The organism is Cellulomonas sp. zg-ZUI22 (assembly GCF_017353535.1).
GTDB lineage: Bacteria > Actinomycetota > Actinomycetes > Actinomycetales > Cellulomonadaceae > Cellulomonas > Cellulomonas wangleii.
In genome coordinates this window covers 1-57671 of the sequence record NZ_JAFMUZ010000010.1, presented here as the reverse complement: position 1 = coordinate 57671, position 57671 = coordinate 1, and the positions used below count along the sequence as shown (strand labels likewise).

At 75.1% G+C, this 57671-nt stretch carries 52 protein-coding genes (1 of these 52 running past the window's edge); 26 read left to right on the top strand and 26 right to left on the bottom strand.

The window, feature by feature from the left end; all coding sequences use genetic code 11:
- Both J1G43_RS18715 and J1G43_RS19275 read right to left on the bottom strand, forming a co-directional pair.
- Positions 1-1651 carry the 5' portion of a DUF4914 family protein gene (locus J1G43_RS18715; protein ID WP_207340898.1) on the bottom strand. It extends 260 nt beyond the left edge of the window, so only the first 1651 of its 1911 coding nucleotides appear in the window; its start codon is at positions 1649-1651; the stop codon falls past the left edge of the window.
- 104 nt (positions 1652-1755) lie between these two features.
- Positions 1756-2169: a DUF4349 domain-containing protein gene (locus tag J1G43_RS19275; protein WP_207340899.1), complete on the bottom strand. Its 414-nt coding sequence runs from the start codon at positions 2167-2169 to the stop codon at positions 1756-1758.
- Between the two features lie 614 nt (positions 2170-2783).
- Here J1G43_RS19275 and J1G43_RS18705 point away from each other — a divergent pair.
- The 7 genes from J1G43_RS18705 to J1G43_RS18675 all read left to right on the top strand — a co-directional run bounded on the left by J1G43_RS18705 (position 2784) and on the right by J1G43_RS18675 (position 8457).
- Positions 2784-3479 carry a DUF6518 family protein gene (locus J1G43_RS18705; protein ID WP_207379071.1) on the top strand — a complete coding sequence of 232 codons (696 nt, stop codon included), beginning with the start codon at positions 2784-2786 and terminating at the stop codon, positions 3477-3479.
- A gap of 44 nt (positions 3480-3523) precedes the next feature.
- Positions 3524-4042, top strand: coding sequence for a methylated-DNA--[protein]-cysteine S-methyltransferase (locus J1G43_RS18700; protein WP_207379070.1), 519 nt, complete (start codon positions 3524-3526; stop codon positions 4040-4042).
- An 18-nt stretch (positions 4043-4060) separates the two neighbouring features.
- Positions 4061-4594, top strand: coding sequence for a DUF1697 domain-containing protein (locus J1G43_RS18695; RefSeq protein WP_207379069.1), 534 nt, complete (start codon positions 4061-4063; stop codon positions 4592-4594).
- A gap of 136 nt (positions 4595-4730) precedes the next feature.
- Positions 4731-5927 carry an alcohol dehydrogenase catalytic domain-containing protein gene (locus J1G43_RS18690; protein ID WP_207379076.1) on the top strand — a complete coding sequence of 399 codons (1197 nt, stop codon included), beginning with the start codon at positions 4731-4733 and terminating at the stop codon, positions 5925-5927.
- 28 nt (positions 5928-5955) lie between these two features.
- Positions 5956-6990 (top strand): NAD-dependent epimerase/dehydratase family protein, encoded by a 1035-nt coding sequence (locus J1G43_RS18685; RefSeq protein WP_207340904.1) that lies wholly within the window; start codon positions 5956-5958, stop codon positions 6988-6990.
- A gap of 39 nt (positions 6991-7029) precedes the next feature.
- On the top strand, positions 7030-7554 hold the full coding sequence (locus J1G43_RS18680; RefSeq protein ID WP_207340905.1) for a thioredoxin domain-containing protein: 525 nt from the start codon (positions 7030-7032) through the stop codon (positions 7552-7554).
- A 57-nt stretch (positions 7555-7611) separates the two neighbouring features.
- Positions 7612-8457: an SDR family oxidoreductase gene (locus J1G43_RS18675; protein WP_207379068.1), complete on the top strand. Its 846-nt coding sequence runs from the start codon at positions 7612-7614 to the stop codon at positions 8455-8457.
- Positions 8458-8591: 134 nt separating this feature from the next.
- Here J1G43_RS18675 and J1G43_RS18670 read toward each other — a convergent pair whose 3' ends face one another.
- The gene (locus tag J1G43_RS18670) at positions 8592-8789 is read right to left on the bottom strand and encodes a Na+/H+ antiporter NhaA (RefSeq protein WP_242636030.1); all 198 of its coding nucleotides are present in this window, start codon (positions 8787-8789) and stop codon (positions 8592-8594) included.
- Between the two features lie 111 nt (positions 8790-8900).
- Complete coding sequence (locus J1G43_RS18665) at positions 8901-9347, bottom strand: HIT family protein (RefSeq protein ID WP_207340907.1); 447 nt, start codon at positions 9345-9347, stop codon at positions 8901-8903.
- 99 nt (positions 9348-9446) lie between these two features.
- Here J1G43_RS18665 and J1G43_RS18660 point away from each other — a divergent pair, with 99 nt between their 5' ends.
- A complete protein-coding gene (locus J1G43_RS18660) occupies positions 9447-10259 on the top strand; it encodes an alpha/beta hydrolase (RefSeq protein ID WP_207371515.1) in 813 nt (270 codons plus the stop codon).
- Between the two features lie 96 nt (positions 10260-10355).
- On the opposite strand, the gene J1G43_RS18655 is transcribed toward J1G43_RS18660, so the two are convergent.
- On the bottom strand, positions 10356-10919 hold the full coding sequence (locus tag J1G43_RS18655; protein ID WP_207340909.1) for an NYN domain-containing protein: 564 nt from the start codon (positions 10917-10919) through the stop codon (positions 10356-10358).
- Positions 10920-11057: 138 nt separating this feature from the next.
- Between J1G43_RS18655 and J1G43_RS18650 the strand changes: the two genes are divergently transcribed.
- Positions 11058-11588 (top strand): MarR family winged helix-turn-helix transcriptional regulator, encoded by a 531-nt coding sequence (locus tag J1G43_RS18650; RefSeq protein WP_207379067.1) that lies wholly within the window; start codon positions 11058-11060, stop codon positions 11586-11588.
- A 99-nt stretch (positions 11589-11687) separates the two neighbouring features.
- A complete protein-coding gene (locus J1G43_RS18645; protein WP_207340911.1) occupies positions 11688-12218 on the top strand; it encodes a flavodoxin domain-containing protein in 531 nt (176 codons plus the stop codon).
- Between the two features lie 58 nt (positions 12219-12276).
- Here J1G43_RS18645 and J1G43_RS18640 read toward each other — a convergent pair whose 3' ends face one another.
- Positions 12277-13149 carry a serine/threonine-protein kinase gene (locus J1G43_RS18640; RefSeq protein ID WP_207371514.1) on the bottom strand — a complete coding sequence of 291 codons (873 nt, stop codon included), beginning with the start codon at positions 13147-13149 and terminating at the stop codon, positions 12277-12279.
- Positions 13150-13399: 250 nt separating this feature from the next.
- Between J1G43_RS18640 and J1G43_RS18635 the strand changes: the two genes are divergently transcribed.
- From J1G43_RS18635 to J1G43_RS18625, 3 genes are all read left to right on the top strand, one after another.
- Positions 13400-14584, top strand: a complete 1185-nt coding sequence (locus J1G43_RS18635) for a ferrochelatase (protein WP_307859667.1) — start codon at positions 13400-13402, stop codon at positions 14582-14584.
- Positions 14585-14635: 51 nt separating this feature from the next.
- A complete protein-coding gene (gene hemQ / locus J1G43_RS18630) occupies positions 14636-15337 on the top strand; it encodes a hydrogen peroxide-dependent heme synthase (protein ID WP_207379066.1) in 702 nt (233 codons plus the stop codon).
- A 118-nt stretch (positions 15338-15455) separates the two neighbouring features.
- Complete coding sequence (locus J1G43_RS18625; protein ID WP_207371513.1) at positions 15456-15863, top strand: META domain-containing protein; 408 nt, start codon at positions 15456-15458, stop codon at positions 15861-15863.
- A gap of 100 nt (positions 15864-15963) precedes the next feature.
- Here the strand turns inward: J1G43_RS18625 and J1G43_RS18620 are convergent, their stop codons facing one another.
- From J1G43_RS18620 to J1G43_RS18590, 7 genes are all read right to left on the bottom strand, one after another.
- Positions 15964-17262 carry a Glu/Leu/Phe/Val dehydrogenase gene (locus tag J1G43_RS18620; RefSeq protein WP_372434896.1) on the bottom strand — a complete coding sequence of 433 codons (1299 nt, stop codon included), beginning with the start codon at positions 17260-17262 and terminating at the stop codon, positions 15964-15966.
- 37 nt (positions 17263-17299) lie between these two features.
- Complete coding sequence (locus J1G43_RS18615) at positions 17300-17815, bottom strand: hypothetical protein (RefSeq protein WP_207379065.1); 516 nt, start codon at positions 17813-17815, stop codon at positions 17300-17302.
- A gap of 144 nt (positions 17816-17959) precedes the next feature.
- Positions 17960-19003: a LacI family DNA-binding transcriptional regulator gene (locus J1G43_RS18610; protein WP_207340915.1), complete on the bottom strand. Its 1044-nt coding sequence runs from the start codon at positions 19001-19003 to the stop codon at positions 17960-17962.
- Positions 19004-19148: 145 nt separating this feature from the next.
- Positions 19149-20057, bottom strand: coding sequence for a carbohydrate ABC transporter permease (locus J1G43_RS18605; protein WP_207340916.1), 909 nt, complete (start codon positions 20055-20057; stop codon positions 19149-19151).
- Positions 20054-21061, bottom strand: a complete 1008-nt coding sequence (locus J1G43_RS18600) for a carbohydrate ABC transporter permease (protein WP_207340917.1) — start codon at positions 21059-21061, stop codon at positions 20054-20056. The genes J1G43_RS18605 and J1G43_RS18600 overlap by 4 nt, the downstream gene beginning before the upstream one ends.
- Positions 21062-21149: 88 nt before the next feature.
- On the bottom strand, positions 21150-22451 hold the full coding sequence (locus tag J1G43_RS18595; RefSeq protein WP_207340918.1) for an ABC transporter substrate-binding protein: 1302 nt from the start codon (positions 22449-22451) through the stop codon (positions 21150-21152).
- 330 nt (positions 22452-22781) lie between these two features.
- Complete coding sequence (locus J1G43_RS18590; RefSeq protein ID WP_249670574.1) at positions 22782-23306, bottom strand: DUF2505 domain-containing protein; 525 nt, start codon at positions 23304-23306, stop codon at positions 22782-22784.
- Positions 23307-23434: 128 nt separating this feature from the next.
- Here J1G43_RS18590 and J1G43_RS18585 point away from each other — a divergent pair, with 128 nt between their 5' ends.
- On the top strand, positions 23435-24916 hold the full coding sequence (locus tag J1G43_RS18585; RefSeq protein WP_207340920.1) for a sensor histidine kinase: 1482 nt from the start codon (positions 23435-23437) through the stop codon (positions 24914-24916).
- A gap of 245 nt (positions 24917-25161) precedes the next feature.
- Here the strand turns inward: J1G43_RS18585 and J1G43_RS18580 are convergent, their stop codons facing one another.
- Positions 25162-25410: a WhiB family transcriptional regulator gene (locus tag J1G43_RS18580; protein WP_013117620.1), complete on the bottom strand. Its 249-nt coding sequence runs from the start codon at positions 25408-25410 to the stop codon at positions 25162-25164.
- 501 nt (positions 25411-25911) lie between these two features.
- Here J1G43_RS18580 and J1G43_RS18575 point away from each other — a divergent pair.
- A complete protein-coding gene (locus tag J1G43_RS18575; protein WP_207340921.1) occupies positions 25912-26364 on the top strand; it encodes a hypothetical protein in 453 nt (150 codons plus the stop codon).
- Positions 26365-26439: 75 nt separating this feature from the next.
- Here the strand turns inward: J1G43_RS18575 and J1G43_RS18570 are convergent, their stop codons facing one another.
- From J1G43_RS18570 to J1G43_RS18545, 6 genes are all read right to left on the bottom strand, one after another.
- Entirely contained in the window at positions 26440-30426 is a 3987-nt protein-coding gene (locus J1G43_RS18570) for an FtsK/SpoIIIE domain-containing protein (RefSeq protein ID WP_207379064.1), read from the bottom strand.
- Positions 30427-30570: 144 nt separating this feature from the next.
- Positions 30571-30948 carry a hypothetical protein gene (locus J1G43_RS18565; RefSeq protein ID WP_207340923.1) on the bottom strand — a complete coding sequence of 126 codons (378 nt, stop codon included), beginning with the start codon at positions 30946-30948 and terminating at the stop codon, positions 30571-30573.
- Positions 30949-31117: 169 nt separating this feature from the next.
- The gene (locus J1G43_RS18560; RefSeq protein ID WP_207371510.1) at positions 31118-33673 is read right to left on the bottom strand and encodes an FtsX-like permease family protein; all 2556 of its coding nucleotides are present in this window, start codon (positions 33671-33673) and stop codon (positions 31118-31120) included.
- Complete coding sequence (locus tag J1G43_RS18555; RefSeq protein WP_307859666.1) at positions 33673-34512, bottom strand: ABC transporter ATP-binding protein; 840 nt, start codon at positions 34510-34512, stop codon at positions 33673-33675. Before J1G43_RS18555 ends, J1G43_RS18560 begins: the two co-directional genes overlap by 1 nt.
- 165 nt (positions 34513-34677) lie before the next feature.
- On the bottom strand, positions 34678-35412 hold the full coding sequence (locus J1G43_RS18550) for a response regulator transcription factor (RefSeq protein WP_207340926.1): 735 nt from the start codon (positions 35410-35412) through the stop codon (positions 34678-34680).
- Complete coding sequence (locus J1G43_RS18545) at positions 35409-36764, bottom strand: sensor histidine kinase (protein ID WP_207379063.1); 1356 nt, start codon at positions 36762-36764, stop codon at positions 35409-35411. Before J1G43_RS18545 ends, J1G43_RS18550 begins: the two co-directional genes overlap by 4 nt.
- Before the next feature lie 188 nt (positions 36765-36952).
- Here J1G43_RS18545 and J1G43_RS18540 point away from each other — a divergent pair, with 188 nt between their 5' ends.
- From J1G43_RS18540 to purE, 5 genes are all read left to right on the top strand, one after another.
- Entirely contained in the window at positions 36953-37687 is a 735-nt protein-coding gene (locus tag J1G43_RS18540; protein WP_207340928.1) for a response regulator transcription factor, read from the top strand.
- A 3-nt stretch (positions 37688-37690) separates the two neighbouring features.
- Positions 37691-39010, top strand: coding sequence for an ATP-binding protein (locus J1G43_RS18535; protein WP_207340929.1), 1320 nt, complete (start codon positions 37691-37693; stop codon positions 39008-39010).
- Positions 39011-39084: 74 nt separating this feature from the next.
- Positions 39085-40275: a mannose-6-phosphate isomerase, class I gene (gene manA, locus J1G43_RS18530; RefSeq protein ID WP_207371507.1), complete on the top strand. Its 1191-nt coding sequence runs from the start codon at positions 39085-39087 to the stop codon at positions 40273-40275.
- Positions 40276-40336: 61 nt separating this feature from the next.
- Positions 40337-41527: a 5-(carboxyamino)imidazole ribonucleotide synthase gene (locus tag J1G43_RS18525; protein WP_207379062.1), complete on the top strand. Its 1191-nt coding sequence runs from the start codon at positions 40337-40339 to the stop codon at positions 41525-41527.
- A complete protein-coding gene (gene purE, locus J1G43_RS18520) occupies positions 41524-42060 on the top strand; it encodes a 5-(carboxyamino)imidazole ribonucleotide mutase (RefSeq protein WP_207371505.1) in 537 nt (178 codons plus the stop codon). Before J1G43_RS18525 ends, purE begins: the two co-directional genes overlap by 4 nt.
- A 22-nt stretch (positions 42061-42082) precedes the next feature.
- On the opposite strand, the gene J1G43_RS18515 is transcribed toward purE, so the two are convergent.
- The 3 genes from J1G43_RS18515 to rfbB all read right to left on the bottom strand — a co-directional run bounded on the left by J1G43_RS18515 (position 42083) and on the right by rfbB (position 45873).
- A complete protein-coding gene (locus tag J1G43_RS18515; protein WP_307859665.1) occupies positions 42083-43000 on the bottom strand; it encodes an LCP family protein in 918 nt (305 codons plus the stop codon).
- Positions 43001-43521: 521 nt separating this feature from the next.
- Positions 43522-44781, bottom strand: coding sequence for an LCP family protein (locus J1G43_RS18510; RefSeq protein ID WP_207371504.1), 1260 nt, complete (start codon positions 44779-44781; stop codon positions 43522-43524).
- 96 nt (positions 44782-44877) lie between these two features.
- Entirely contained in the window at positions 44878-45873 is a 996-nt protein-coding gene (rfbB, locus tag J1G43_RS18505; protein ID WP_207371503.1) for a dTDP-glucose 4,6-dehydratase, read from the bottom strand.
- Positions 45874-45997: 124 nt separating this feature from the next.
- On the opposite strand from rfbB, the gene J1G43_RS18500 reads away from it, so the two are divergent.
- Entirely contained in the window at positions 45998-47902 is a 1905-nt protein-coding gene (locus J1G43_RS18500; protein WP_207379061.1) for a hypothetical protein, read from the top strand.
- A 49-nt stretch (positions 47903-47951) separates the two neighbouring features.
- On the opposite strand, the gene J1G43_RS18495 is transcribed toward J1G43_RS18500, so the two are convergent.
- Positions 47952-48914 carry an NAD-dependent epimerase/dehydratase family protein gene (locus J1G43_RS18495; protein ID WP_207371501.1) on the bottom strand — a complete coding sequence of 321 codons (963 nt, stop codon included), beginning with the start codon at positions 48912-48914 and terminating at the stop codon, positions 47952-47954.
- Complete coding sequence (locus J1G43_RS19745) at positions 48911-49924, bottom strand: glycosyltransferase (RefSeq protein ID WP_307859664.1); 1014 nt, start codon at positions 49922-49924, stop codon at positions 48911-48913. Before J1G43_RS19745 ends, J1G43_RS18495 begins: the two co-directional genes overlap by 4 nt.
- A 70-nt stretch (positions 49925-49994) precedes the next feature.
- On the opposite strand from J1G43_RS19745, the gene J1G43_RS18485 reads away from it, so the two are divergent.
- Both J1G43_RS18485 and J1G43_RS18480 read left to right on the top strand, forming a co-directional pair.
- Complete coding sequence (locus J1G43_RS18485) at positions 49995-50561, top strand: GtrA family protein (protein WP_307859663.1); 567 nt, start codon at positions 49995-49997, stop codon at positions 50559-50561.
- Positions 50558-51409 carry a glycosyltransferase family A protein gene (locus J1G43_RS18480; protein ID WP_207371498.1) on the top strand — a complete coding sequence of 284 codons (852 nt, stop codon included), beginning with the start codon at positions 50558-50560 and terminating at the stop codon, positions 51407-51409. Before J1G43_RS18485 ends, J1G43_RS18480 begins: the two co-directional genes overlap by 4 nt.
- A 119-nt stretch (positions 51410-51528) precedes the next feature.
- Here the strand turns inward: J1G43_RS18480 and rfbD are convergent, their stop codons facing one another.
- Positions 51529-52374, bottom strand: coding sequence for a dTDP-4-dehydrorhamnose reductase (rfbD, locus tag J1G43_RS18475; RefSeq protein WP_207800886.1), 846 nt, complete (start codon positions 52372-52374; stop codon positions 51529-51531).
- A gap of 104 nt (positions 52375-52478) precedes the next feature.
- Between rfbD and J1G43_RS18470 the strand changes: the two genes are divergently transcribed.
- The 3 genes from J1G43_RS18470 to J1G43_RS18460 form a co-directional block, all read left to right on the top strand.
- Positions 52479-53102, top strand: coding sequence for a dTDP-4-dehydrorhamnose 3,5-epimerase family protein (locus tag J1G43_RS18470; protein WP_207371523.1), 624 nt, complete (start codon positions 52479-52481; stop codon positions 53100-53102).
- Positions 53099-55405 (top strand): hypothetical protein, encoded by a 2307-nt coding sequence (locus J1G43_RS18465; protein WP_207371496.1) that lies wholly within the window; start codon positions 53099-53101, stop codon positions 55403-55405. The genes J1G43_RS18470 and J1G43_RS18465 overlap by 4 nt, the downstream gene beginning before the upstream one ends.
- A gap of 165 nt (positions 55406-55570) precedes the next feature.
- On the top strand, positions 55571-57671 hold a 2101-nt coding region (locus J1G43_RS18460; protein ID WP_207379060.1), incomplete at its 3' end, for a hypothetical protein.

Sequence of the window (57671 nt, the reverse complement as noted above, 5' to 3'; positions counted from 1 at the left end):
CGCACCGCGCGGGGGTCAGCTGGTCGCGCAGGATGCGACCGCCACCGCGGCGGGCGAGGTACTCGCGGGTGAGCCACTCGGCGGAGAACCCGACCTTGTAGGCCCCGATGTGCTGGTTGGGGGTCAGCACGTAGCGGGTGCGGTCGTTCTCGGCGATCTGGCGCAGCAGGAGGTTCGCCGCGGCCACCTTGGTGCCCGTCGAGAACGGCCAGTACGACCCGACACCCTCGGCGACCATGCCGCCGTGCTTGAGGGCCTTCTTGACGTCCTTGCTCTCGCCGATGGACGGGTTCTTGTCCCCGCGCGGGGCGATGAGGCGCCACACCCACGCCAGCGACGGCGGGATCAGGTGCATCATCCCCATGATCCCGTAGGTCGGGTTGTCCCGTGTGCACAGCGGCATCCGGACGCCGAACGTGCGGACGTCGACCTCCTTCGGCTCGCTGATGACGTTCTTGACGAATCGCCGGGGGATCACGACGCGCGGGTTCGGGCACCGCTTGCCGTTGGAGTCGAGCGTGTGCTCCCACGGCAGGGCGGTCGCGTCGGCGACGCCGTCGATCGACAGGAAGAGCAGAGGCTCGTCGGGCTGGATGACGGCCTTCTCGAACGCCGGGTCCTCGCCGTAGTGCGTGAGGTTGTCGACGCGCACGAACCAGCCGTCCTCGGCGTCGGCGACGACCAGCCGGCCGTTGCCCTTCTGCACCGACGGGTGGCACAGCGTCATGTCGTCGGTCACCGGAGCCAGCGCCGACGTCTCGCCGAGGGTGATGTGGTACGGCTCGTCGCGCACGACGTTGGTGCCGACGAGGATGCGGCCGTCGTCCTCGCGGCGGATCTCCTGGCACATCTCGGACTTGCCGCCGCCCGAGGCGCCCTCGTGCATGATGACGGTCTCGTTCTCGTACGGCGTGGTCACCCGGACGCTCGAGGCGTGCGCGGTGAGCCAGCCCTCCTGCTCGCCGATGTCGAGCAGCACCGAGAAGACGCCCTTCTTGGCGCTCGGCCCCGGGTACAGGTTGTAGGCCCACACCTCGTGCAGCGTCGTGGAGCGGTTGTGCACGACGACCTGCCGGCCGCCGAAGTGCGTGTGCCGGAACGGCGGCGCGACGTAGAGGATCGAGCGCGGCGTGAACGGGCCGATCTCGTCGAACGTCACCCAGCCCTGCAGGTCCACGAGCGTGAGGGCGAAGAACGCGCTGTTCAGAGGCACGATCGCCAGCGAGGGGTAGCCGAAGCGCGGGCCACCGGCCTTGAACGGCACGACGACGAGCTCCTGCGTGCCGAGCCACTCGAGCGTCTCGGTGCGGGTGGGGTCGAACTCCGCGTCGAAGACGTCGCGGTAGCGCGGCTTGTCGGTGGGCAGGTCGTCCGCGATCCGCATGCAGTCCGGGTCGCGCCGGCGCATGTAGTCCTCGGGGTAGTTCACGGCGACGCCGTTGCGGCAGCGGGTGACCGTCGCCTCCGGCACCATCTCGCCGTTCACGTCGTACTCGACGGTGAACACCGGGCCGCCCTCGGGGCCCAGCGCCAGCTGGTACAGCTCCTCGCGCGTCGCGGGGATCACCAGGCGCGGGCTCGCCTCCAGGGCGGCTCGCACCTCGGGTGCAAGAGACACGTCCGCCAGGGGACCGGTCACGGTGACGCTCATGGCAGCTCCTTCGCCTCGGGGACCGGGCGTGGCCGCCCATGAGGCGCTACCCGGCGGACAGCCGTCCCCGCAGATGCGGTGCCGGTCTGTCCTTTGCCAGGAGATTACGACCGTCCGACGTGACCCCGACAGGGACCTTCGGGCCTGCGGGGCGCTCGGCCGAGCGTTCCGGGTCCGTCCGGCGGCGTCGTGCCGTCGCTCGCCGACGTCGCCAGCTCCACCGTACGGCGCCGCCGCCACAGCGGCACGGCGGCGGTGGCGAGCCCCGCGACGACCAGCCAGGGCAGCAGGACGCCGACCACGACGAGGACGCCGCGGACGGTGGCCACGAAGGCGGTCCACCCGGTGTCGAGGCCGTCGAGGAACGTGGCGGGCCCTTCCTCGACGGCGGGTGCGCGCTCCGGCGCGTAGATCGACGTCCGCCGTGGACAGCGCGACCCGGTCGGCGAGCAGCGCGCGGGTGCCGGGCTCGAGCCGGAGGCCCTGCGCGCCTGCGACGGCGAGGCCGTGCACCGCACGTGCCCGGGCGTGCGGGACCCGCAGCACTGCCTGCAGCGTCACGGGGTCGGTCGCGGCGAGGTCCTCGGGGTGGGGGTAGGTCCGCAGACCGGACGCGTGCGACCGTCCCCAGGCCTCGGCGAGGCGACCACCGGTGGTGCGGCCCGCTCCCAGCGAGACCGGCCACGGCAAAGACCCGGTAGCGAACTGGTCGCACGTTCGAGATGCGCCGGTCACACACGGGTGCGATGCTCGGGTCAGCAGCCGATCGTGGCCCCACACCGCGAGCGGCCACCCGCAGGTACGGGGCCCTGCCCCGGACCCGCAGCAGCACCGGGTCCGGCGAGAGCCGGACCGGCCCTCCGGGGTCCGGGAGCGCGCCACGCCTCGTGCCGGCGAGACGGCTCTCCCGCCAGGTCCCGCTCCTCCCACGGGGGAGCGGGACCGGCTTGCTTCCGGGCGCGGTCGGCGCAGGTCACCGCGTGCGCGCCCCCGGGTCGCGAGGCGGCTCGCCGGCCGCTGCGGCGGGCCGACCACACACCGCGGTGCGGTCCCACCGGGGGAGGACCGGCCGGCCACGACCCCCACCGGCAGGCGGACGCGGGACCGGCAGGAGGGCGACCAGGCTGGACCCGTGCCTGTGACCCCCACCGTGCCCGCGAACCCCCTGCCCGCACCCGCCGCGCCGACCGGGCACCACGCCCCCGAGCCGGCCGCCGGCCGTGGACGTCTGCCCGGGTTCGTCGCTGTCGCGCTCGCGGTGCCCGTGGGACTCACCGCCGGTGTGCTCACGTCGTTCGGGCAGACCGTGCTGCCGGGGCCCCTCGGAGGCCTGGCGAACGCCGTCACGCCGTGGCTGGTGGTCCCCTTCGTCCTGGGGGCCCTCACCCGGCGCTGGGGGTGGGCGCTCGCAGCCGGCGTGCTCGCGTGCCTCGGTGAGGTCGCGGGGTACTACCTCACGTCCCACCTGCGGGGGTTCGGCACCAGCAGCAGCTGGGTCCTGTTCTGGCTGGTCTGCGCGCTGCCGGGTGGTGGCGTCGGCGCCGTGGCCGGGTGGTCGTGGCGGCGCGACGGGCACGGCGACGGCCCGTCGACGCGGCGGGGGCCCGGGTTCGGCGGCGCGGTCCTGGTCGCCGCGTGGTGGGCCGAGGCGGTCGTGGTGTACCTCGCGCTCCTCGGGTACGTGGGCCACGCGGTCGTGTTCGTGTCAGCCGGTGTCCTCACGTTCGTCGTCCTCGGCCGGTACGGGCGGCAGCACGGCGGCATCGCGCGGTGGCTGGTGCCTGCCCTGGTGCTCGCCGGGGCCGGGTTCGCCGTGGTGTACCCGTGACGCGTCGCCGGTGCGGTGTGGGCGGTGGGGGAGATGATGGCGGGGTGAGCGTGGTGCATGCGGTGGTGCCCGCACCGTTCGGGCCGGTCGCGGTCGGTGTCGCCGACGGTGCCGTGACGGACGTCCGCTTCCCGCACGCCGACGGCTCGGCGGCGACCGCAGGGCTGGGACCTCGGGTCGACCCCGGGGACGACCCGGTGCTCGCCGAGGCCGTCCGACAGCTCACCGGCTACCTCGCCGGTGCGCGACGCGAGTTCGACCTGCCGCTGCGCTACCGCGGCAGCGCGTTCCGGCAGCGCGTCTGGGAGGGCCTGCGGTCGGTCCCGTACGGCACGACGACGACGTACGGGGCGCTCGCCACCGCGGTCGGGCTCGACCCGCGCACGGCGGCCCGGGCGGTGGGTGCCGCCAACGGGGCGAACCACCTGCCGATCGTCGTGCCGTGCCACCGCGTGATCGGGGCCGACGGCACCCTCACCGGGTTCTCGGGCGGCCTGGACCGCAAGCGCGTGCTGCTGGCCCTCGAGGCCCGCGTCGCGACGGGAACGGGCACGCTGTTCTGATCGGACGCAGGGGGAGCGATGACGGTGATGGTGGCGCTGCTGCGCGGGGTGAACGTCGGCGGTGCCACCCGGGTGCCGATGGCCGACCTGCGCCGGGTCGTGGCCGAGGCGGGCTACGGCGACGTGCGCACGTACGTGAACAGCGGGAACGTGGTGCTGAGCGCGGACGTCGACGACGCCGAGCAGGTCGCAGCCACGCTGCGCGCGACGTGCGCCGTCGCGTTCCCGTGCCGTCCGGACGTGGTCGTGCGCACCCGGGACGATCTGCGCACCGTCGTCGCCGGCAACCCGTTCCTGTCCCGGGACGACGACCCGACCCACCACCACGTGGTGTTCCTGCCGGGCACGGTCCCGGCACGGGTGCCCGACGTCGAGGTCACGCCGCCCGAGGACCTCGCCGCCGTCGGCCGCGAGCTGTACCTCTACCTGCCCGACGGGATAGGCCGCAGTCGGCTGGCGGCCCGCCTCGCCCGACGCGCGGGGCCGGGAGGCACCTCCCGCAACTGGCGCACGGTGACGACGCTGGCGGCCATGGCCGCCGAGCAGGCCTGAGGGAACGTCCGGGCCGGCGAGGCGACCCTTCCGGATGCGCGCCCGGCGGTCGGGTGCCACCGTGGACGACCCATGGCGCACCGCGGCCCGCACGGGCGGCGGGGCACGGCGGACGAGCGACGGGACGGTGGTGCAGGTGCGGGCGCTGACGTGGCAGGGACGCGAGCACGTGTCGGTCGAGGACGTTCCCGACCCGCGGGTCGAGGAGCCCACCGACGCCGTGATCCGCGTGACGTCGACCGCCGTCTGCGGGTCCGACCTGCACCTGTACTCGGTGCTCGGCGCGTTCCTGCAACCCGGCGACGTGCTGGGCCACGAGGCCATGGGGATCGTCGAGGAGGTCGGACCCGAGGCGGGGCGTCGCCTGAAGGTCGGTGACCGCGTCGTCGTGCCGTTCGGGATCGCGTGCGGCACCTGCCACATGTGCGCACTGGGGCTGCAGAGCCAGTGCGAGACCACGCAGGTGCACGCCACCGGCAAGGGGGCGGCCCTGTTCGGCTACACCTCCCTGTACGGCAGCGTCCCCGGCGGGCAGGCGCAGTACCTGCGCGTGCCCCAGGCGCAGTACGGACCCGTCGTCGTCCCCGACGACGGGCGCGCCGACGAGACCTACCTCTACCTCTCCGACGTGCTGCCCACCGCGTGGCAGGCCGTCGCCTACGCCGACGTGCCACCGGGCGGGACCGTGGCCGTCGTGGGGCTCGGGCCGATCGGTCAGATGGCTGCGCGCATCGCGCTGCACCGGGGAGCCGAGCGGGTGATCGGCATCGACATCGTGGCTGAGCGGCTGCTCATGGCCTCCCGCCACGGCGTGGACGTGATCGACGCGGCACGGACGGACGACGTCGTGGAGGCCGTGCGCGAGCGCACCCACGGGCGCGGTGCCGACGCGGTCGTCGAGGCCGTCGGCATGGAGGCGCACGGCTCACCGGTGGCCGCCGCGGGGCAGCGGGCGGCGGCCTTCCTGCCCGACGCGCTGGCCCGGCCGCTCATCGAGAAGGCAGCCGTCGACCGCATGGCCGCGCTGCAGACCGCCATCGGCGTGGCGCGGCGCGGTGCGACCGTGTCGGTCGTCGGCGTGTACGGCGGGGCGCTGGACCCGTTCCCCATGATGGACGTGTTCGACCGCCAGCTGTCGTTCCGGTTCGGCCAGGCCAACGTGCGGCGGTGGTCCGACGACCTGCTGCCGCTGGTCACCGACCCGGCGGACCCCCTCGGGGTGGCCGACCTGCGCACCCACCGGGTGTCCCTCGAGCAGGGGCCGCAGGCGTACGAGGTCTTCCAGCGCAAGGCGGACGGCTGCATCAAGGTCGTCCTGGACCCGTTCGCGTGAGCGTGCCGAACCGGACCGGGGGGCACGCGTGAGGGTCGTGGTGGTCGGTGCCAGCGGCAACGTGGGGACGGCCGTCCTGCGCCGGCTCGCCGCGGACACCACGGTGACGTCCGTGGTCGGCGTCGCTCGTCGTACACCGCAGGCCCGGCCGCCCGCGCCGTACGACGCCGCCACCTGGGTCGCGTGCGACATCGGGGCGCCCGAGGCCGAGGAACGGGTGGTCACGGACCTCGCCCGCACGTTCGCGGGCGCCGACGCCGTGGTGCACCTGGCGTGGGCGATCCAGCCCAGCCACGACCGCGCACGCCTGCGCTCGACCAACGTGGTGGGCACGCGCCGGGTGGTGCAGGCGGCCGTGCAGGCCGGGGTCCCGCACCTGGTCGCCGCGTCCTCCGTCGGCGCCTACTCGCCCTCGCCCGACGACACGCTGCGTGACGAGTCCTGGCCGACCGGCGGCGTGCGGTCGTCGTCCTACAGCGTCGACAAGGCCGCCGTCGAGTCCCTGCTGGACCGCACCGAGGCGCAGACGCCGCTGCGCGTGGCACGGCTGCGGCCCGCCCTGGTCTTCCAGCACGACGCGGGCCGGGAGATCACCCGCTACTTCCTCGGTCCGTTCGTGCCCGAGCGGCTGCTCGACGGGCGGGTGCCGGTGCTGCCGTGGCCCCGCGGGCTGCGCCTGCAGGCCGTCCAGGCCGACGACCTCGCCGACGCGTTCCGCGAGGCGGTGGTGCACCAGGCGCGCGGGGCCTTCAACCTGGCGGCGCCCGGCGTCCTGCGCGGGCCGGACGTGGCCGCCCTGGTCGCGCGGGCCCGGCTGCGGGAGGTTCCGGTCCGCGCGGCGCGGACCGTGCTGGCCGCCGGGTGGCACGCGCGTGCCGTACCGGTGGGCCCCGGGTGGCTCGACATGGGCATGGCAGCCCCGCTGCTGGACACGACCCGCGCCGAGCGTGAGCTCGCGTGGCGGCCGCGGTCCACCGCAGCCGAGGCCCTGCACCAGCTCGTCACGGGCATCGCGTCCGGTGCGGGGACCGCCAGCCCGCCCCTGCGGCCCCGGGGTCGCTGACGACGTGCGGCGGGGGACCTCGCACGGCACGCTGTCCGCATGACGTCTCCCGAGCCCGTCGTGGTCAGCACCGACCCGGACCGTCACGTGCTGGGGGACCCGGACGCACCCGTCACGGTGGTCGAGTACGGCGACCTCGAGTGCCCGTACTGCCGGGACGCCGAGCCCGTGCTGCGTCGGCTGGTCGAGGAGTCCGGCGGGCGCGTGCGCCTCGTGTGGCGTCACTTCCCGTTGTTCCAGGTGCACCCGCACGCCCTGGCCGCGGCGCTCGCGGCCGAGGCGGCCGGTGCCCACGGACGGTTCTGGGAGATGCAGCGGCTGCTGTTCGCCCACCAGGACGCGCTGAGCGACGAGGACCTCGGCCGGTACGCGCAGGAGGTCGGCCTCGCGCCCGACGAGCTCGTGGGACCGCCGGCGGACCGGTTCGCCCGTGCCGTGCAGGCGGACTACGAGGGGGGTATCGAGCTCGACGTCCCGGGGACGCCCACCCTGCTCATCGACGGTGTGCGGTACCGCGGCCGCGTGGAGCTGGAGGCGCTGCGTCAGGTCGTCGACGCGGTGTGAGCACCGTCGCCCACGCCGCCGGGGGCAGCCGGCCGCGCCGTGGGCCACGATGGGCGCGTGAGCGCGACGACGTCCCCTGTCCTGACCGCACCGGTCCCGCGGACCGCCCTGGTCACCGGCGCCGGCCGCGGCATCGGCCGTGAGCTCGCCCTGGCACTCGCGCGCGCGGGCTACGCGCTGGGCCTGGTGGCCCGCACCCGGGAGCGGCTCGAGGAGGTCGCGGACGAGGCGCGTGCGCTGGGCGCGCAGGTCACGGTCGCGGCGGCCGACCTGGTCGACGCCACCGCGGTGGCCGATGCGGTGGGCCGCGTCGAGACCGGCCTGGCGGGTGCGGGCGGGATCGGCCTGCTCGTCAACAACGCCGGCGTCATCGAGCGCGCCGAGCTGCCGTTCGCGGCGGACGACGTGGAGGACGTCTGGCGCGTGGTGGAGACCAACGTGCGCGGGCCGCTGCTGGTGACGCACGCCGTGCTGCCCGGGATGCTGGCCCGCGGCGCCGGGCGGGTGCTCAACGTCAACTCCGGCTCCGGGCACCGCGCCCTGCCGACGTACACCGGCTACGCGATCAGCAAGGGTGCGCTGGCGAGGTTCACCACGCAGCTGCACCGGCAGTACGCCGATGCGGGCCTGCGGGTGCTGGACCTGGCGCCGGGCGTCGTCGCGACGGACATGACCGCCGCCATGCCGGTGCACACCGGGCGGACCGACTGGACGTCGCCGCAGGACGTCGCGGACCTGGTCCTCGCCTTCGCGGCGGGCGAGCTCGACGGGCTGTCCGGGCGCTTCGTGCGCGCCGGTGCGGACACGCCCGCGTCGCTGCGCGAGCACGCCGAGCAGATCGCGGCGACGGATGCGCGGACCCTGCGGCTGTCGACCTGGGGGCCGGACGACCCGGTGACGTGACCGCCCGTCCGGGCCGGCCGCACCCGCGGCCTCAGCCGGCGGACCGCCACGGCAGGTCCGGCAGCGTCGGGGGCAGCCGCGGCGGCGTGCACAGCGGGAGCCGCTGGCGAAGAACACGGCCATCGCGAAGTCGTTCACCCAGTGCTGCAGGTCGAGCTCGATGCCGAGGTCGCCGACGACAGGCCGGCCGGGGTGTGCCACAGGGCCGTGTAGGCGTCGCGCGCGGGGGAGCTGGCCCACGCGAGGGCCGCGGCGGTCGCCGCGAGCAGCACCACGGCGCTGCCGGCCTCGGTCGCCAGGAACGTGCGGACCGTCGGCGCCAGGGCCACCATGCGCAGGTCCCGCTGCGCACCCGGTCGCGCAGCGCCGGGCCGCGGGCCGTGGCGGTCAGCGCGACCGCCCGGCGGGCGTCAGGTGCGGACCCGCGGGCGGCGCCGCCACGCTCAGAGCGCCGGGGACGTCAGGTCGGCGGGGACGTGGGCTCCGTGGCCGGCGGCGCGCAGCGCGTCGCGCAGGCGCTCGGCGGCCTCGTCGAGCTCGGCGGGCGGCACGTCGCTGCGGGCGTTGGCGAACGACAGGCTGCTCTCGTCCCAGGCGGGCAGCACGTGCAGGTGCAGGTGCGGGATCTCGAACCCCGCGACGAGCAGCGCCGCGCGCGGGGCGTCCCAGGCGGCCCGCTGGGCCAGTCCGACGGTCTTGGCGACCACGCTGAGGTGAGCCAGCAGGTCGTCGGGGGCGTCCGTGAGCTGCTCGACCTCCGCCCGCGGCACCACGAGCGCGTGGCCCGCGGTGATCGGTGCGATGGTGAGCAGCACCACGGCCCGGTCGTCCGCCCAGACGAAGCGCCCGGGGATCTCGCCGTCGATGATGCGCGTGAACAGCGTCGGCATGCGCCCACGCTAGCGCGCCGCGCCGCCGATCCACATCGAAACGTTTAGGCGAGGTCGCCCGTCTTGTCCTGGTCGCGGGATCCGCCTAGGAATCGCTGTGTGCGTCTGCGACCCGTCACCCCGTCCACCCGTCCGCATCCCGCCGGCCCGCGCCTCGCCGCCCTGACCGCCCTGACGGTCGCGGCGCTCGCCGCGTGCTCGACGGGCACCGAGCCACCGGTCGGCGAGGTGGGGGAGCCCGCCGCGGCCCAGACGCCGACCATGCTCGAGAGCGCCCCCGTCGTCATGGCCGCCGCCGAAGCGCCGGAGTGCCTCTCGGAGGGGGTCGCCTACGCCCGCGTCGGTCCGGAGGAGTCCGCCACCGGGGTCGCGTGGGCGGGCGCGGGCGACCGCGGCGTCCTCCTCGCCCCGCAGGTCGACGGCGACGTCTGCCAGTGGTCCGCGGAGGTCGCCCGGCTCGCCGGCGCCGGGTACCTCGTCGCGACCTACGACTGGGGTACCTCGGGCGAGGCCGGCTTCCGCTCGGCGCTCGACGTGCTGCACGCCACCGGTGCGCAGGACGTCGCGTTCGTCGGTGCGTCGGCCGGCGGCACGCTCGCCGCGGGCCTGGCCGACGACCTCGGGGCCGTCGCCGTCGTGGCGCTCAGCCCGCCCGCGCAGTACGGGGAGGTCGATGCGCGTGCCGAGGCGAACGCCTTCACCGGCCCGCTGCAGGTCTTCTCGTCGACCGACGACCCGCAGGTGCCCGCGGCCGACAGCGCCCTCGTCGTGCGCAACGACAAGACGTCGATCGTCACCGACGTCTCCGGCACTGCGCACGGCATCGAGTTCATGGCACCCGACGGGTACCACGCCGACCACGTGCGCTCGACGATCGACGAGGCCCTCACGCAGGGGTTCGGCGAGGGCTGAGCGCGCGCGGACGCGCCGAGCGCGGCGCGCGCCGCAGCGCGAGGTCGGCCCGCAGCACGACGGCCGCGCCGGGCAACCGGCGCGGCCGTCGGACCGTCAGAGGTAGCGCAGCGGGTCGAACTCCTCGAGCGGGATGATCCGCAGCCGCGGCAGCTGCACGTTGAACGCCGCGACGTCCGTCTCGAGGTCGAACGTCTCCAGCCCGCGCACGGTCAGGCTCGCCAGGGACTGGCTCGTGAACTCACGGAACGCCAGCAGGCCCACCCGACGCTCGCCGTCCACCAGCTGTGCCAGCTCCGGGGCGAAGTCGCCGTCGTGGCTCGCGAGCATGACGTCGCCGTCGCGGTCGGCGATGGCGTCGAGCGTGCGCTTGATGCCGATGTCGACGACCTTCTCGTACGACTCGCCGGACAGCGGGATCGGCACGAAGCCGATGGCGGTGAGCGCCTGGACGAACGACATCGGCAGGTTGCCGTTGGAGGCGTTGAGGAAGAACAGCGCCTTGACGGGCTGGTCCCACGTCTGCTGCGCGAAGCTCAGGACGCGCTCCCACCGCGGCCGCTGCTCCGGCGTGGGCCGGCCACCGAGGATCGAGGACCCGAGCGTGGCGTCGATGTTCTCGCCGTCCACCAGGAGGTACGTCGTCGCGGTCTCGCTCATCGCCCCAGGGTAGACGGCCCGGGGGACGGCCCTGTGCGGCGGCCCCACGGCGCGGCCACCGCACGTGGTGACATGATCGTGCCCGCCCGGGGAGCCGACGTGGCGGGCGGTGGGCCGGGGACGGGAGGTGACGCGTCGATGTCCGACGACGACGCCGAGCGCACGACCGGCGGCAGCGCCGCCGCGAGCCGCGTGCGAGCCTCGGTCGACGCGTGGGAGGCGCTGTTCCGCGCCCAGGTGACGCTCGTGCGGCGGTTCGCCCGGGACGACGTCTGGGGCGGGCGGAGCATGCAGGAGTACGACGTGCTCCACACGCTGTCGCGAGCGCCGGGCCACGCGCTGCGCCTGCGCGAGCTCGCCCGCTCGAGCCTGCTGACGCAGCCCAGCCTCTCCCGCCTCGTCGACCGCCTCGAGTCGGAGGGGCTGGTGCGCCGGGAGCCGGTCGCCGGGGACCGGCGCGGGACCGCCGTGCACCTCACGGACGCGGGGCTCGCGCTCCAGCGCGAGATCGGACGTCGCCACGCGCGGTCCATCGACGCGCTCGTGGGCGGCGCTCTCGACACCGAGGAGCTGGCGACCCTCGAGCGGCTGTGCACCCGGCTGCGGCTCGCTCAGGACGAGCTGCCCGACCCCGGGGGCGTGACCGCCGACGGATCACCCGGCGTCTGACCGCGTCTGGGGACCTCCGGCCCAGGTGCCCGGCGCTGCTGCCAGCGACGATGGAGCACCGGAGGGCGCGAGGTCCGCCGGTGCGGCGAGGGAGGGACCATGCGGATCCTGCTGGCAGTGGCGTCCCGCCACCAGGGCACCTGGGAGATCGGTGAGGTGCTCGCGCAGCGGCTGCGCGACCACGGTCACGAGGTGGACCAGCGCGCCCCGGAGGACGTCGCGACCGTCGCGGACCACGACGCGGTGGTCCTGGGGTCCGCGGTCTACACCGCGCACTGGCTGCCGGCCGCCCGGGACCTGGCCGACCGCTGCGCCGAGGAGCTGCGCGCGCGGCCCGTCTGGACGTTCTCGTCTGGCCTGGCCACGCAGCCGGCCAACTCCGCGAACTCCCCGCTCGAGATCGCGGCGCTGCGCGAGCGGATCGGGGCGCGCACGCACCGCAGCTTCCGCGGGCGGCTCGACCGCTCGGTGCTGACGTTCACGGAGCGCGCGATCATCGCCGGCGGGCGCGCCCGCGAGGGCGACCACCGGGACATGGCAGCGGTCGCGGCCTGGGCCGACACGATCGCCGACGCGCTCGCCGCGGAGCCTGCGGCACCGCGGCGGTCCGTCGGGGCGTGCCGCGCCTGAGGTGCATCCCCGGGCCGGTCCACGGTGACCGGCCCGTCGGCGGTGTCCCCGCCGTGGTTCAGGAGACGCGCAGGGTCCGCTCGCGCTGACGTCGCAGTCCGCGCAGCTCGGCGGCCACGGCCGCCATCGTCGGGCGCTGCGAGGGGTCCTGCCGCGTCATCGCGCGCAGCAGCGCGGCGAAGTCCCGGTCCACGTCGTCCGTGATCCGGGGGCTGTGCAGCAGCCGGGCCAACGACGCGGTCAGGGGGTCGCCCGGGTACGCCCGGCGCCCGGTGAGGCACTCGAGGAGCACCAGGCCCAGCGAGTACATGTCGCTCGCCGGCCCGACCGGTCCGCCGAGCGCCTGCTCGGGGCTCTGGTAGCTGGCCGTCGCGCGGTCGTCGGGCTGCTGGGTGGGGTCCGAGGCCGCGATCCCGAAGTCCGCCAGCACGACCGGCAGGGCGGGGGCGTCGCGGCGTCCCGAGGCCGGCGTCGACGACGCGACCAGCACGTTCGACGGCTTGACGTCGCGGTGCACGACCCCGGCCCGGTGCGCGTGCGCCAGGCCCCGGGCCAGCTGGTGACCGATGTCGGCGGTGGTGGCGGCGTCGAGGGGTCCGTCGGCGACGACCTCGCGCAGCGTCCTGCCCTCCACCAGCTCCATCACGAGGAACGCGACGGGCCCCGTGCCCGGCACGACGTCCGCACCGACGTCCAGCAGGGCGACGAGCGAGGGGTGGGAGAGCTCCGCCAGGACGCGGGCCTCCTCGGCGTAGCGGCGGACCTGCGCGGGCTCGGCGTCCGCGAGCCGGAAGAGCTTGACGGCCACGGGCCGGTCGAGCCGGGTGTCGATCGCCCGGAACACCTGGGCGGACCCACCCTCTCCGAGGCGGGCACCGAGGACGTACCGGCGCGCCAGCTCGGGGGCCGCGTGCCGTCCGGCACGGGTCACAGCTCGCTCATCGCTCGGGCTCCGGTCTCACTCGGGGGTGGCACCAAGGTCGCGCCAGGACGACCGTAGAGCGCACGCCCGGCTGTCGCACGCGGAGCCACCCGACCGGGTGGCGGGCACGTCGGTGTCAGTCCCGGTCGCCGCGCGCGTGCGACGAGGTGACACCGTGTCCCGACAAGATCACGCGCAGGGCGGACGGCGCCCGCGGGGCGCGGCGGTTCCACGGTGCGATGATCGGACGGTGCCTCCCGTGACGCCCCCCACCAGCGACCTGCCCGCTGCGCCGACGGCCGAGACGGCCGGGCTGGCGCCCTACGACGCCGTCCTCCTGTCCTCCTTCGGCGGTCCGAACGGCCCCGACGACGTGCTGCCGTTCCTGCGCAACGTGACCGCCGGCAAGAACATCCCCGACGAGCGGCTGGCCGAGGTCGCGGAGCACTACCACCACTTCGGCGGGCGCAGCCCCATCAACGAGCAGAACCTGGCGCTGCGGGCCGCCCTCCAGGACGAGCTGCGGCGTCGGGGTCTCGACGTGCCGGTGGTGTGGGGCAACCGCAACTGGGAGCCCTACACGAGCGACGCGCTCGCCGAGGCACTGTCGGGCGGCGCCCGCCGCGTGGTGGCCCTCGTGACGTCCGCCTACTCCTCGTACTCCGGCTGCCGGCAGTACCGCGAGAACCTCTGGACGTCGCTCGACGACGTCGCCGCGCGTGCCGGTGCGCCCGCCGGGGAGCACCCGCTCGTGGTCGACAAGGTGCGCTCGTACTTCAACCACCCGGGCTTCGTCCAGGCCAACGTCGACGCGGTCGTCGAGGCGTACGAGGGCGTCGACCCGGGGACCGCGTGGCCGCGCCTGGTGTTCGTCACGCACTCGATCCCGGACACCATGGAGGAGGCCTCCGTCGTCGCCGGCGCGTCCTACCGGGAGCAGCACCTCGACGTGGCGCGCACCGTGGCGGCCGACGCGTCGCGGCGGCTCGGCCGCCCGGTGGAGTGGGACCTGGCGTACTGCTCGCGCTCCGGGCCGCCCAGCCAGCCGTGGCTCGAGCCGGACGTCAACGACCACCTGGCGGCCCTGTCGGCCGCGGGGACGACGTCGGTCGTGCTGGCGCCGATCGGGTTCGTCTCCGACCACATGGAGGTCGCGTTCGACCTGGACACCGAGGCGCTCGCGACGGCTCGTGAGCTCGGCATGAGCGCCGTGCGCGCCGACTCCGTCGGCGTCCGCGAGCCCTTCGTGCGCGGCCTGGTCGACCTGCTGCTCGAGCGCGCCGCGATCGCCCGCGCCGACGACGCCGGGCTCCCGCGCCCGGAGCAGGCGACCGCCGGCGACCTGCCGCCGTTCCGCTCGGTGTGCGCGCCCGGGTGCTGCCGGATGCGCGCCGGCGTCGACTCCGGCCGCCCGGCCGCGTGCTCGACCGACCCCTGGTCCTGACCGTCCCGCCCTGCCCAGCCCGCCTGCCCACCGCCGATCCGACGGAGCCTCATGACCACGCCCGCTGACCCCGACGTCCTGAACTCGACCATCCGCTACACGATGTGGTCGGTGTTCGCCGCCGACGGACCTGTGCCCGCCGACGCCGCCGCGCGGGCCGACGTCGTGGCCGACGCCGAGCGCGCCGTCGCCGCGGACGAGGGTCTGGTGGTGCGCGGCTGGTACGACGTGGCAGGGCTCCGGGCCGATGCCGACCTCATGGTCTGGTGGCACGCCGAGACCGTCGAGCAGGTGCAGGGGGCGTACCACCGGCTGCGCGCGAGCGCGTTGGGTGCGCACCTGACGCCCGTGTGGTCGGTCGTGGGCCTGCACCGCCCGGCCGAGTTCAACCGGGCGCACGTGCCGGCCTTCCTGGCGGGCGAGCCCGCCGGCGACTACCTGTGCGTCTACCCGTTCGTCCGGTCGTACGAGTGGTACGTCCTGCCCGACGAGGAGCGGCGCCGCATGCTGCACGAGCACGGGGCCGCCGCTCGCGACTACGCCGACGTGCGGGCCAACACCGTCTCGTCGTTCGCGCTCGGCGACTACGAGTGGCTGCTGGCCTTCGAGGCACCCCGGCTCGACAGGATCGTCGACCTCATGCGGGACCTGCGCGCGACGCAGGCGCGGCTCCACGTGCGTGAGGAGGTCCCGTTCTACACCGGACCGCGGGTCGCGCTGACGGACTGGGTGGAGCGGCTGCCCCGGGCCTGACCCGCACGCCCGGGCCGGTGGCGGGGGACCGCAGCCGGCCAGCGGGCAGGTGCGGTGATCGAGCACGGTGCGGTGGTCCAGCAGGGTGCCGTGATCGAGCAGGGTGCGATGATCAGGCATGCGCGACGACGGGCACGACCGACCGGGCACGGCCGACCCCGCGGGCTCGTCCCCGCCCGACCTGTGGCTGCACGGCACGTGGCAGGTCGTGCGTGCCGACGGTGACGCGCTCGCGGACGGGCTCCAGGGTCCGCCGTGGCTCACCTTCGACGGGGACGGCGTGGTGTTCGGCTACGCGGGCGTCAACCGGGTGCGCGGGACCTGGCGGCTCGAGGGGAGCGCGCTGACGTTCGGTCCGGTGGTCGCCACCCTCATGGCCGGACCGCCCGAGGCGGCGGTGACCGAGCGGGCGGTGCTCGGCGTCCTGCGCGACGGCGGCGTGCTCGAGCGCGCGGGGGACGCCGTCACCGTGCGGACCGCGGAGGGGCGCACGGCCGAGCTGGTCCGGGTCGCGCCGCGGAGCTGAGCGTGCGGTCCGGGACGGCCGGGCGCACGTGCGCCCAGCCTGCCCGTGCCGGGACGGCTGGGCGCACGTGCGCCCAGCCTGCCCGTGCCGGGAGGGTCGGTCAGGGGTACAGGCCGCGGATCAGGTGCGCCTCGGCCACCCGCCGCACCCCGATGGTCATCGCGGCCTCGCGCAGCGTGACCGACTCGGCGCGCGCGAGCGCGGCCACCGCCTGGTGGCTCGCGAGCATGCGGTGCTCGAGCCGCTCGGCGATCTCGCCCTCGGTCCACCAGTACGCCTGGTTGGCCTGCACCCACTCGAAGTAGCTGACCACGACGCCGCCGGCGTTCGCCAGGATGTCGGGCACCACCACCACGCCGCGCTCGGCCAGCACCCGGTCGCCCTCCGTCGTCGTGGGGCCGTTCGCCGCCTCCACGACCCAGCGGGCCTTGACCCGTTCGGCCGACGTGGCGTCGATGACACCCTCGACCGCGGCGGGGACGAGCAGGTCGACGTCGAGCGCCAGCAGCTCCGTGTTGGACACCGCGTCCGCGTCGGCGAAGCCCGTGACGCGGCCCGTGCGGGCCACGTGCTCGACCAGGGCGGGGACGTCCAGGCCGTCGTCGCGCCGCACGCCCCCGTGCTGGTCGCTGACCGCGACGACGCGCGTGCCCGCCTCGTGCAGCAGCCGTGCGGCGTGCGACCCGACCTTGCCGAAGCCCTGCACCGCGGCCCGAACCTCCGACAGGTCCACGCCGTCGTCGCGCAGTGCGGCACGAGCGGTGTGCACCACGCCCTGCGAGGTCGCCGTGGGGCGCCCCAGGGAGCCGCCGACGGCCAGGGGCTTGCCCGTGGTGACCGCGGGGATCGTGAACCCCCGGTTGACCGAGTAGGTGTCCATGACCCAGGCCATCGTGCGCTCGTCGGTGCCGATGTCGGGCGCCATGATGTCCCGCTCCGGGCCGATCATCGGGCTGATCTCGCTGGTGTACCGGCGGGTGACTCGCTCCAGCTCGGCGGCCGAGTGCGCGTGCGGGTCGATCGTGACGCCGCCCTTGGCGCCGCCGTAGGGCACGTCGACGACCGCGCACTTCCACGTCATCCACATGGCGAGGGCGCGCACCTCGTCGATGTCCACGCCCGGTGCGTACCGCAGCCCGCCCTTGGCGGGCCCCCGCGAGATGTTGTGCTGCACGCGGTACCCGGTGAAGACGCGGACGTCGCCGTCGTCACTCCGCAGCGGCACGGCCACCCGCAGCTCGCGGCGCGGTGTCGAGAGGACCTCGTGCAGGCCGGCGTCGTAGCCGAGGATCTCGACGGCGCGGTCGAGCTGGTGCTGTGCGGTGGCCAGCGGCGCCGACCCGGGGTCGGGGGGAACGGTCATGCGGTCCGTGGTCGGTGCGGGGAGGGTGTCGGCCATGCCCCACACCCTGGCACGCCGTGCCGCCCCGCACCCGTCAGCACAGGCGGATGTCGGTGACCCACCGCGCGATGTTGCCGCCCAGGTGGCGGCTGTGCCGTGCGGGCACCAGCACGCACATCCCACGCGACCCGTCGGAGTACAGGGGGGCGACGAACAGGGCGCTGTGCCGGCAGTTGATGACGCGTGCGGACCACGGCGACGGGAACGCGAGGTAGTACGACGACAGGTACGAGCACCACGCCTCCTCGTCCTCGATCGTGGCCTGCGGGCGGGCGTCGCCCGTGCGGGGGAGCGGCGGCGCCTCCGCACTGCCCGCTGCACCGCCTGCCGGTGCCGATGCCGACGGCTCGGGGGCGGGTAGGCCCACAGCACCGGCGAGGGCGCCCCGCGCCCCGGCAGCAGCCGGCGTGATGGTCGCGATCAGGGCGAGGATCACGGCCGTCGTGGTCGCGGCCGTGCGTCGGCGCGCGCGGCGGCGGGTCTCCCGGGCACGTTCGCGGCGGCTGGCCGGGCGGGTGTCGTCCGTCGTGAGCGTCGTGCTCCGGCGCATGGTGCTCCTCTCGACCTCGACAGGCGTCGTGGCGGGGACGCCGTACATCGTCGTACGGCGTCGCGACCACCCTGGCGTGGCACGAGAGGACTGTCAAGGACCGTCAGCACGCCGGTCAACGTCGGCATTGCTGCCACGGGTGCGTCAGGCCGACGCGCGGACCACCAGCTCCGGGGCGAAGATCAGCGGCTCGCCGGCAGGTGCGCCGTGGAGCTGGTCGAGCAGACGGGCACCGGCCGCCCGGGCCATCGCCACGACCGGCTGGATGACGCTCGTCAGGGGCGGCGTGGTCGACGCCGCGACCCCGAGGTTGTCGTACCCGACGACCGCGACGTCACCGGGGACCTCGCGGCCGAGCTCCGCGAGGACGCCGAGCGCACCGGTGGCCATGAGGTCGGACGCGATGAAGATGCCGTCCACGTCGGGGAAGCGCGTCAACAGGTCGCGCGCGGCGTGGGCGCCCGAGGTGATCGTGAAGTCGCCGTGCACCACGGCGGCCTGGTCGAGACCGGCCTCCGACATCGCCTGCCGCCACCCGGCGAGCCGGTCGATGCCCGCGGACATGTCCTGCGGACCGGCGATCGTCGCGATGCGCCGGCAGCCCCGGTCGATCAGGTGCTGGGTCGCCAGGCGCCCGCCCTCGGTGTTGTCCGTGTCGACGTACTGCACGTCCTCGTCCGGCGCCGACAGCGGGCGGCCGACGAAGACGTTGGGCACGTGCGAGGCCAGCAGCGCACGGTCCAGCGCGTCGTCGCGGTGGTGGGAGACGACGATGGCGCCGTCGACGTGGCCGTTGCGCAGGTAGCGGATCGTGCGCTCGCTCTCACCCGGGCGCGCGATCACCAGGACCACCTGGATGTCCGAGTCGGCGAGCGACGTGCTCAGGCCGTTCAGCGTGCCGGCGAAGAAGGGGTCGGACAGCACGCGCTCGTCCGGCTCCGGGACGACGAGCGCGATGGAGTCGGTGCGACGGGTGACGAGGGAACGCGCGGCCCGGTTGGGGGTGTACCCGAGGTCGGCGACGGCGGCCTCCACGGCGGACAGCGCCTCGGGCGAGACCCGGAGCCCACCGTTGATGGCGCGTGACGCGGTCGAGCGTGAGACCCCGGCACGTTCGGCGACCTGCTCGAGCGTCGGCGCGGCGGGGCGCAGCTGGTCGCCCTGGGTCGAGAAGTTGTCGACCACCATTGGTCATCCCCTCTGTGGCTGCACTGCGGCAGCGTCATCGTTCATGTGGCCGTCCTTCGGGAGCGCTCGCCCCGAGGTTACCTGGCGGCCGGGTCCGGCCCCGGCCGGGCAGCCGCGTGGCGGCCCGGCCGGGGACGTCGAGCGGTCAGCCCTTGACGGCACCCGCCATGATGCCTGCCACGAGCTGGCGGCCGGCGACCACGAACAGCACGAGCAGCGGGATCGTGGACAGCACGACGCCGGCCATGATCAACGACATGTCCTTGAAGTAGGACGCCTGCAGCAGCTGCAGCGCCACAGGCAGCGTCGGGTTGGTCGAGCCCAGGACGATGAACGGCCAGAAGAAGTTCGTCCAGGACCCGACGAACGCGAACAGGCCGAGCATGACGGCCGCCGGACGTGCCGCCGGCAGGGCGATGCTCCAGAACGTGCGGATCATCGACGCCCCGTCCACACGGGCCGCCTCGATGAGCTCGTACGGCAGTGCGGACTCGAGGTACTGCGTCATCCAGAACACGCCGAACGCGGTCACCAGACCGGGCACGATGACGGCGACGAGCTTGCCGATCCAGCCCAGCTCCGACATCACGATGAACAGCGGGACGATGCCGAGCTGCGTCGGCACGGCCGTCGTGGCGATGACGAACAGCAGCAGGCCGTTGCGCCCGCGGAACCGCAGCTTCGCGAACGAGAAGCCGGCCAGGGTGGAGAACAGCACCACCGACACCGACGTCGCGATCGCGACGATAAGCGAGTTGGTCAGCGCCTTCCAGAAGTTGATGTCGGCGGTGAGGACCTTGCCGGCGTTCTCCAGGAAGTTGCCCTGGGGGATCAACGACGGGATCGGGTTCTGCGCGATGGTCGACGCGTCCGAGCTGGCCAGGAGGAAGGCGTAGTACAGCGGCAGGATCGAGCCGATGATCGCCGCGCTGAGCAGCAGGTACGTGACCCAGCCCGGGCGTCGCTCGGAGCCGTACCCGCGCGTGCGCTTGGCGTACCGCGCGGCGCTCGCGCCGGCCGTCTGCCGGATGTAGGGAACCGAGGGCGCGCTCATCGCTTGACCTTCTTCCGTGCCTGCTTCGGTGTCGATTCCGAGGCGATCCGTCGGGTCAGCCAGAAGTTGAGCATGCCGACGGCCAGGATGATGAGGAACAGCACCCACGCCACCGCGGCGGCCCGGCCGAAGCTCTTCTGGTTGCCGAACCCGAGCTCGTAGATGTACATCGTGACGGTCATCCACTGGCGGCCGGGGCCGCCCTGGCCGAGCTGGTCGAACATCCGCGGCTCGTCGAAGATCTGCAGGCCACCGATCGTGGACGTGATGACCACGAAGATGATGGTGGGTCGGATCTGCGGGATCGTGATCGAGAAGAACTGGCGCAGCCGGCTCGCACCGTCGATGACGGCCGCCTCGTAGAGGTCGCGCGGCACGGCCTGCATCGCCGCGAGCAGGATGAGCGTGTTGTAGCCGGTCCAGCGGAAGTTGACCATGCTGGCGATCGCGGCGTGCGAGGGCAGCACGGAGCCGTGCCACTTGATCGGCTCGACGCCCGCGAAGCCGAGCACGGTGTTCACGAGCCCGGACTGGTCGGCGAAGAGCTTGCCGAAGATGAGCGCGACGGCGACGGGGGCCACGACGTAGGGCACGAGCACGCCCATGCGCCAGAAGGTCCGCGCGCGCAGGTTCGCGTCGAGCAGGGCCGCCACGACGACGGCCACCATCAGCTGGGGGATCGTCGACAGCAGGAAGATGCTGAAGGTGTTGCGCAGGCCCTTCCAGAAGTTCGGCTCCTGGAAGACGAAGGCGAAGTTCTCGAAGCCGACGAACTCCCCCTGGCCGCCCAGCAGGTGCCAGTCGTAGACGGACACGTAGGCGGTGTACGCGAGCGGGAACAGCCCGGTGAGGGCGAACAGCAGGAAGAACGGCGAGATGTACAGGTACGGCGAGACCTTGACGTCCCAGCGGCCCAGCGTCTGGCTGAAGCCGACGCGGCGCGGGGGCCGGGGGGAGTCGGGCAGCCGGCGCCCAGCGCGCGGCTGCTTGGTCGAGGTGGCCATGGGGGTCCTCCGGAGGCTCAGGGGCGACGCGGGCGAGGCCGGGCCGGTGGCGGTCGCCACCGACCCGGCCTCGTGCGGTCAGGTCAGGTCAGCCGAGGCCCTCGACGACCTGGACGTAGGTGTCCCACTGCGCGGTCCGGTCGGCGCCGTTGACGTCCACCTCGACGATCGCGTTCGAGATCGCGTCCTGGATCGTGAAGTACTGCGGACCCTTGAAGGGCACGACGACGTCCTTCGCACGGTTGGCGAGGATCTCGCCGACCGGGGCGTTGTTGAAGAACTCGTTGGTCGCGGACTTGATCTCGTCCGAGTCGAGCGCCTCGACCTGGCTCGGGAACGTGCCCTTGTTCTGGAACGCCTCGATCTGCTGCTCCGGGGCGGTCAGCCACGCGGCGAGGTCCTTGGCCGCGTCGACGTTGGCGCCCTGCGACGGGACCGTCAGGAACGAGCCGCCCCAGTTGCCGGAGCCGCCGGGGAAGACGTCGGCGATGTCCCAGCCGGTGACACCGGCGGCGTTGCCCGCGATGACACCGAGCATCCAGCCCGGCGCCAGCATGGCGGCGAAGCCGTCCGTCTGGAAGGAGTTGGTCCAGTCGTCGCTCCACTGGGTGAAGTGGGCGGACAGGTTGTCGTCGACCGCGGCGGCCGTGACCTGGTCGTACATCTCCTTGATGCGCGGGTTCTCCAGCGCGATGACGTCACCGGTGTCGGGGTCCTCGTAGGCCGCCTCCTCCTGGTTGACCATGCCCTGGTAGACGGCCGAGGCCGAGTCGAAGAAGGGCTTGCCGGTGGCGGCGGTGTACTGCTTGCCGACCTCGAAGAAGCCGTCCCACGTGGCGTCGGCGCCACCGAACAGCGCGGCGACGGACTCGCGGTCGCTCGGCAGGCCCGCAGCCTCGAAGAGGTCGGCGCGGTAGGCGATGCCCTCCGGGCCGATGTCCGTGCCGTAGCCGATGAGCTTGCCGTCGGGCGTGGTCGCCTGCTTGACCTTCCACTCGAGCCAGCGACCCTCGACGTCGGGGGAGGCCAGGTCCTCGAAGTAGTCCGGGTACTGCATGAGCTCGGGCAGCCAGTCGACCTCGATGGCCTCGATGTCGGCGGTGCCGGAGCCGGCGGCCAGACGCGTGTTGAGGTTCTCGCGGGCCTCGTTCGAGGTGGCGGCGACCTTCTGCTCGACGGTGACGCCCGGGTTCTCCGCCTCGTAGCGGTCGAACATCTCGTCGGTGTAGCCGAACTCGTTGAACGTGGCGACCGTGAGGGTGATGTCGCCGCCGTCCGCGGTGCCCTCGTCGTCGGCTGCGTCGTTGCTCGAGGAGCAGGCCGTGGCGACGAGCGCAATGCTCGTCACACCCGCTGCGAGCGCCCACGCCTTGCGTGTGGTCTTGCGCACAATGACTCCCTTGTCAGTCGGACGGCTGCCTCGCCGTACATCTGGTACGTGCGGCCCGCCCGGACGTCACCGACCGGACAGGCACAGCTCGTTGGGCTCGTGGGCCCGTCGTGGACACGCTCCCAGCTCTTGCTCGCGGGAGCGTTCCCACGCACTGCGGACACAATCGACCCGGAGATGGTCGGGTGTCAAGGATCCGGGACGGGAGCCGGTGGGTGGTAGCGGTTCCACGCGAGCGTCGTCGCAGGTCAGGGGCGGTTCCCACGCCGTCCACGTTACCCAATCGTTACGGCTCGGAGACCTCCCCGTGGCCACCGATCGGGGGACGGGTCAGCGGGGTGCGGTCCCGCCCTGCGGCGCGTCGTCGTGCGCGCCCGCCAGCCACCGCGCGGCCACGGTCTCCTCCGTGCCGAGCGCGCCGCGCACGGCCGTGGCGGCCGCCTCCTCGACCGCGGCGGCGAACAGCGGCACGGCGGCCCGCACCTCGCCGTCGTACGTGACGCGGGCGGCGTCCGGTCCGGCGGCCACGAGCGACGTGCGGCCGGTCACGCGCACCGGTGCGCCGGCGATCTCGACGACCACCGTGCCGGAGCGCGAGCCGTCGGGTGCCGGGGCCTCCCACGCCTCGACCTGCCGGACGTCGATCCGGTCACCGACGAACGGACGCAGGTGCGGCGGGATCTGGGCGGTCGGCAGCGCCCGGCGCGAGGTCACCGTGAAGGCGGCGTCGGCGCTGCCGGTGACGTCCACCTGCTGCTCCACGGCGCCGGCGGCGCGCACCTTGGCGTGCACGTAGGCGGGGTCCGCGAGAAGCCGGGCCGCGCCGACCACGTCGGTGGGCAACTCGATCGTCACGTGCAGCTGCACCGCTGGACCCCCTCGGTGGTCGGGCTGGGGCGCGGGCGGTCGCCCGGGCCCGTGGCGGACCGGGTGCGCCGGTCCCGCCGTCGTCGAGCGTAGCCGCCGCTGCGTACCCTGGGCGGGTGTCCACGCTGAGCGACCTCGTCGCGCGCCACGGTGCGCTCGACCCCGCCGACCTCGAGTGGCTGCACCTCCTGGTCGGCGACTGGCAGGTCGTGTCCGACCTGGCGTTCGCCGACCTCGTGCTCTGGCTCCCCACCGTCGACGGCGAGTTCGTCGCCGTCGCGCAGTGCAGGCCCTCGACGGGCGCGACCGTGCACTACGACGACATCGTCGGGTCGCGGCCCCCGGAGGGGCAGGTCGCCCAGCTCCGGCGGGCGCTGGAGGAGCAGGCACCCCAGCGCTCGCGCGAGCCGCGGTGGTTCGGCTCCTACGCGGTGCGCGAGGAGGCTGTGCCGGTCGTGCGCGGCGGCCGCTCGATCGCTGTCCTGGCGCGTCAGACCAACCTCGGCGGCGCGCGCACGCCGTCGCGTCTGGAGCTCAACTACGTCGAGGCCGCGGACGACCTCGTCGCGATGATCGCCCGCGGCGAGTTCCCCGCTCACGACGCCCCCACGGGTCCGCGCCGCGGTGCGCCCCGGGTGGGCGACGGGCTGGTGCGGCTCAACGGGGAGGGCGAGGTCCTCTACGCGAGCCCGAACGCCCTGTCCTGCTTCCACCGGCTGGGGGCGCTCGGTGACCTTGTCGGGCGCTCGCTGATCGAGGTCACGTCGGACCTCATCGAGCAGAACGCGACCGTGGACGAGTCCATGCCGCTGGTGCTGATGGGCCGCGCGCCGTGGCGCGTCGACGTCGAGGCGCGCGGGGTGGCGCTGTCCCTGCGGGCCGTGCCCCTGACCGAGCGCGGCGAGCGCACCGGGGCCGTCCTGCTCTGCCGGGACGTCTCCGAGCTGCGCCGCCGTGAGAGGGAGCTGATCACCAAGGACGCGACGATCCGGGAGATCCACCACCGGGTCAAGAACAACCTGCAGACGGTCGCCGCGCTGCTGCGGCTGCAGTCGCGCCGGATGAGCTCGCCCGAGGCCCGGGAGGCACTGGGGGAGGCGATGCGTCGGGTCGCCACGATCGCCCTGGTCCACGAGACGCTGTCCCAGACGCTCGACGAGAGCGTGCCGTTCGACGACCTGGTCGGCCGGAGCCTGCGCCTCGCCGCCGACGTCGCGACCGCGGGTGCGCACGTGCGGACCACGGTGCGCGGGTCGTTCGGTGCCGTCTCGGCGGAGGACGCGACGGCGTTGGCCCTCATCCTCACCGAGCTCGTCACGAACGCCGTCGAGCACGGGCTCGCGGGGCGCGAGCAGGGGACGGTCGAGATCGTCGTCGACCGGCGGGACAACGTGCTGCGCGTCGAGGTCGTCGACGACGGCGCCGGCCTGTCCGAGGGCAAGGGCGCCGGCAGCGGACTCGGGACGCAGATCGTCTCGACGCTCGTCCGCAACGAGCTGGGGGGCTCGATCGAGTGGCGCAGCCGGGAGGGCGGCGGCACCTCCGTCGTCATCGAGGCGATGCTCCGGCAGGGGCGGGACGCGGCCACCGTCGCCTGACGTCCAGGGACCGCGGGTCGGGTGTGCCGCGCTGCCCCGCTGCTGCGGTCACGACCTGCCGCCGTGGTGGTGCCGGGCGTCGCGGACGTCCGTGCCGACAGGCTCCCGTCACGACGACAGGGGCCCGTCACGACGACAGGGGCCCGGAACGACGACAGGGTCCCGGAACGACGACAGGGCCACCGTACGGTGGCCCTGTCGGGTGCTGCGGTCCGCGCTCGGCGGCGGTGCGGTGCTGCGGCAGGTCAGCCGGCGCGGCGCTGGCGCGCGGTGCGGCGCTTGAGGGCGCGACGCTCGTCCTCGGACAGGCCACCCCACACGCCCGCGTCCTGACCGGTCTCGATGGCCCACTTGAGGCAGGTGTCCACGACGTCGCAGCGACGGCAGACGGCCTTCGCCTCCTCGATCTGCTGCAGCGCCGGCCCCGTGTTGCCGATGGGGAAGAAGAGCTCGGGGTCCTCGTCGAGGCAGGCTGCGCGGTGGCGCCAATCCATGGGTGTCTCCTTGGCACACGCCGGTTCACGCGCTCACGGGAGCGCGTGCGTCCAGGCATGGAGTCAGTGGGTGGGGGAACGTGCTGGATCCAGCGTCACACCCCATCCGCCGCCGCACAAGGGTTACGGCAACGTTTCATGTCGGTCACGGATGAGGCGTTGATCACACGGCGCATGCTGCGCGCGGGCGCCGCGGCCTCCTCGACCGTCGGTGCCCCGTCGACGCCTGAACAAAGGTCCAGGTCAGGCGCGCGTCGCGCCTTTCACGTCTCTGACCTGGGAGGTTGCTGTGACGTCCCCATGTCGGCGGCATCCCGGGGTCGCGGTGTGCAGGCCGATCACGCCCGGCGTGACCATGCTCACGCCCGGCGCCGGGAGCGTCGGCTTGCACCCGCGAGGTCACGGCGTGGTCAGGGCAGCGTCGTCGGTCTGGTATGGGCGCCGGGCCCAGCGGGACGCCGGGCGGCCGACGCCCTGCCCGGGGCGGCCTAGGGTCGTGGCATGTCCCGCAGACCTCCCGACCGTTCGCCGGACGACGCAGCGGCCCCGCCGCACGCACCCCGCCAGGACGCGGGGGTGCGCCCCCCGCTGCTCGCGGTGGCGTGCGTGCTCGTCCTCGGGGAGGTGCTGGCGCTCCTCGTGGCAGCCGGTGCGGGTGTCCTCGCACTGACCCGCGGGGACGACCCCGGTCCGGTCCTCTTCCTCGTCGCACTGGCGCTCGGCGCGGCGGCCCTGCTGGCGGCCGCCGCGCGCGGGCTGTGGTCGGGCCTGCGGTGGGGGCGCGGGCCGGTCCTCACCGCCCAGATCATGGTCGTCATCACCGCGGCGACGTGGTGGGGAGCCGGCGGCGGGGCGCGGGCGCTGGTACCGCTCGTCGTGGCCCTGGTGGTCGTCGCCGGCGTGCTCGCGCCGCGCGTCGTCGCCGTGACCTCCGGGCGCCGCCCGACGGGCTGACCAGCCGGTCGGCTGACGGGCTGACGACCCGCCGGGACGCCCGCCGTGCGGCACCTGCGCCGGGCACGACGCCCGTCACGGTGCACCGGGCCCCGGCGGCACCGCGGGCGGTTCGCGCGCGGGCGGTTCGTGCGCGGACGGTTCGTGTACGGGCGGTTCGTGCACCTGGACGCGCAGCAGGGTCCGGTCCAGCCGCAGCACCCCGCGGCCCGGCGGGCGTCGCCACGGGTCCGTCTGCACCGCCGCACCCGGCCCGAGCAGGTCCAGCGCGGCCGGCCCGTGCGCGTCGAGCACGAGCACCTGCCGGGCGCGCAGCGCGGTGGCGACCGGACCGCGGTACGCCGTGGCGGCGTGGTCGGTCGTGGTGGCCAGCGCGACCACGCGCACAGGGTGCCGGGGGTCCTGCTGGACGCGCTCGAGCAGGTCGACGAGCCGTGGCGCCGTCCGCTCGAGCACGTCGAGGTCGTCGACGAGCAGCACGGTGGCCGGTGTCGCGGCGCGCACCCCGTCGGACGCCCCGCCCGCCGGCGCGACGGGCGGCCGCGGAGTCTCCAGGAGCTCGGTGACAGCCGTCGTGCCGGGGGCCAGGACGCCACTGCCGGCGGACCGGGCGTGGGTCGCGTCGTCGGCGCCGCCCACGAGGACCACGACCCGACCCGTGGCTTCCCAGGCCCGCGCGAGGGTACGCAGCGTCGAGGTGCGCCCGGAGCCGGGCGGGCCCGTGACGACGAGCGTCCGAGCGGGGTCCACGTCGACCGGGTCGGGTCCGTCACCGCCGATGCCGAGCGGGATCCCCGCGGAGCCGCCGACGACGGGCACCGGTGACCGCGAGGGCAGTGCCCCGATCCGCACAGGGCTGCGGCCGCCCGGCGCGGGTCCGGCGGCCGGCCCTCCGGGCAGCACGACCTGGCAGAGGCGCGTCAGGTCGGCCGTGCACGCGACGGCCCGGCCCGGCGCCGTCCGGGGACCGGCCGGCGGTCCGGGTACGCCGGCCAGGGCGTCGAGCGTCGCGTCGGGCACCGGCAGGACCAGGCGCAGCCCGAACGCGCCGGTCAGGCGGGTGACGGCCGTGACCACCGGTCCGGCGGCCGCGACGTGCACACCCGGCGGCGGGCGCCGCAGCAGGCCCGTCAGCAGGTCGGCGCCCACCCCCCGGGCATGGGCCCCCAGCGCGTCGAGCAGCGCGTCCAGCCCGTCGACGAGGAGCAGCCGGGGCGGTGCGTCCGCCCGTGCGGCACCGGTCAGCCGCTCGAGCAGCAGCACGGTCCGGTGCACGTCGTCGACCGGGACCACGGTGCCGACGAGCCCCGCGGCGGTGGCGCGCAGGCGCTCGACGCCCCAGCCCGGCAGGCCGACGGCGTGCACGTGCATCCCCGTGCGCAGTCCCTCCGTGCCCACGCGGAGCAGCGCGGTCGACCGGCCCGAGCGGGGACCGCCGACGGCGAGCAGCGGTCCGTGGTCGGGTCGCCACCGCACGGGCTCCCGTCGTTGCTCGTCGGGGACGTCGGCCACCGCCACGAGCAGGCCGGCGATGTCGTGGCCGGGGTCGTCCACCGCGTCCGCGGGCAGCCGGTCGGGCAGCGGCGGGTGCCAGGGCACCCCCGTGCCGCGCCCGCCGCGTGCCGCCCGGTCGCACGCCGCCACCCACGCGCCGACGTCGTCGTCCGGGGGCGGGGTCACGCGCCAGGCGGTCCGGGGTCGGCCCGGAGGCGCCGCGAGCCGGACGCCCGGCCCCGTCGCGCGGCGCCGCGCGGACGCCACCTGCAGGACGGCGACCGGCCGCGCGGCGACCCGCAGCAGGGCCCGGCCCGGCACGGCGGGGTCGAGGTGGGCGGCGTCCGCGCAGCCGATCACGTCACGGGAGTCGTCCTCGCCCGCGACCCGCAGGGCGATGCGCAGACCGACGTTGGCGCGCAGGTCCGCGGGCACCGCACCCGCGGGACGCTGCGTCGCCAGCACCAGGTGCATGCCGAGCGCCCGCCCCTGCGCCGCGAGGCGTGCCAGCGCCCCGGCCGCCTCGGGCAGGTCGTCGACCAGGGCGCGCAGCTCGTCGACCACGACCAGCAGGCGTGCCGGAGTCGCGCGCCGGGTGGGGCCGAGGTCGGTGAGGTCGGTGCAGCCCGCGTCCGCCAGCAGGCGCTCACGCCGCCGCAGCTCGGCCCGGAGCCACCCCAGGGTCCGGCGCGCGGCCGCGACGTCGAGGTCGTGCACGTGCCCCACGACGTGCGGCAGCCCTGCCAGCGGCCCCAGCCCCGTGCCGCCCTTGAAGTCGACCAGCAGGACGGCCAGCCGGTGCGGGGGGTGCCGGAGCGCCAGGCCCAGCACCAGCGTGGTGAGCAGCTCGGACTTCCCGGCCCCGGTGGTCCCGGCGACGAGGGCGTGCGGTCCGTCCCGCACGAGGTCGAGCAGGACGGGCCGACCTCCCGGGCCCACGCCCAGCGGGGAGGCGAGGGTGGACGCGTCCGCGGCGCGGTCCCAGGCGGTCAGGATGCGGTCGGCCCGGGCGGTGGGCACCCCGGGCAGGCAGCCGAGGGACGCCGCGACGGGCGTCGTGCGCGATGCCGCCGCGGCGCCGGCCCCGAGCTCCCAGGCCAGGGCGGCAGCAGCCCGCGCCTGGGCGTCGGCCACGTCCGGCGCGACCTGCTCGACCGGCCGTGCGGTCGTGCGTCCGGGGTGCAGCACCCTCCCCACCCACGCCGGCACCGCCGCACCGGGCGGCAGGACCAGGAGCAGGTGCGCGGCGGGCGCCGAGGCACGCCAGCCGCCCACCTCCGTGGCGTCCCCGTCGAGCACGACCACCACGTCGTGCTCGTCCGGTGCGGGCAGCTCCGTGCCGGGCTCCCACCAGCGCGTCCACCGCCAGTCCGCCGGGCGCGCGGTGCGCAGCACGAGGCGTGCGGGACGCCCGGCACCGAGCGTCCGCAGCACCAGGGCGCGGGCCGCGGCGGTGGTGGCGCCCCGCGGACCCACCAGGGCGATCGTGCGGTCCGCGGGCCACGGCGCCCCGTCGCCCGCGACGGGACCGGTGCGGTCTGCCAGCCGCGCGGCCGTCGCGACCCGCAGCGCCGCCACGTCCGTCGCAGCGGGCAGCACGGGACCCGGCGCACCGCTCGCGGGCGTCGCGGGGCCGGTCGCACCCTCCGGTGCCGCGGTCCCGGTCCCGGTCACGGTCCAGGTCCCGGTCCCGACACGACCGTCCGGCAGCGCCGCCCCGCCTCCGGGGTGCTGGGTGCGGGCCGTGCGGCGGTCGGCCCCGCGCGGCCCGGCCAGCCCGGCCAGCCCGACCAGCCCGGTCACGGCGGTCAGGAGCAGCAGGGGCTGGCGCAGCGCGACCGCCAGTGCCAGCGCGACGCCCGCGGAGGCGACCGAGGTCCACGCCCACGCCGGCAGGACGACCGGGGGGCGCCGTCGGCGTGCCGACCCCTCGACCGCGGCGCCGCGCAGGACGAGCGTCGCCTCCCGTCCGCCCAGGGCGGCGGCGGGCGACCACGCGCGCCACCGGTGACCGACGGGGCGGACACGCGCACCCGCACGGCCCGGTGCGCGCCGGGCGCGTCCGCGGCGCGTCGCCGCCCGACCGGGGGCGGGGACCGTCGTGACCGCTCCGCGTCCGCCCGGCGCCCGTACCTGCACCGCCGCACCACGGCGGCGCACCTCGAGGTGGGCGCCGGGGTCGGGTCGGCCGTCCCGTGCCGCGCCGGACGAGGCGGCGTCGAGTGCCACGACGACCCGCGCGCCGTCGGGGAGGGGCACGACGCGTCCGGTCCGAGGTCCACCGAGCGGGGCGACGTGGGCACCGGCGCGGGCCGCCGCGGCCGCGTCGTCGGGCGCTCCCGGACCGACGGTGAGGTGGGCGCCCGGCAGCAGCGGCCGTGCGCCGGCAGGGTGGTGGTCGTCCAGCAGCGCGCCCGCGACACCCAGGCGCGTGCCGGGAGCCGCCCAGCGGGGGTCACCGGTCAGCAGCGCCAGGCGTCGGCGCACCTCGCCCGCGGTGACGCCGGGCTCCACGTCCACGTCCAGGGTGCGGTCCGGGCCGGCGGAGGAGGGGACCGAGAAGCGCATCCGGTGAGCCTGCGGCCGCCGGTGCGTGGAGCCCTGGTCCGGGTGGCGCGCACGTGCGTGCGGTGCCCGCGGCCCGGGCTGGGGTCGGGTGGCGGGGGTCGCAGCGCCCGTCCGCCCGGCGCCCGCCCCGCCGCGACCGCGCGTCTACGACCCGCGCAGCAGCGTGTGCAGCCCGTTGACCAGCGCCACCGTCGCCGTCGCACCGTACGCGGCCGCACCGAGGAAGTACCCGGTCGCCTTCCAGGCCGAGCTGGTGCGGTGCTCGCCGATCCCGCGGCACACCAGCCCGCCCGCCCCGAGCACCACGACGAAGACCACGCTGGTGGCGACCCGCGAGTCGTGCTCGCGCAGGAACGTCAGCAGGACCGGCACGGCGATCATGAGGAACAGCAGGACCAGCGCCAGGATCACGACGGACCGGAGCCGGTGGCCCTTGCGGAGCTCGGGGTTGTCGAGGATCGCCTCGTCCAGGAGGCGCACGATCCACCATGTGCGCTTCGGCGGTTCCTCCGGGGTCGTCACGCGGCCCACGCTAGCGCCGGTCCCGGCGGGGCGCCGGGGGAGGCGGCGGTGCACGTGCCGGAGGGCACGGCGCCCCAGCGCCGGGCCCTCCGCCGGCGCCGGGCCCTCCGCCCCCGCCGGTCCCACCCGCCGCGCCGCCCCCTCCGGGTGGCGCGGCCGTCCTCGGTGCTCAGTCCACGCCGAGCGCGGCGACGGGCGGTGTGCGCGCCGCCGCCCGGGCGGGCAGCGCCGACGCGGCCAGGCCGGCGACGACCGCGACGGCGAGCACCGCCGCGAGGTGCGCCCAGGGCACCGCCAGCCGCACGTCCCCGAAGGGGCCGAACACCGTGGCCGCACCCGCCCAGCCGTAGAGCAGGCCCAGGACGCTGCCGATGAGCGCCCCCACGCCCGCGATCAACATGCCCTCGGTGGCGAGCATCGCGCGCAGCCCTCGGCGCGAGAGCCCCACCGCGCGCAGCGTCGCGGACTCGCGACGTCGTTCGATCACGGACAGCGAGAGCGTGTTGGTCACGCCGATCAGCGCGATGACGACGGCCACGCCGAGCAGGCCGATGACGATGGCGAGCATCACGTCGATCACCTGCTCGATGCCCTGCCGGTCCGCTGCGTCGCTGATCACCACGACGGCCTCGTTCGCCATCACGTCCTGCACGTCCTGCAGGGCGGTCGTCGCGTCGGCGCCGTCGGCCAGGCGCACCAGCAGTGCCGACGTGGCGTCGGGCAGCTGCAGCGCATCGGCCGCGTCGGCGGTCAGCAGGATCATCCTCCCGTCCCGGCGCACGACGTCGATCTGCGTGGTGGGACCGCCGGTGGCCGGGGCCCGGACCGTCAGCCGGGGCTCGTCGCCCGACCAGCCGTGCGGCGCGACGCTGCGTCCGCCCGCGATCGCGGCGGCGGCGGCGGGGTCGCGCAGCAGCAGGTCCGCGCTCGCGGGGTCGACGACCACCGCCTCCTGGCTCAGGCCGTCGGGCGACTCGAGCCCGCCGCGACGCGCCGGAACGGCTGTCGCGACCGCGTCGAGCCCCGCCACGTCGGACACGACGTCCGCGTCCAGCTGCTCCTCGCCCAGGACCATCAGGTCCACCGGGCTGCGCTCGTCCATCTCCTGCGCGAGCGCGGCCTGGGCCGACACGGCACCGGTGCTCATCATCACGACGAGCGTCACGCCGATCACCAGCGCGGTGCTGGTCGCCGCGGTGCGCCGGGGGTTGCGCACGGTGTTGGCGGCGGCGAGCCGCGCGCTCGCGCTGATCGCCGACACCGGCCGGCCGACCGCCGAGACGATCGGGGGGATCCACAGCGGGGCGCCGACGAGCAGACCCACGAACGACGTCGCACCCCCGAGCACCCCCAGGGCCAGCGGCAGCATCGCGTCGAGGCCGACACCTGCGCGTCCCATCACGACGCCGCCGACGAGGGCGCCGCTGCCGGCGAGCACCAGGAGCGCGGAGACGACGAGCCGCACCCTGCCGGGACGCGCGCGCACGGTCGGGGCGTCCGCGGGACGCAGCGCCGCCACGGGTGACACCCGTGTCGCGGCCCGGGCGGGCACGAGCGCCGCGCCGACGGTCACCGCCACGGCGACGAGCACCGGGACCAGCGTGCTGCCGAGGCTCGGCTGCACCTGCGCCGGCAGCGGCACGTCGCCCTGGACGCGCGACAGCACCACCAGCGAGCCCTGCGAGAGGGCGAGGCCGGTGAGGACGCCCGCGGTCCCGGAGACCAGGCCCAGGATGCCCGCCTCCAGCAGGACCGCGGCGCGCAGCTGGCCGCGGCGGGCGCCGACGCAGCGCAGCAGGGCGAGCATGCGGGTCCGCTGCGCGACGACGACCTGGAACGTGTTCGAGATGACCAGGGCGGCCACGAGGAGCGCCACGGCGGCGAACCCGAGCGCGACCATCGCGATGACGTCACCCCCGCCGAGGTTCTCGACGGTCCTCACCGCCGCTTCGTCGCGGGTCGCGACACCGGCCCCCGGCACCGCACCTACCAGGGCGGCCTGCACCGTGGCGACGTCGTGGTCGGCGAGGACCAGCACCTCGGCGCCGTGCATGGCGTCGATGTCCCTGAACCCGCTCCACGTGACGACGGCGTCGGTCGTCGCGAGCGCCGCACCGCCGTACCGGGACCATGCCCCGCGCGGGTCCTCGACGAGGCCGACCACGCGCACGTCCGCGGTGCGCTCGACCTGCTCCTCGTCCAGCACGCCGGCCGCGTCGTCCACGTCCACGCCGGCCGACGCCGGCGAGTCCTCCGCAGCCGCCTCCCGCCACGTCGACACGACGGTGTCGCCGACCCCGACCCCGAGCCGCTCGGCGGTCGAGGTGGGCAGCGCGATCTCGGTGGCGGTCACCGGCGCACGGCCGCTCGCGACCTGGAGCGAGCCGAGCTCGGGCACCGAGGGCACGGGGATGACGGTCTGCGACACGCTGCGCCGGCCGCTGCGGAGGTCCGCCCAGCCGAGGAGCGCGGGGTCCGCGGCCGCCACGCCGGGCGTGCTGCGCACCCGGTCCAGCACCTCGGACAACGGCGGCTCGTCGGTCCGGTCGACGATGAGGTCGGCCGTGCCGTACGTCGCCGTGGCGGCGTCGTACGCGCCGCGGGTGATCACGTCGCCGGCCGTGAGGGCCGCGGTGACGAACGCCGACCCGAGCAGGACGGCGATGCCGGCCGCGACCAGCCGGCCCATGTTGCTGCGCATCTGCGCGAGGGTGAGTCGCAGCATCAGCGCAGCCCACCCGTCGGCAGGCGGACGACCGGCGTCGCGCCGGTCGGCGTGCCGGCGGGCGACTCCAGGACCCGCAGGCCCTCGAGCCCGGCGAGCACCGACTCCGGCGTCGGGTCGGCGATGTCGCCGGCGATCCGGCCGTCCGCGAGGAGCACCACGCGGTCCGCGTACGCAGCGGCCGTCGGGTCGTGCGTGACCATGATGATCGTGCGGCCCAGCTCACGCACCGAGCGACGCAGGAAGCTGAGCACCTCGGCCCCCGAGCGCGAGTCGAGGTTGCCGGTGGGCTCGTCGGCGAAGACGACCTCCGGCTGCGCGATCAGCGCGCGGGCGATCGCGACGCGCTGCTGCTGGCCGCCGGACAGCTCGCTCGGGCGGTGCGTCAGGCGCGGTCGCAGGCCGAGCGTGTCGACGAGCGTGTCGAACCACGCGGCGTCGGGCGTGCGACCGGCCAGGTCCAGCGGCAGCACGATGTTCTGGTCCGCCGTGAGCATCGGCAGCAGGTTGAACGACTGGAAGACGAATCCCACGCGGTCGCGGCGCAGCCGGGTCAGCGCGTCGTCGTCGAGCGAGGTGATCTCGGTGTCGCCCAGGTGCACGGTGCCCGACGTCGCGTCGTCGAGCCCGGCGAGCAGGTGCATGAGGGTGGACTTGCCGGACCCGGACGGCCCCATGATGGCCGTGAACGCGCCCGTCGCGAAGTCGACGTCGACGCCGTCGAGCGCGCGGACCGCGGCGGGTCCCGTCCCGTAGACCTTCGTCAGCGTGCGGGCGCGCGACGCCGGGGTGGCGGCGCCCGCCGGCGACGGGTCGGGGCGGGGGGCTGTGGTGTGCACGGTGGTGCTCCTGTCTCGCGGTGTGGCACCAGCCTCGCCGCGCGCACGGTGCCACCGCGTCCCGCCGTGGGCGGGTCCGGCCGACGCCGACGTCATCCCGTGGCCGCAGCAGCCCGGCGACTCGTCATCCGGCCGGGCGACGGGCGGCGCCCGGCCGCTCGGCCCTCAGGAGCCCGGACGGACCAGACCGGCCTCGTACGCCACCACGACGGCCTGCACGCGGTCGCGCGCCCCGAGCTTGGCCAGGATCCGGCCCACGTGCGTCTTCACCGTCGCCTCGGCGACGAACAGGTCCTGCCCGATCTCGGTGTTGGACCGGCCGCGGGCCATGAGGACGAGCACCTCGCGCTCGCGGTCGGTGAGCTGGGCGACCGCGCGGTGCGCGGGGTCCTCCGTGGCGGCGGGTGCGTCACCGGGCAGGGCTGTCACCAGGTGCTCGAGCAGGCGCCGGGTGCTGGACGGCGCGATCACGGCGTCGCCCTGGTGCACGGTGCGGATCGCGGCCAGCATCTCCTCGGGCGGGGCGTCCTTCAGCAGGAAGCCGCTGGCCCCCGCACGGATCGCGGCCAGCACGTACTCGTCGAGGTCGAACGTCGTCAGCACGATGACCCGGGGTGCGGGCGCGTCCGCCGTCGCGCGCGACACGATGCGCTCGGTGGCCTCGAGCCCGTCCATCGTGGGCATGCGCACGTCCATGAGGACGACGTCGACCGGGCCGGTCGCGGTGCGTGACTGCGGGTCCAGCGCCCGCACGGCCTGCGCACCGTCGCCGGCCTCGAGCACGACCTCGAGGTCGGGCTGCGAGTCGATGACCATGCGGAACCCGGCCCGCACCAGCTGCTGGTCGTCGACGAGGGCGACGCGTACGGGTGCGCCGGCGTCGGGCGTTGTCGTGGTCACGGGGTGGTTCCTCCGGCTGGGTCTTGGGTGGTGCGACGAGGCGGGGTCGTGGTGTGCGCGGCGGGGGCGGCGTCCGTCCCGTCGGCGGCGTCGCGCGCCCCCGGCGTCGGCAGCGTGGCGCGCACACGGTAGCCACCCCCGGGCCGTGGCCCGGCCGTGACGGTGCCGCCGAACATCGTGGCGCGCTCCCGCATGCCCAGCAGTCCCTGGCCGAGCCCGTCGGCGTCGGCGGCGGCGCCCCGGCCGTCGTCGCTGACCTCGAGCGAGACGGCAGCGGGGTGCCACTGCAGCATGACGGTGACGCCGGGGTCGGGGCCCGCGTGCTTGAGCACGTTGGTCAGCGACTCCTGCGCGATGCGGTAGACGGTCAGGCCGGCGCCGGGCGGCAGGTGCCGCGGCGTGCCCAGGCGGACGAACGACACCCGCATGCCGCTGGCCCGCATCTGCGCCACGAGCGCCTCGACGTCCTCGACCGCGGGCTGCGGCGTCGTCGTGGCGACGGCTGCCGTGCCCGCGGGGGCGTCGCGCTCGTCGGCCGGTGGCAGGATGCCCGGCGCGGCGCCACCGGGTGCGGCGCCCGGGGTCTCGCGCAGCACGCCCAGCAGCCGGCGCATGTCGGTGAGCGCCGCACGCCCCGTCTCCGCGATCGTGCCGAGGGCGCGCGTGGCCGCCGCCGTGTCGTGCGCGGCCGCGTACCGGCCGCCGTCAGCCTGCGCGATGACCACGGACAGGCTGTGGGCGACGATGTCGTGCATCTCGCGCGCGATCCGGGCGCGTTCCGCGGCGGTGGCGATCATCGCCTGCTGGTCACGCTCCACCTCGAGCCGCTCGGTGCGGTCGACGAGCGCCTCCAGGTGCTCGCGGCGGGCACGCCGCACCAGGCCGAACGCCCACGCGACCAGGAAGATGCTGGCGACGAAGACCGTGAGGAGGGCTGCTGCGGGCCGGCCGTACTGCAGGGCCAGCCAGGTACCGACGAGGAGTGCGCCCGCCATGGCGCCGGCCAGGGCGGTGCGGTGGGCCCAGCGCGGACCGTGCAGGGCGACGGAGTAGAGCGCGAACGGCACGACGGCGTCCACGGGCAGCACGGGGAACCCGGCCACGACGTGCAGCAGCGCGCACGTGTAGATCGTCGTCACCGATGCCGTCGGGTGGGTGCGTCGCCACGCGAGGGGCACGACGACGCCCACGATGCACAGGGACACGAACACCGCGTCCAGGCCCGGTGCCCGCCTGCCGAGGGCGGCGATCGACGCCGGCGCCAGCGCGAGCCCGAGCAGCACGGTGATCGTGACGTCGACACCGAGGCGGTGCGTGTCCTCCCAGCGCCACAGGCGGTCCCACCACGACATCCCCCGAGACTAGGACGCCGCCGCCGGGTCGGCGTGCACCCCGGGTCGGACCGGCGGGGGGTCGGGGTCCGCCCGGGGGACCAGCGCCGTGGGCGGTGCGCCCTGCCGGATCACGATCGGGGGACCGTCCGGCGGGTCGGGACCGAGGACTGCCGCGCCCGGACGAGTCCGTGACCTAACATGGCGGAATGACCCAGGTGCTGCTGGCGGAGGACGACCCCGCGATTGCCGAGCCTTTGGCGCGGGCGCTCGGGCGTGAAGGTTACGACGTGCGCGTGCAAGGCACAGGTCAAGGCGCGATCGACGGGGCGGCGAGCGCCGATCTGGTGGTGCTCGACCTCGGCCTGCCGGACATGGACGGGCTCGACGTGGCGCGCGCGATCCGCAGCCAGGGCCTGACGACGCCGGTCCTGGTCCTCACCGCGCGCGCGGACGAGGTCGACCTGGTGGTCGGGCTCGACGCGGGCGCCGACGACTACGTGACCAAGCCCTTCCGGCTGGCCGAGCTGCTGGCCCGCGTGCGTGCCCTGCTGCGCCGCTCCGTGGGGGACCCGGCCGACGAGGACGAGCTGCACGCGCAGAACGTCCGGGTCGACGTCGCGGCGCACCGTGCGTTCCAGGGGGAGCGCGAGCTGCACCTGACCGCCAAGGAGTTCGACCTGCTGCGGGTGCTCGTCGCCGCCGCCGGCACGGTCGTGGCGCGCGAGACGCTCATGCGCGAGGTGTGGGGCTCGGACCCGAGCGGGTCCACCAAGACCCTCGACATGCACGTGTCGTGGCTGCGCCGCAAGCTCGGCGACGACGCCAACGCCCCCCGCTACATCTCGACCGTCCGGGGGATGGGCTTCCGCTTCGAGACCGGTGCCGCGGACGGCGCCGGTGTGGTCTCCGAGGCGGCGGCGGGTCCGCTCGACCGGGTCTGACACGTGCGACGTCGCGTCCTGCAGGCGACGATCGCCGCCGTGACGGTCGCCGTCGTGCTGCTCGGGTTCCCGCTCGCGTTCCTCGGCGCGCAGCTGGTGCGCGAGAACGAGCTGCGCGGCCTGGAGATCCGGGCCGAGTCCGTCGCACGCACCGTCGACTTCCGCGTCGACCAGCAGATCGCCCTCTCCGACCGGATGCTCGAGCCGTACACGGGGGGCGACGGCGAGCTCAGCGCCACGGTCGTGGTGCGTACCCCCGACGGGGAGACCTACCGGGCCGGGCCGACCGTCGACCAGCGTCGGCTGACCGTCCAGGTCACGTCGACCACGGCGGCCACCGTGCTCCTGTACGTCTCGTGGTGGGACATCTTCTGGATGTCCACCCAGGTGATCGCCCTCGTGGTCGTCGCCGCCGTCGTCGCGTTCGCGGCGGGCATCGCGATGGCGATCTGGCAGGCCAACCGCCTGGCCGCCCCCCTGGTGTACCTGGCGGCGTCCGCCGAGCAGCTCGGGTCGGGCCAGGTGCGCCCGCAGCTCGAGCCGTCCGGGGTCGAGGAGATCGACCTGGTCGCCGCCGAGCTGGCCCGCAGCGCCGACCGGATGGCCGGTCGCCTGGCGGCGGAGCGGCAGTTCGCCTCGGACGCGTCCCACCAGCTGCGCACCCCGCTGACGGCGCTGTCCATGCGCCTCGAGGAGATCATGCTCACCGCGGGGGAGCCGGAGGTCCGCGAGGAGGCCCGGATCTCGCTGGAGCAGGTGGAGCGGCTCGTGCGCGTCGTCGACGACCTGCTGGCCAGCTCGCGGCGCGCCCAGGGTGGCACGACCGAGGCCATCTCCCTGCACGAGGTCGTGCACCAGCAGGAGGAGGAGTGGTCGCCGACGTTCGCGGCGGCCGGGCGCCGCCTGGTCGTGGACGTCGACCCCGCCACGCAGGTGCTCGCGACGCCCGGCGCGCTCGCGCAGGTCCTGGCGACGCTCATCGAGAACTCGCTCAAGCACGGCGCCGGGACCACGACCGTCCGCTCCCGCGCCGGCGGGTCGTCGCGGGCGGTCGTCGTCGAGGTCGGCGACGAGGGCGAGGGCGTGCCCGACGACCTCGCGCCGCGCATCTTCGAGCGTGACGTCACCTCCGGGGCCGGTACGGGGCTGGGTCTCGCGCTCGCCCGGGACCTCGCGAACGCCGACGGGGGCCGCCTCGAGCTCGCGCAGCGCCGACCGGCGGTCTTCGCGCTGTTCCTGTCGGGTGTGCCGGCCTCGCTGCGACCCGACGTCGTCCTGCCCCGTGGCGCGGTCGTCTCGGTGCGCCGCGAGCGCCGGTGGTGAGCGGCCCACCGGTCCCACCGGCCCTCACCTTCCCCCGGTAGGCTGTCCCGCACAGAGTCCGCGAGGGGGAAGCCGTGCAGTTTCTCGAGCCGGCGATCCAGGGGTACGCCTGGGGATCGTCGACCGCCATCCCGGAGATGCTCCGGCGTCCTGCCGACGGCTCACCCGTCGCGGAGGCGTGGTTCGGCGCCCACAGGTCAGCGCCGTCCCACCTGGCCGGTGCCCCGGCCGTGCCGCTGGACCAGGCGATCGCCGTGGACCCCGTCGCGACGCTGGGTGAGGACGTCGTGTCCCGCTTCGGCACGGGTCTGCCCTTCCTGCTGAAGCTGATCGCGGCGGCACGTCCGCTGTCGCTGCAGGTCCACCCGAGCGTCGAGCTGGCGCAGGAGGGGTACGCGCGCGAGGACGCGCGCGGCGTCCCCCTGGACGACCCGCGGCGGTCCTACCGCGACCGCAACCACAAGCCGGAGCTCGTGTACGCGCTGTCCCCGTTCGAGGCGCTCGTCGGGTTCCGCGCGCCGCGCCGGGCCGCGGAGATCCTCGACGGCGTCGACCACCCGACCGCACGGCAGCTCCACAAGGTCGTCACGTCGGACCCGACGTCGACGGGCATGCAGGAGGCGTTCACCCTGCTGGTCAGCGAGGCCACCCGGCCCGGACCGGACGAGGTGCGGGACCTGGCCGACGCGTTCCGCGCCCGCCTGCGCACGGGGTCGCCGTCCCCGCGGACGGACCGGGCGGTCGACGTGCTCGAGCGCGCCTACCCGGGCGACCCGGGTGCGGTCACGGCCGTGCTGCTCAACCCCGTCAGCCTGCGGCCGGGCGAGGCGCTCTTCGTGCCCGCCGGTGCCGTCCACGCGTACCTCGACGGGTTCGCCGTCGAGCTCATGGCGAACTCCGACAACGTGCTGCGCGCGGGGCTCACCGCCAAGCACGTCGACGTGCCCGAGCTGCTCCGGATCGTCGAGTGCGTCGCCGCCCCGCCCATCCGGATCGCGGCCGAGCACGTGTACGACGCCACCGACGTCTTCTACGTCCCGGTCGACGACTTCGAGCTCTCCGTCACCCGCGTCTCGGACGCGCGCTGCCGGATCCCCGGTGGCGGCCCGCGGGTGGTCCTCTGCCTCGAGGGCGAGGTCCGGCTCATGGCGCACAACGGGGCCGTGCTCGACCTGACGGCGGGGCAGGCCGCCTTCGTCCCGGCCTCCGACGGCGTGCTGACGGCCGCGGGCGGCGGACGGGTCGTGCAGGCGTCCGTGCCGTGACGGTCGCCCGGCGCGGGACGCCGGCGAGGTGCCGGCCGGTCACCGGCTACCCTCGTCGTCCGTGACACCTCCGACCGTGGCCGTCGTCGGCGGCGGGCAGCTCGCCCGCATGATGGCGGGCCCCGCGACCGCACTCGGACTCCACCTGCGCGTCCTCGCCGAGGGGCCCGACGTCTCGGCGGCGCAGGCCGTGCCCGACGCCCCCGTGGGCGTGCCGGCCGACGTCGACGCCGTGCTGGCCCTCGTCGAGGGTGCCCAGGTGCTCACGTTCGAGCACGAGCACGTGCCCGCGCCGGTGCTCGACGCCGTCGCCGCCCGCGGGGTGCCGGTGCACCCCACCCCGGCCGCGCTCGTGCACGCCCAGGACAAGGCGGTGATGCGCCGACGGCTCACCGAGCTCGGCGTGCCGTGCCCGCGCTGGGCGCCCGTCGCCGACCTCGCCGACCTCGAGCGGTTCCGGGACGCCGCGGGCGGGCGCGCGGTCGTCAAGACGACGCGCGGTGGCTACGACGGCAAGGGCGTGCGGGTGGTCGGCGACGGTCCCGTGCCGGCGGACGTCGTCGCGTGGTGCGCCGCAGCCGCCGACGGCTCCGGCCCCGCGCTGCTGGCGGAGGAGCTGGTGCCGTTCACACGGGAGCTCGCCGTCCTCGTGGCGCGCACGCCGTCGGGACGCAGCACCGTGTGGCCCGTCGTCGAGTCCGTGCAGCGCGACGGCGTCTGCGCCGAGGTGGTCGCGCCGGCGCCGGACCTGGACCCGGCCACGGCCGCCGAGGCCGAGCGGGTCGCGCGCACGGTCGCCGACGGGCTCGGGGTGACGGGCGTCCTGGCGGTCGAGCTGTTCGAGGTGCCCGGTCCGGACGGCGCCGCACCGCGCGTGCTCGTCAACGAGCTGGCGATGCGGCCGCACAACTCGGGGCACTGGACGATCGACGGGGCCGTCACGAGCCAGTTCGAGCAGCACCTGCGCGCCGTGCTCGACCTCCCCCTGGGGGACGTCGCGCCCGTGGCGCGCTGGACCGTCATGGCGAACGTCCTGGGCAGCACGCTCGACGACCTGACCGACGCCCTGCCGGCGGTGCTGGGGGCGGACCCCGGCGCCCGCGTCCACCTGTACGGCAAGGCGGTGCGGCCCGGCCGCAAGCTCGGGCACGTCAACGTGTCCGGGGACGACCTGGAGGACGTGCGCGCCCGCGCCCGGGCTGCCGCGGCGGTCCTGCGCGGTGAGCGTCCCGGCGACGGAGGTACGGCATGAGCGAGGCACCCCTGGTGGGCGTCGTGATGGGATCCGACTCCGACTGGCCGGTCATGCAGGCGGCGGCCGACGCGCTCGCCGAGTTCGGCGTCCCCGTCGAGGTCGACGTCGTGTCGGCGCACCGGCAGCCGGACAAGATGGTGGCGTACGGGCGTGACGCGGCGGCGCGCGGGTTGCGCGTCGTCATCGCCGGGGCGGGGGGTGCGGCGCACCTGCCCGGCATGCTCGCGGCCGTCACGCCGCTCCCGGTCGTCGGCGTACCCGTGCCGCTCGCGCACCTCGACGGCATGGACTCGCTGCTGTCGATCGTGCAGATGCCGGCGGGCGTGCCGGTGGCGACGGTGTCCGTGGGCGGTGCCCGCAACGCCGGGCTGCTCGCGGTGCGCATCCTGGCGTCCGGGCTCGGACCGGAGGCGGAGCGGCTCCGCACGGCGATGGCCGAGTTCCAGGACGGGCTGCGGGCGCAGGCCGACGCCAAGGGGGAGCGCCTGCGGGCGCGCGCGACGCGGCCTGCGGCGGGCTTCTCCGCCTGAGCCGCGCCGCACCGTCACGGGCTCAGCCGGGCGGTCCGCCCACCTGGCCCGGCGGCAAGGTGCCGTCGCGGACCGCGGCGAAGAACACGGGCGCCTGCTCGGGGTCGAGCAGGACGGTCGACCCGATGCCGCCCGGACGGTGGTCCATGCTCGCGATGGGCGGGGTGCCCGTGACGCCGCCTTCGCCGTTCGCGTCCCGGAACGCGAGCGCCAGCCGCGCGACGTCCAGCACGCCGGCCTCGTCGTCGAAGGTCAGGGCGCCGGTCCCGGCGTCGACCAGCGCCACCTGCGCGCCAGGGTCGAACGCCAGCGAGCGGGGGCTGACCTTGCCCATCACGGCGCCGATCAGCTGCCGCTGCCGCTGCGCACGCCCCACGTCGCCCGCCGGGTCCGCCTTGCGCATGCGCGCGAAGGCCAGTGCGGTGCCGCCGTCGACGTCGTGGCACCCCGCGGTCCACACCATCCCGGAGTCCGCGTCGTCCACGTCGCCGTCGTAGCAGAGGTTGACGCCGCCCACGGCGTCGACCAGGTGGGCGACGCCGCCCATGCCGATCTCGGCGTAGTGGTCGACGGTGAGCCCCGTCAGACCCTCCACCGTCTGCACGAGCAGGGGTGCGCCGCCCCACGCGAACGCGGAGTTCAGCTTGGCGCCCCCGTACCCCGGCACGTCGACGTACGTGTCCCGGGGCAGCGAGATGAGCGCGGTCGGCCCGTCGGCGGGCACGTGCAGCAGCAGGATCGTGTCGGTCCGCTGCCCCTCGGTGCCGTCCTCGGCGATGCCGCCCTCGTCGCCGCGTGCGTCCGAGCCCGCCAGCAGGTACGTCGTCCCGGGGGTGCCGGCCGCGCCGGACAGTGCGGGGGTGTGCCGCAGCAGCCCGTTCGCCCACACCAGCAGGCCGATCGGCCAGGCGAGCAGCGCCGCGGCGACGACGAGCGCCACCACGGTCAGCCGTCGCCGACGTCGCCGGCCGCGGTCCGGTGCGACCGGGGGGACGGGCGGCGCGGTCCGCGGACCCGCGGGGACGGCGCCCACGGGGCGGCCGGTCGGTCGGACGCCGCCCGCCCGCCGGGGCGCGGTGCTGCGCGGCGGTGGCGGTGCGGCCGCGGGTCGCGGTCCGCCGGCTGGTCCCGGCGCGGCGGCGGGCCGGGGACCGGCCGGGGGGATCGCGACCGGTGTCCGGCGCGGTGCGGCGGCGGGGACCGACGGTGCCTCCGCCCGGGAGGTCGGCACCGCACCGCCCGGCGCGGCGGCCGCAGTCGCGCGCGGCGCACGGGCCGTGGCGGGTGCGGCAGCGCTGTCACGCGACGGCGCGGGTCGCCGGACCAGGCGGGCCGGCGGGGCGGGGCGGGCGCCGGGACCACCGACGACGCGTGCACCGTCGGTGTCAGGGCGCGCGCGCCCGCCGTCGGGCGCGAAGCTCGGCGGCGGGGTCGCGTCGTCCGGGCGGCGGGGCACGGGCGTCAGCAGCTCGTCGACGCGGCGTCGGCCGCGGTGAAGGCGTCGACGCCGGGTGTCTTGGTGTCGGTCGGCGTGGGCTCCGCAGCGGGCGGGGCGGCGGGCGCCTCGCCGGGGGCGCCCGGGTCGGCCGGGGCGGCGGGGGCGGCCGGCGCCGCGGGATCGGCGGCGGGCGGCTCCGGCTCACCGAGCATGGGCCGGTCCGCGGCGATGTTGGCCCACAGCTCGTCGGCCTCGGCGGTCCACTCCACACGGTTCGCGTCGCTGCGCGCAGGTGCCCACGGCACGGTCATGAGCGTGATGTTCCCACGCTCGATGCCGCGCAGGCTGAAGGCGAGGCCGGTGAGGTCCGAGACACCGAGGTCGGTGGTCACCGACTGCGTCGCCGCGCTGAGGAACTGCATGAGCTGCGCGCCGTCGGTGAGCAGGTTCTTCGAGAGCACCTCGTTGGCGACGTTCGCCAGCAGCTTCTGCTGACGACCCGCCCGCATCGTGTCCGACCCGTCGAACGTCGTGCCGTGCCGGGCCCGCGCGTACTGCAGCGCGGTGGCACCGTCGAGCACGTGCATGCCCGCCGTGAGGTCCAGCCCGGTGTAGCGGTCGTAGACGTCCTGCTCCACGCACATCGGCACACCGCCGATCGCGTTGATCATGTTCTGGAAGCCGGCGAAGTCGACGACGACCACGTTGGACACGGTGACGCCGGTGTTGGCCTGCAGCGTGCTGACCGCGCACGCGGCGGCGGAGTCCAGGTCGCCGCCGTAGTCCCACCCGATCGCGAACGCCGAGTTGAACATCGCGTTGCGCTGGGCCTTCGTCGTCCGGCCGTTGGTGAGCGTGCACTCCGGCACGTCGACGAGCGAGTCGCGGGGGATGGAGACCATCTCGACGCGGGTGCGGTCGGCGGACACGTGCACGAGGATCGTGGTGTCCGAGCGCATGCCCTTCTCGTCGCCACCGATGTCCGCGTTCACGCCGTCGCGCTGGTCCGAGCCGAGGACCAGGACGTTGACGGCGCGTCCCGCGTTCGCGTCGGCAGGGTCGGGCGCGTCGCTCGGGGTGGGCGCCGCCTCGACGAGCTCGGAGATGTCGAGGCCGTCGACGTTGTTGCTGAGCCGCGCGGCGAAGGCCGCGCCGCCGGCGGCACCGAACACCACGACGCTCGTCACGGCCAGCGCGATGCCCCGCAGGACACCCTGTCGGTGCAGGTTACGAGCGTGCCGGGGCGCACGTGGGCGCCGCGGAGCTGCGTGGCGGGTGGTCACGGGACGATCGTAGAAGAGCCGGGTCGTCGATGCGGGTGAGCTGCGCACCGGCGCGGTGGAGGATCTGTGGAGATGGCGGGCGGCGACCCGCCCAGGTCACCGACCCAGGACGGCGTACTTGGCCTCGGTGGCGTCCTTCTGCGGGCGCCACCACGCCTCGTGCGAGCGGTACCAGTCGATCGTCGCGGCCAGCCCGTCCTCGAACGTCGTGAAGCGCGGCTCCCAGCCGAGCTCGGTGCGCAGCTTGGTGGCGTCGATGGCGTAGCGCAGGTCGTGGCCGGGGCGGTCGTTGACGTGGTCGTACGCGTCGGCGGGCTGACCCATGAGCTCGAGGATGAGCTCGATGACCGTCTTGTTGTCCTTCTCGCCGTCGGCGCCGATGAGGTACGTCTCGCCGAGGCGCCCCTGCTCGATGATCGACCACACGGCCGAGTTGTGGTCCTCGACGTGGATCCAGTCGCGCACGTTCTCACCCGTGCCGTACAGCTTGGGCCGCACGCCGTCGATGACGTTGGTGATCTGGCGCGGGATGAACTTCTCGACGTGCTGGTACGGGCCGTAGTTGTTCGAGCAGTTCGAGATGGTCGCGCGCACGCCGAAGCTGCGGGCCCACGCACGCACGAGCAGGTCCGAGGACGCCTTGGTGGACGAGTACGGGCTCGACGGGTTGTACGGCGTGTCCGGCGTGAACTTGGCCGGGTCGTCCAGCTCGAGGTCGCCGTAGACCTCGTCCGTCGACACGTGGTGGAACCGCACGTCGTGGCGGCGGACCGCCTCGAGCAGCTGGTACGTCCCGATGACGTTGGTCCGGACGAAGGGCCACGGGTCGTGCAGCGAGTTGTCGTTGTGCGACTCCGCCGCGAAGTGGACCACCAGGTCCGCGTCCTTGACCAGGCTGTCGACCACGTCCGGGTCCGCGATGTCGCCCTTGGCCAGCACGACCTTGCCCGCGACCGGGTCCAGGCTGCGCTCGTCGCCCGCGTAGGTCAGCGCGTCCAGCACCGTGACCTGCACGTCGGGACGCTCCCGCACGGTCTGGTGGACGAAGTTGGAGCCGATGAAGCCGGCTCCGCCGGTCACGAGCATGCGCATGGAGAATCCTCGGTCGGGCGGTCGGGCGGTCGGGCGGTCGGGGCGACGCGACGTGCGGCCGTCGCGCCGGGTCACAACGGTAGAGTACGCGGGCCCACCGCCCTGACGTCCGATGAGGATCCCTGTGACCCGCCCCGTTCGTACGAGCCTGTCCGTCCTCTGCGTGCTGGCCGCCGTCGTCGCGCACCTGGCGCTGCAGGCGGCCATGATGTTCCGCTGGTCGGGCTGGAACCTCGGCGCGTTCCGCAACTACTTCTGGTCCGACCAGCTGTCGTACCTGTCGATCGTCACGGGCGTCGCGGACGGGCAGTCCTGGCTGGTCGAGCCGTTCACGCTGACGGGGACGAACCACTACCCCCGCGCCTGGTACGTCCTGCTGGGCACGGTGGCCCGCTGGACGGGGACCAGCTCGGCGACCGTGTGGACGGTGGGGGGCCTGCTCGCCCAGTGCCTGCTGGTCGCGGCGATCGCGACGGCGTGCGTGCTGCTGACCCGGCGGTGGTGGGCCGGTCTGCTGGGCTTCCTGCCCTTCCTGCTCGGCACCGGCTCGTGGTTCGTCTCGGACTCGTGGATGACGCTGCTCGACAGCCACGCCGTGCTGTGGGGCCCCTTCGGCGTGATGTTCACCCTCAACGGCGAGACCGTGGCGCTGTCCCTGGGTGGCACGGCGCTGATCCTGCTGCTCCTCGTCGCCGCCGGGCGCATCCGGGGTCGCGCCGCCTGGGTCGTCGCCGTCCTGGCCTGCTTCGTCGTAGGTGCGCTGGCCGCGGTCCAGACATACTCCTTCTTCGTCGTGACGTTCACGCTGCTGTTCTCCGGCGCCGCGGTGGGCCTCGTCAGGTCCCGGTCCCGGGCCGGGGCCGTGTGGTCGGCGGCGCTGCTCGTGCTCGTGCTCGTGACCGGTCCGGTCGTGGGCCGCGAGATCAGCCAGCTCTCGGTGCTGCTGCTGGCCGTCGTCCCGGCGGCGCCGGGGCTGCTGCTGCTGGGACGCGCCCTGGGGTGGCGTGTCCTGTGGTGCGTCGGCGCGCTCGGCGTCGGGGCAGCGCCCCAGATCCTCGCCACCGCGTGGGGCCTGCTGCAGGAGGACCCGTTCCTGGTCTACCGGGAGGCGTCCTCGACCGACCTGGGTGTGCCGTGGACCAACGGCCTGGTCGCGGCCGCGGGCGTGCTGCCCGCGCTGGCGGTCGTGGTGGTCGCGGGCGTGCGCCGTCGTCGGACCCTGTGGGTCGCCGTGCCGTCGGCGCTGGCGCTGCTGTGGGTCTACCTCGCGACGAACGACCTGTGGGGGGCCGGGCAGGAGCCGTACCGCTTCTGGCTCGACATGTACGTGCTCGTCGCCGTCCTGGTGGTGCCGCTCCTGGCCTGGGTGGTCGTCGAGGGCCTGTCCGGTGCGGTGCCGGAACCGACGCCCGCCGACCGCCCCGTGGCGTCCGCGGCCACCGTCCCGGCGGCGGCCCCCGCCGCGCAGAGCGGCACCGACGCCGCGGCGGACGGGGCGCCCGGCGGTGCCACGTCGGCGTCGCCGGCCGGCGCCGCGCCCGCGCCGTGGCCGACCCGCGACCGTCAGGTGCTGGCCGGTGCGACCGTCGTCGCGCTCGTGGTCGCCGCCGTGTGGAGCGTCTCGGACTTCCGCCTGTTCCGCGAGGGCGTCACGAGCGCCGGGTACGTCACGCTCGCGGGCGACGTCTACCTCACCGCGGGCGCCATGGCCGACGAGCGCGGCGACGACCGGACCGTCATGACCGACGCCTGCCTCGACCCGACGATCCTCAAGGGGACGTGGCCCGGGCCGGTGGCCTTCTACAACCGCGGGATGGCCTGGCCCGACCGCAAGGCCGACATCGACGACGCGCGGGCCGGCATGGGTGCCGGTGAGCTCGACACCGACGCGGCGCTGCGCGCCGGGATCGGCTGGCTGCTCGTCGACCGCGACTGCGACGTGCCGCTCACCGAGGGCGACGACCTCACCCTGACCGACGAGCGCACCGCCGGGACGCAGACGATCCAGCTCTGGCGCATCGAGGGCTGACGGGCCGCCGACCGACGGCGCGCGCCGCCCGGACGTCGTCGCCCGGGCGTCAGTGCGGGGCGACCAGGGCCGCGCGCACGTCCTCGGCGGTGCGGTGGATGCCGGTGGCCAGGGTCGTGAGCGAGCGGTGGTCGAGCTCCGGCCAGACGACCGAGCGCAGCCGCAGGTCACGCGACTGCTGCCGCGACAGGTCCGAGGACGCCATGCGGACGAGCACCGGTCCGCCCAGCACGCGGCGCGACAGCCCCAGCAGGTGCGCGATCGAGGCCGCCTGGTGCGACGCGAGGATCTTCACGACCGGCGCGGTCACGTCGCCGCTCGCGGCGAGACGTGCGTGCGCGTCGACCACCAGCGACCCGGCGTCGTCGACGTAGAGGTAGTCCCGCAGCGTGTCGAGGGAGACGTAGACGCCGACCGGCTCGCGCAGCACGTGGGACCGGCAGAGCGCCGAGACCAGGCCCTGGTTCTTGCCCAGGTCCTGCCCGGGACCGTAGAGGTTGGCGATGCGGCCCACGAGCACGGGCACGCGCGGCACGAGCCGGGCGACCTCCTGCTCCGCCGCGAGCTTGGCGCGCCCGTACGCGCCGAGCGGTGCGGGGACCGTCAGCTCCGTGAACGGCGGGGCGACGCTGCCGCCGTACACGCCGCCGGCCGAGGACGCGTAGAACAGGGACGTCGGCGCGGGGGAGTCGCTCGTCCACGCGTCGACGAGCCGGCGGACGACGGCGAGCTCCGTGTCGAGCACCGACTGCTGGGCGCCGACGACACCCGCACCGGCGCACCAGGCCACGGCCCAGTCGCCGTCCGACGCCTCGGCGGCCTCGGCGCAGGTCGCGAGGATCGCGGCCACGGCCCCGTCGGCGTCGTGCCACGGCACGCGGGGGTGCCACGTGGTCGCACCGCGGCGCTCGAGCTCGCGGCGCACGGCACCACCGAGCATGCCGCCGGCGCCGACGACGACGACGTTCCCCGCCGGCGTCGCGGTGCCGGCCGTGGCGTGGGGCGCGGTCACCTGCGCTCGGGCCGCCGGCCGAGCGGGCCCGCGTCGGGGTCGCTCACCAGCAGGTAGGCGGGCTTGCCCATCGCCATGTTGACCGCGACGCCCACGTACTCGGCGATGATCCCGAGGGAGAACAGGATGGCGCCGGAGCTGACCAGGACGACCACCACGGTCGAGGTCCACCCGGCAGGCAGCGGCTCGCTGCCGGCCAGCCGCATCCAGGCGATGACGACGGCGAAGAGGATGCCGACCACCGCGAACGTCACCCCGAGCGCGCTGACCGCGCGCAGCCCGCGGGTGCCGCTGGACAGCACCATGCGCCAGAAGTGCGACAGGAGCCGGCGGGTGGAGTAGCCGGAGGCGCGGCCGAGCTCCTGGCGCGAGACGACCGGGCAGGAGCCCGCGGCCCCGGAGACCCAGCCGAGCGCGACGTCGAGGTAGACCCCCGCGCCCGCGAAGGCCGCGGTGCTGCGGGCCACCTCACCGAGCACGAGACGGTAGCTCTGGTACTTCGACGTGTCCGTGCCGCCCAGGAGGATCTCCGTCACCCGCTTCGCGCCGCGCGAGGCCGCGTTGCGCAGCGGCCCGTGCGGGGGCGGGTTGGTGGGCTGCGCGTAGACGACCGACCGGCGCTCACGCATCGCGGTGTCGAGCAGGTCGCCGAGGAACGCCGGGTCGTGCTGCCCGTCCTCGTCCATCGTGACGACCCAGTCGCCACCGCTCGACGCCATCCCGGCGAGGGTCGCCGCGTGCTGACCGAAGTTGCGGCTCAGCCAGAGCGTGCGGACCCACGGGTGGGTGGCCGCCAGCTCGCGCATCACCGCGGGGGAGTCGTCCGGACCGTGGTCGTGGACGAGGAGGACCTCCTCGACGACCGCGACGTGCCCGTCGCGGGTCGTGAACTCCTTCGTGTGCTGGGCGAGCTCGCCGACCACGTCCGCGATGGTCGCCTCTGCCTGGTACACCGGGATGACCACCGAGATGCGGTGCGTGGCCCCGGCGGAAGAGGAGAAGCTCGTCACCGGAGTGACTATAGTCTTCACCTCGTGCGCCCCGGACCTCGGGGCAGCCTGGGCACGGGAGGGGTCGGTCGTGGACGCAGTGGACCCGGCGTCCGCACCGAACGCCGCGGACCGGCCCGACGCGGAGCGCCCGGAACCCGTCCCCGCGCCGCCTGCCGGCATGCACGGTGAGCCGGGGCCGCTGCTGCGGCTCGTGCGGGACCAGCGCGTCGCGTTCCTCATCGTCGGCGGCATCAACACGGTGCTCGGCACGGCATGGTTCATCGTCTTCCAGTCCCTGCTCGGCGCGAGTCTCGGGCGCTTCACCTACCTGGTGAGCCTGCTGTGCGCGCACGTCGCGGCGGTCCTGACCGCGTTCGTCCTGTACCGGCGGTTCGTGTTCCGCGTGCGGGGCAACCTGTGGATCGACCTCGCGCGGTTCGAGCTCGTCAACCTGTCCGCGCTGGCCGTCAACGCCGTGTCGCTGCCGTTCGTCGTCGAGGTGCTCGGCATCCCGCCGATCCCGTCGCAGCTGCTGATCACGCTGGTGACGGCGCTCATCAGCTACTTCGGGCACCGTGACTTCTCGTTCCGGCGGCCCCGCGGGACCGTGGCGGGCAGCCCGGAGCCCACCGATCCCCAGGAGAACCCGTCATGAGCCCCCGCCTGTCGGTCGTCGTCCCGGCCTACAACAACGCCGCCGTGGTCGCCGAGACGATCCGGTCCGTCCTGGCGCAGACGTACGACGACTACGAGCTGGTCGTCGCCGACCACGCGTCGCAGGACGGCACGTGGGAGGTGCTGCAGCAGTTCGCCGACGACCCGCGGGTGCGGTTGCTGCAGACCCCGGCGGGCGGCGGTGCGAAGGCCAACTGGGACGCCGTGTCGCAGGCCGCCACCGGCGAGCTGGTCAAGCTCGTCTGCGGTGACGACCTGCTGTACCCGCGGATGCTGGAGGTGCAGGTGGCGGCCTTCGACCGGCACCCACGCGCCGAGGTCGTCGCGTCGAAGCGCGACATCGTCGACGCTGCCGGCAAGCCGCTGGTGCGCGGCCGCGGCCTGGGGCGGATGCGGGGCGAGGTCGACGGGGCCGCGGCGCTGCGCGCGACCGTCCGCAGCGGCGGCAACCTGCTCGGGGAGCCGATGTGCGTGATGCTGCGGCGCAGCACGCTCGAGGCGGTGGGCTGGTGGGACGACCGGCAGCCCTACTACATCGACCTCGGCACCTACGCCCACGCGCTGGTGCGCGGCACGCTCGTGGCGGTGCCCGAGACGCTGGCCGGGTTCCGGGTCAGCGCCACCCAGTGGAGCGTCCGGCTCACCCACGAGCAGAGCAGCCAGGCGGCGGCGTTCCACGCCCGCGTCCGTGCGGAGCACCCGGAGGTCCTGTCGGCCTCCGACGTCGCGCGTGGCGACCTCATGGCCAAGGTCGCGGCGTGGCAGCGCCGTGCGGCCTACGCCTGGCTCGGGCGCCGCATGCAGACCGCCGAGGCTCGCCCGGCCTGAGGTCACGGGGGCGAGCCGGCCGCGGGTGGACGCCGCGCCGGGTGGACGCCGCGCCGGGTGGAACGCCGCGCCGGGTGGACGCTCTGCCCGGTGGCCGGCGCGGCGGGTGGCCGCCGTGCTCAGACGCCGGCGAGGACCTCGTCCGCCGCCACGGCCCAGCGCTGCTCCCAGTCGCCGATCGGCTCGACGCCCACCGCCCGCAGCGACGCGTGGTCCAGCACGGACCAGGCCGGCCGCACGGCGCGCCGGTCGAGCGTGGCGGAGGTGGAGGGACGGACGACGTCCGGGTCCATCCCCGCCGCGGCGACGGCGGCGCGCGCGAAGCCCCACCAGCTCGTGCGGCCCGAGGACGTGGCGTGGTACGTGCCCGGTGCGACGTCCTGACGCACCGCGGCGAGCGTGAGCGCGGCGACGTCCCGGGTCCACGTCGGCTGACCCCACTGGTCGTCGACGACGTCGAGGCTCCCGCGCTCGCGCGCCACCCGCACGATGGTGCGGGGGAAGCACGGGCCGTGCGCGCCGTAGAGCCACGCCGTGCGCAGCACGAGGTGCGAGGCAGGTGCCTCCGCGCGGACGGCCCACTCGCCGGACAGCTTGGTGCGCCCGTACGCCTGCAGCGGGTGCGGCGCGGCGTGCGCGGTCAACGGGTCGGGCGCCTCGCCCGCGACGACGTAGTCCGTGGACACCTGGACGATCCGCGCGCCGACGCGCGCCGACGCCCGTGCCAGGTTCGCCGGGCCGAGCGCGTTGACCCACCACGCCGCGGCCTCGTCGTCCTCGGCCGCGTCGACCGCCGTCCAGGCGGCGCAGTTGACGACCACGTCGTGGCCGGCGACGGCGTCGAGCACCGCGTCGGCGTCGGTCACGTCGAGCGTCGCACGCGAGGTCGGGGTCACCTCCTCGCCCGCGTCGCCGAGCGTCGCCACCAGGTCCGCGCCGAGCATGCCCTCGGCCCCCGTCACCATCCATCGCACGGCCGACAGCGTACGGCCCCAGCGGGAGCAGGTAGCGTTCGGGGTGCCGACGAGTCGTGTCGGCGTGGGCGAGATCGAAGGGTGACGTGGTCGTGATGCGCGTGGAGGCACTGTCCGTCGACGGGGCGTGGCTGGTCGAGCCCGTGCTGCACGCGGACGACCGCGGCGTCTTCCTCGAGTCCTTCCGCGGCGACGTGCTCGCCGAGGTCACCGGGCGTCCGTTCCACGTCGTGCAGGCCAACACGTCGGTCTCGGCCGCGGGCGTCGTCCGCGGGGTCCACTTCGCCCAGGTGCCGCCGTCGCAGGCCAAGTACGTGACGTGCGCGCGCGGCGCCGTGCTCGACGTCGTGGTCGACATCCGCACGGACTCGCCGACGTTCGGGAGCTGGACGTCGGTGCTGCTCGACGACACCTCGCGCCGTGCCGTCCTGCTCTCGGAGGGCCTCGGTCACGCCTTCATGTCGCTCGTCGACGGCTCGACAGTGACGTACCTCGTCACCGCCCCGTACGCACCCGGTCGGGAGCACGGCATCCACCCGTTCGACCCCGCCGTCGGCATCCAGTGGCCGACGGTCGCGCCGGACGGGACGCCGCTGGTGCCGAGCCTGTCGGACAAGGACGCGGCCGCCCCCACGCTCGCCGAGGCGCGTGCAGCCGGTCTGCTGCCGACGCTGGCCGAGGTGGACCAGCACCTGAAGTCCCTCGCGCCCCTGCCGTGAGCACGGACGCGTCCCCGGCCGTGCCCGTGACGACCGCCCCGGGGCGGCGCGAGGCCCGCGACGAGCGCGCGACCGTGCGCGGTGAGCGGCTGCGCTCGGCTGCCGCGTACCTGCTCGCCGCGCTCGGCGCCTGCGCCGGTGCGGTGTGGGCGCTGCGGCTGTGGCAGGCGGACCTGCGCGTCCCGCTCACGTACTGGGGCGACGCGCTGGCCGTCGGTGCGCACGTCAAGACCACGCTCGAGACCGGCTGGTACGAGTTCCAGCCGCTGCTCGGTGCCCCGGCGGGGCAGACGTACCACGACTTCCCGACCTCGGACAACCTGCACGTCGCGGTCATGCGGGTCCTCGGCCTCGTGCTGGGCGACTGGGGCCTGACCATGAACGTGTACTACCTGCTGGGGTTCCCGCTGGCCGCGGTCACCGCCCTGGTCTTCCTGCGGGGCGTCGGCCTGGGCAGGCTCCCCGCCGTGCCGGTGGCCGTGCTGTTCGCGCTCGCCCCGTACCACCTGTTCCGTGGCGTCTCGCACCTCTGGCTCGCGTCCTACTACCCGCTGCCGCTCGCGCTGCTCGTCGTGTGGCGGGTCGCGCTCGGTCGCCCGCTGTGGACGTGGCACCGCGGCGGGTGGCGGCGCTGGGTGACGTCGCCCGCCCTGTTCACGGGCTTCGCGCTGGTGCTCGTCGCCTGCGGGTCCGCGTACTACGCGCTCTTCGTCCTGGCGCTGCTCGGTGTCGCCGCCGTGGCGTCCCTCGTGCAGCGGCGCGACGTCCGGCGCTTCGTCGGCGCCGTCGCGGCCGGTGCCGTGACCGGGGTCGCGCTCCTGCTCAACATGCTTCCCGACGTGCTGTGGGCCCGCAGCGAGGGGTCCAACGCCGCGGCCTTCGGGCGCGTCGCCGCCGAGGCCGAGATCTACGCGCTGAAGCTGACGTCGCTGCTGTTCCCGGTGCCCGACCACCCCGTGCCGGCGCTCGCCGCGCTGCGCCGCGTCTACGACGGCACGTACCCGTTGCCGTCCGAGCAGCCGGTGCTCGGCGCGACCGCCGCGCTCGGCCTCGTCGCCCTGCTCGTCGTCGCCGTGATGCGTCTGCTCGCGCCCGCCCGCACCACGCTGTGGCAGGCCCCGCGCCCCGCCGCGCTCGCCGTGCTCGCGGGCCTGACGCTCGCGGCGTTCCTGTTCGCGACCGTCGGTGGCGTGTCCAGCCTCATCTCGTTCATCACCCCCGCCGTACGCGGGTGGAACCGGATGACGATCGTCATCGCGCTGCTCGCCCTCGCTGCCGTGGCCGTGGGGATCGAGGCGCTGCGGGCCGTGCTCGCGCGCCGGGTCGGCAACCGGTGGGCCTCGGTCGTGACGGCCGGCCTGGCGGTGGGCCTGACGGTCGTCGGTGTGTGGGACCAGCGGCCGCTGAGCTACATCCCCGACCACATGACTGCGCGGGCGCAGTACGCGGCCGACGCGCAGTGGGTCGCCGAGGTGGAGGACCTGCTGGAGGACGGCGCGATGGTCGCCCAGCTGCCGTACCAGCAGTACCCCGAGTCGCCCGCGCTCAACGGGGTGTTCGACGCGGACCGGCTGCGGCCGTACCTGCACTCGGACACGCTGCGGTGGACGCAGGGCGGCGTCAAGGGCCGTGCGTCGGCGGAGTGGATGGGCCTGCTCGACCCGGTCGACGCGCCGGCGACAGCGACCGCGCTCGCCGCGGCGGACGCCTCGGCCGTCCTGATCGACCGCGCGGCCCTCGGCGGGTCCGCCCCGGAGGTCTCCGACGCGTGGCGCCGGACCGTGGGGGATCCCGCCGTGACCAGCTCCGACGGGCGGTACGAGCTCTTCGACCTGCGGGACCTGCGCGCCGACCTCGTCGCCGAGCACGGGGCGGCGACGGTGGACGAGGCCGGCGACCGTGTGGTCCACCCGACGATGGTGTTCCCGGCGACGGCGGACGTGCGCGTCACCACCGTGACGCAGGAGCCCGCCGACGGCGGCGAGCCGCGGACCCGCACCCTGTGGACGGCCGACGGTCCGCTCGACCTGGTCCTGGACAACGCCCGCGACACGGCCGCGCGGGTCGCCGTCCGCATCGCGGTGCCGGAGTCCGCGGCGCCCGTCGTGGTCCGGTGGGACGGGTCCGCACGGGACGTGGCGCCGGGGGAGTCGGTCGAGATCGACACGACGGTGCCGGCCGGTCGGAGCCCGCTCACGATCACGGCCACGGACGGCGGCACGACGGTGGTGGAGGCCCCGACGGTCGAGGTGCTCGACCGGCCCGTGCTGCCCCCGGTCATGGCACCGGCCGACGCGGGCTGACGCCGCGCGGGGACGATCCCGGAGCAACCGGACGCGGCGCCCGCAGGCGGGCGAAGTCCCCGCCGACACGGGGCCCTGGTCCGGTCCCGCCACCGGATCGCGTGTATAGCCTGACCGGCGCGCGTGCCGTGCGGTGCGGCGACGCGGGTCCACGGAGGTCGGAGCATGGCGCGGACGCGCTCGATGATGGCGGCGCTGGCGGCGCTCGCCGTCACGGTCACAGGGGTCGGCGTCCCCGTCGTCGCAGGCACGGTCACGGCGGCGCCGGCGGCAGCGGCCGTCGCGTCCGAGTTCTCGCCGGGCAACATCATCAGCGACACCCTGTTCTTCGACGGCTCGGCCATGACCGAGGGCGACGTGCAGTCGTTTCTCGTCGCCAAGCGGCCCACCTGCACGCCGGGCTACACCTGCCTCAAGGACTACGTCACCGCCACCACGAACCAGCCGGCCGAGCCGGGGCTGTGCAGCGCGTACACGGGACGTTCCGCCGAGACCGCCGCCCAGGTGATCGCGCGCGTCGGCCAGGCCTGCGGCATCAGCCAGCGCGTGCTGCTCGTGCTGCTGCAGAAGGAGCAGGGCCTGGTCACGTCCAGCGCGCCCGGGGACTCGCGCTACCGCAGCGCGACAGGGTTCGGCTGCCCGGACGGGGCGCCCTGCGACGCGCAGTACTACGGCTTCTTCAACCAGGTGTACCGCGCGGCGCGGCAGTTCAAGCGGTACGCGGCCAACCCGCAGAGCTACTCGTACCGCGCCGGGCGCGTCAACACCGTCAAGTACCACCCCAGTGCCTCGTGCGGGACGAGCCAGCTGTACATCGAGAACCAGGCGACGGCGGGCCTGTACATCTACACGCCCTACCGCCCCAACGACTCCGCGCTGGCCAACCTGTACGGCACCGGCGACGGCTGCGCCTCGTACGGCAACCGCAACTTCTGGCGTGACTACACCGACTGGTTCGGGTCCACGCAGAACGGCGCCGACCTGGTGAAGACCGCCGACGACCCGACCGTCTGGCTGCTCGGTGTGGGGACGAAGCACCGCGTCGAGGACCCCGTGGTGCTCGACTCCCTCGCACCGCTCGGTGCGCCCGCGGTCGTGTCCCGCAGCGTGATCGACGCACGTCCCACGGGTGCCTCGCTGGGCCGGTTCTTCCGGGGCCGGGACGGGTCGATCTGGATGTTCGACAAGGGCTGGCGGTTCCACGCGACGAGCTGTGACCTCGTCGCGGACTGGGGGCGCACGTGCGACGAGTACTTCAGCATGCAGCTGACCGACCGTCAGCTGTCGCGCTTCGTCGACGGCGGCCCGCTGTCCAACTCCTTCAGCACCGCCGAGGGGTCCTGGTTCGTCGTCGACGACGGCACGCGGCGTGAGGTGTTCGACCAGGCCTCGCTCGAGCAGGGCGGCGTCGTCACCGTCAACCCGCGGATCCACGTGCGGGAGGCGGCGGCGGCGCACCTGCGCGTCGGCGCTCCCGTGGTGCGACCGGGCGTCCTCGTGCGCGACCGCGCGGGGGGCGACGGCATGCTCGTGCTGCCGTCGGGCCGCTGGACGGTCGGCCGCGTGCTGGACTCCCAGACCCGGCTCGGGCAGCTGCTGCCGACGCGCATGTTCGACACCGCCAGCATCGCGGCCGCCGGGTCGGCGTCCGGCCGGTTCACCGGGACCCTCCAGGCGCCCGACGGCACCCGCGTCGTCACCACCATCTCCGGGACCCTGCGCCTGCCCGCGGGCGTCCTGCCCGCGCTGACGGGCCCGGCGGCGCCGGCCGAGGTGGTCACGGCGCTCGCCCCGGCTGAGGCCGGGCGGGTCGTGTTCGTGCGGTCCGTGACGGACGGGTCGCTGTTCCTCGCCGACGGTGCGCAGCGGCGGGCCGTGACGACGCTCGCGACCATGGAGACGCTCGCCGCCGGCGAGCGCGCGACCGTCGTCATGGTGGAGCAGTCCGCGCTGGACGCCATCGCCGTGGGGACCCCCGTGCTGACGCCGGGCCAGGTGGTCAAGGCGCAGGACGGTCCGGAGCTGTACCTGGTGGACGGTCCGTCGACGCTGCGGCACGTGCCGACGTTCGCGACGATGACCGAGCTGGGGCGCTCGTCGTGGACGACGGTGACGCGTGCGCAGCTGACGGGGTACACGGTGGGCACGCCGGCGCTGAGCACGGTGCTGTCGTGCGGCGGGACGACGTACGTGGGGGTCGGGGGCTCGTTGCGGCGGTTGTCGGCGGGTGCGGCGTCGGCGGCCGGGCTGCCGACGCTGACGGTCG

Excerpts from the sequence above, each read along its gene's own strand:
- J1G43_RS18570 (WP_207379064.1), bottom strand. The coding sequence starts at position 30,426 with ATGCGCTTCTCGGTCCCCTCCTCCGCCGGCCCGGACCGCACCCTGGAC.
- J1G43_RS18670 (WP_242636030.1), bottom strand. The coding sequence starts at position 8,789 with ATGGTGGCCCTGGCGCCGACGGTCCGCACGTTCCTGGCGACCGAGGCC.
- J1G43_RS18620 (WP_372434896.1), bottom strand. The coding sequence starts at position 17,262 with ATGGCCGACACCCTCCCCGCACCGACCACGGACCGCATGACCGTTCCC.
- J1G43_RS18695 (WP_207379069.1), top strand. The coding sequence starts at position 4,061 with ATGACGGTGATGGTGGCGCTGCTGCGCGGGGTGAACGTCGGCGGTGCC.
- rfbD (WP_207800886.1), bottom strand. The coding sequence starts at position 52,374 with ATGGTGACGGGGGCCGAGGGCATGCTCGGCGCGGACCTGGTGGCGACG.
- J1G43_RS18545 (WP_207379063.1), bottom strand. The coding sequence starts at position 36,764 with ATGTCGTGGTGGGACCGCCTGTGGCGCTGGGAGGACACGCACCGCCTC.
- J1G43_RS18615 (WP_207379065.1), bottom strand. The coding sequence starts at position 17,815 with ATGCGCCGGAGCACGACGCTCACGACGGACGACACCCGCCCGGCCAGC.
- J1G43_RS18480 (WP_207371498.1), top strand. The coding sequence starts at position 50,558 with ATGAGCCCCCGCCTGTCGGTCGTCGTCCCGGCCTACAACAACGCCGCC.
- J1G43_RS18540 (WP_207340928.1), top strand. The coding sequence starts at position 36,953 with ATGACCCAGGTGCTGCTGGCGGAGGACGACCCCGCGATTGCCGAGCCT.
- J1G43_RS18580 (WP_013117620.1), bottom strand. The coding sequence starts at position 25,410 with ATGGATTGGCGCCACCGCGCAGCCTGCCTCGACGAGGACCCCGAGCTC.
- J1G43_RS18610 (WP_207340915.1), bottom strand. The coding sequence starts at position 19,003 with ATGGTGGTCGACAACTTCTCGACCCAGGGCGACCAGCTGCGCCCCGCC.
- J1G43_RS18650 (WP_207379067.1), top strand. The coding sequence starts at position 11,058 with ATGTCCGACGACGACGCCGAGCGCACGACCGGCGGCAGCGCCGCCGCG.
- J1G43_RS18560 (WP_207371510.1), bottom strand. The coding sequence starts at position 33,673 with ATGCTGCGACTCACCCTCGCGCAGATGCGCAGCAACATGGGCCGGCTG.
- J1G43_RS18600 (WP_207340917.1), bottom strand. The coding sequence starts at position 21,061 with ATGGCCACCTCGACCAAGCAGCCGCGCGCTGGGCGCCGGCTGCCCGAC.
- J1G43_RS18665 (WP_207340907.1), bottom strand. The coding sequence starts at position 9,347 with ATGCCGACGCTGTTCACGCGCATCATCGACGGCGAGATCCCCGGGCGC.
- J1G43_RS18655 (WP_207340909.1), bottom strand. The coding sequence starts at position 10,919 with ATGAGCGAGACCGCGACGACGTACCTCCTGGTGGACGGCGAGAACATC.
- J1G43_RS18575 (WP_207340921.1), top strand. The coding sequence starts at position 25,912 with ATGTCCCGCAGACCTCCCGACCGTTCGCCGGACGACGCAGCGGCCCCG.
- J1G43_RS18470 (WP_207371523.1), top strand. The coding sequence starts at position 52,479 with ATGCGCGTGGAGGCACTGTCCGTCGACGGGGCGTGGCTGGTCGAGCCC.
- J1G43_RS18645 (WP_207340911.1), top strand. The coding sequence starts at position 11,688 with ATGCGGATCCTGCTGGCAGTGGCGTCCCGCCACCAGGGCACCTGGGAG.
- rfbB (WP_207371503.1), bottom strand. The coding sequence starts at position 45,873 with ATGCGCATGCTCGTGACCGGCGGAGCCGGCTTCATCGGCTCCAACTTC.
- purE (WP_207371505.1), top strand. The coding sequence starts at position 41,524 with ATGAGCGAGGCACCCCTGGTGGGCGTCGTGATGGGATCCGACTCCGAC.
- J1G43_RS18625 (WP_207371513.1), top strand. The coding sequence starts at position 15,456 with ATGCGCGACGACGGGCACGACCGACCGGGCACGGCCGACCCCGCGGGC.
- hemQ (WP_207379066.1), top strand. The coding sequence starts at position 14,636 with ATGACCACGCCCGCTGACCCCGACGTCCTGAACTCGACCATCCGCTAC.
- J1G43_RS18605 (WP_207340916.1), bottom strand. The coding sequence starts at position 20,057 with ATGAGCGCGCCCTCGGTTCCCTACATCCGGCAGACGGCCGGCGCGAGC.
- J1G43_RS18680 (WP_207340905.1), top strand. The coding sequence starts at position 7,030 with ATGACGTCTCCCGAGCCCGTCGTGGTCAGCACCGACCCGGACCGTCAC.